Origin of the sequence: Empedobacter stercoris, assembly GCF_025244765.1 — a bacterium.
Taxonomy (GTDB): Bacteria; Bacteroidota; Bacteroidia; order Flavobacteriales; family Weeksellaceae; genus Empedobacter; species Empedobacter stercoris.
The window spans coordinates 1,614,801-1,672,471 of sequence record NZ_CP104209.1 but is presented as its reverse complement, the minus strand read 5'-3'; the positions used below and the strand labels follow the sequence as shown (position 1 = coordinate 1,672,471).

At 32.6% G+C, this 57,671-nt stretch carries 49 protein-coding genes, 4 tRNA genes and 1 pseudogene (2 of these 54 cut by a window edge); 35 read left to right on the top strand and 19 right to left on the bottom strand.

Going from position 1 to position 57,671, the window contains the following annotated elements; genetic code table 11:
* Positions 1 to 131, bottom strand: the 5' end (the start) of a protein-coding gene (locus tag NZD85_RS07930) for a TonB-dependent receptor (protein WP_260541289.1). Its footprint begins 2,269 nt before the window's first position; 131 of the gene's 2,400 nt are visible here — the first part of the coding sequence; the start codon lies at positions 129 to 131; the stop codon falls past the left edge of the window.
* Positions 132 to 416: 285 nt separating this feature from the next.
* Between NZD85_RS07930 and NZD85_RS07925 the strand changes: the two genes are divergently transcribed.
* From NZD85_RS07925 to NZD85_RS07905, 5 genes are all read left to right on the top strand, one after another.
* A complete protein-coding gene (locus NZD85_RS07925; protein ID WP_260541288.1) occupies positions 417 to 1,181 on the top strand; it encodes a Rossmann-like and DUF2520 domain-containing protein in 765 nt (254 codons plus the stop codon).
* Positions 1,178 to 1,702: a KdsC family phosphatase gene (locus tag NZD85_RS07920; RefSeq protein ID WP_171622554.1), complete on the top strand. Its 525-nt coding sequence runs from the start codon at positions 1,178 to 1,180 to the stop codon at positions 1,700 to 1,702. The genes NZD85_RS07925 and NZD85_RS07920 overlap by 4 nt, the downstream gene beginning before the upstream one ends.
* Positions 1,703 to 1,713: 11 nt before the next feature.
* Positions 1,714 to 2,298 (top strand): Maf family nucleotide pyrophosphatase, encoded by a 585-nt coding sequence (locus tag NZD85_RS07915; protein WP_260541285.1) that lies wholly within the window; start codon positions 1,714 to 1,716, stop codon positions 2,296 to 2,298.
* A 76-nt stretch (positions 2,299 to 2,374) separates the two neighbouring features.
* Positions 2,375 to 2,941 carry a nicotinate (nicotinamide) nucleotide adenylyltransferase gene (nadD, locus tag NZD85_RS07910; protein WP_171622552.1) on the top strand — a complete coding sequence of 189 codons (567 nt, stop codon included), beginning with the start codon at positions 2,375 to 2,377 and terminating at the stop codon, positions 2,939 to 2,941.
* Between the two features lie 188 nt (positions 2,942 to 3,129).
* Positions 3,130 to 3,579, top strand: coding sequence for a GNAT family N-acetyltransferase (locus NZD85_RS07905; protein WP_260541280.1), 450 nt, complete (start codon positions 3,130 to 3,132; stop codon positions 3,577 to 3,579).
* Here NZD85_RS07905 and NZD85_RS07900 read toward each other — a convergent pair.
* From NZD85_RS07900 to pth, 3 genes are read right to left on the bottom strand one after another with little or no spacing between them, the layout of a single operon-like run.
* Entirely contained in the window at positions 3,552 to 3,797 is a 246-nt protein-coding gene (locus NZD85_RS07900; protein ID WP_260541278.1) for a DUF3820 family protein, read from the bottom strand. The genes NZD85_RS07905 and NZD85_RS07900 overlap by 28 nt on opposite strands.
* Positions 3,797 to 4,210, bottom strand: coding sequence for a rhodanese-like domain-containing protein (locus NZD85_RS07895; protein ID WP_260541277.1), 414 nt, complete (start codon positions 4,208 to 4,210; stop codon positions 3,797 to 3,799). The genes NZD85_RS07900 and NZD85_RS07895 overlap by 1 nt, the downstream gene beginning before the upstream one ends.
* Entirely contained in the window at positions 4,200 to 4,766 is a 567-nt protein-coding gene (gene pth / locus NZD85_RS07890) for an aminoacyl-tRNA hydrolase (protein WP_260541276.1), read from the bottom strand. Before pth ends, NZD85_RS07895 begins: the two co-directional genes overlap by 11 nt.
* Before the next feature lie 112 nt (positions 4,767 to 4,878).
* On the opposite strand from pth, the gene NZD85_RS07885 reads away from it, so the two are divergent.
* The 3 genes from NZD85_RS07885 to NZD85_RS07875 all read left to right on the top strand — a co-directional run bounded on the left by NZD85_RS07885 (position 4,879) and on the right by NZD85_RS07875 (position 8,562).
* Complete coding sequence (locus tag NZD85_RS07885; protein WP_260541273.1) at positions 4,879 to 5,394, top strand: TlpA family protein disulfide reductase; 516 nt, start codon at positions 4,879 to 4,881, stop codon at positions 5,392 to 5,394.
* A gap of 202 nt (positions 5,395 to 5,596) precedes the next feature.
* Positions 5,597 to 6,559, top strand: a complete 963-nt coding sequence (locus NZD85_RS07880; RefSeq protein ID WP_260541271.1) for an ATP-grasp domain-containing protein — start codon at positions 5,597 to 5,599, stop codon at positions 6,557 to 6,559.
* Complete coding sequence (locus NZD85_RS07875; protein ID WP_171622546.1) at positions 6,556 to 8,562, top strand: flavohemoglobin expression-modulating QEGLA motif protein; 2,007 nt, start codon at positions 6,556 to 6,558, stop codon at positions 8,560 to 8,562. The genes NZD85_RS07880 and NZD85_RS07875 overlap by 4 nt, the downstream gene beginning before the upstream one ends.
* Positions 8,563 to 8,656: 94 nt before the next feature.
* On the opposite strand, the gene alaS is transcribed toward NZD85_RS07875, so the two are convergent.
* Complete coding sequence (alaS, locus tag NZD85_RS07870) at positions 8,657 to 11,266, bottom strand: alanine--tRNA ligase (RefSeq protein WP_260541268.1); 2,610 nt, start codon at positions 11,264 to 11,266, stop codon at positions 8,657 to 8,659.
* Between the two features lie 99 nt (positions 11,267 to 11,365).
* On the opposite strand from alaS, the gene NZD85_RS07865 reads away from it, so the two are divergent.
* Both NZD85_RS07865 and NZD85_RS07860 read left to right on the top strand, forming a co-directional pair.
* On the top strand, positions 11,366 to 12,316 hold the full coding sequence (locus NZD85_RS07865; RefSeq protein ID WP_171622544.1) for a M23 family metallopeptidase: 951 nt from the start codon (positions 11,366 to 11,368) through the stop codon (positions 12,314 to 12,316).
* A gap of 9 nt (positions 12,317 to 12,325) precedes the next feature.
* Positions 12,326 to 12,694, top strand: a complete 369-nt coding sequence (locus NZD85_RS07860) for a MerR family transcriptional regulator (protein WP_171622543.1) — start codon at positions 12,326 to 12,328, stop codon at positions 12,692 to 12,694.
* Positions 12,695 to 12,711: 17 nt separating this feature from the next.
* Here NZD85_RS07860 and NZD85_RS07855 read toward each other — a convergent pair whose 3' ends face one another.
* On the bottom strand, positions 12,712 to 13,122 hold the full coding sequence (locus NZD85_RS07855; protein ID WP_260541266.1) for an RDD family protein: 411 nt from the start codon (positions 13,120 to 13,122) through the stop codon (positions 12,712 to 12,714).
* An 88-nt stretch (positions 13,123 to 13,210) separates the two neighbouring features.
* Here NZD85_RS07855 and dnaE point away from each other — a divergent pair, with 88 nt between their 5' ends.
* The 9 genes and pseudogenes from dnaE to NZD85_RS07810 all read left to right on the top strand — a co-directional run.
* Positions 13,211 to 17,611 carry a DNA polymerase III subunit alpha gene (gene dnaE / locus NZD85_RS07850; protein ID WP_260541264.1) on the top strand — a complete coding sequence of 1,467 codons (4,401 nt, stop codon included), beginning with the start codon at positions 13,211 to 13,213 and terminating at the stop codon, positions 17,609 to 17,611.
* Between the two features lie 109 nt (positions 17,612 to 17,720).
* A complete protein-coding gene (gene trxA / locus NZD85_RS07845) occupies positions 17,721 to 18,038 on the top strand; it encodes a thioredoxin (RefSeq protein ID WP_038331009.1) in 318 nt (105 codons plus the stop codon).
* Between the two features lie 127 nt (positions 18,039 to 18,165).
* Positions 18,166 to 18,239, top strand: a tRNA-Asp gene (locus NZD85_RS07840).
* Positions 18,240 to 18,283: 44 nt separating this feature from the next.
* Positions 18,284 to 18,357: transfer RNA gene (locus NZD85_RS07835), tRNA-Asp, on the top strand.
* A gap of 49 nt (positions 18,358 to 18,406) precedes the next feature.
* Positions 18,407 to 18,480: transfer RNA gene (locus tag NZD85_RS07830), tRNA-Asp, on the top strand.
* Positions 18,481 to 18,537: 57 nt separating this feature from the next.
* Positions 18,538 to 18,614: transfer RNA gene (locus NZD85_RS07825), tRNA-Asp, on the top strand.
* Between the two features lie 150 nt (positions 18,615 to 18,764).
* On the top strand, positions 18,765 to 19,172 hold the full coding sequence (locus NZD85_RS07820) for an NUDIX hydrolase (protein WP_188319570.1): 408 nt from the start codon (positions 18,765 to 18,767) through the stop codon (positions 19,170 to 19,172).
* 69 nt (positions 19,173 to 19,241) lie between these two features.
* Positions 19,242 to 19,502 carry a hypothetical protein gene (locus tag NZD85_RS07815; protein WP_171622860.1) on the top strand — a complete coding sequence of 87 codons (261 nt, stop codon included), beginning with the start codon at positions 19,242 to 19,244 and terminating at the stop codon, positions 19,500 to 19,502.
* Between the two features lie 77 nt (positions 19,503 to 19,579).
* Positions 19,580 to 20,008, top strand: a pseudogene (locus NZD85_RS07810) (RNA polymerase sigma factor); the annotation flags it as partial.
* A 601-nt stretch (positions 20,009 to 20,609) separates the two neighbouring features.
* On the opposite strand, the gene NZD85_RS07805 reads toward NZD85_RS07810, so the two are convergent.
* Together NZD85_RS07805 and NZD85_RS07800 are read right to left on the bottom strand one after the other, a co-directional pair.
* Complete coding sequence (locus tag NZD85_RS07805) at positions 20,610 to 20,789, bottom strand: PDZ domain-containing protein (RefSeq protein WP_260541261.1); 180 nt, start codon at positions 20,787 to 20,789, stop codon at positions 20,610 to 20,612.
* Between the two features lie 110 nt (positions 20,790 to 20,899).
* Positions 20,900 to 21,934 carry a retropepsin-like domain-containing protein gene (locus tag NZD85_RS07800; protein WP_260541259.1) on the bottom strand — a complete coding sequence of 345 codons (1,035 nt, stop codon included), beginning with the start codon at positions 21,932 to 21,934 and terminating at the stop codon, positions 20,900 to 20,902.
* A gap of 158 nt (positions 21,935 to 22,092) precedes the next feature.
* Between NZD85_RS07800 and NZD85_RS07795 the strand changes: the two genes are divergently transcribed.
* Positions 22,093 to 22,719 carry a hypothetical protein gene (locus NZD85_RS07795; RefSeq protein WP_260541256.1) on the top strand — a complete coding sequence of 209 codons (627 nt, stop codon included), beginning with the start codon at positions 22,093 to 22,095 and terminating at the stop codon, positions 22,717 to 22,719.
* A gap of 22 nt (positions 22,720 to 22,741) precedes the next feature.
* On the opposite strand, the gene NZD85_RS07790 is transcribed toward NZD85_RS07795, so the two are convergent.
* Both NZD85_RS07790 and ahcY read right to left on the bottom strand, forming a co-directional pair.
* Positions 22,742 to 23,317, bottom strand: a complete 576-nt coding sequence (locus tag NZD85_RS07790) for a hypothetical protein (protein ID WP_188319571.1) — start codon at positions 23,315 to 23,317, stop codon at positions 22,742 to 22,744.
* 161 nt (positions 23,318 to 23,478) lie between these two features.
* Positions 23,479 to 24,792: an adenosylhomocysteinase gene (gene ahcY, locus NZD85_RS07785; protein WP_260541254.1), complete on the bottom strand. Its 1,314-nt coding sequence runs from the start codon at positions 24,790 to 24,792 to the stop codon at positions 23,479 to 23,481.
* A gap of 74 nt (positions 24,793 to 24,866) precedes the next feature.
* Here ahcY and NZD85_RS07780 point away from each other — a divergent pair, with 74 nt between their 5' ends.
* The 4 genes from NZD85_RS07780 (at position 24,867) to NZD85_RS07765 (ending at position 27,818) form a co-directional block, all read left to right on the top strand.
* On the top strand, positions 24,867 to 25,496 hold the full coding sequence (locus NZD85_RS07780) for a 4'-phosphopantetheinyl transferase family protein (RefSeq protein ID WP_225538917.1): 630 nt from the start codon (positions 24,867 to 24,869) through the stop codon (positions 25,494 to 25,496).
* An 84-nt stretch (positions 25,497 to 25,580) separates the two neighbouring features.
* Complete coding sequence (gene pnuC, locus NZD85_RS07775; protein WP_188319572.1) at positions 25,581 to 26,267, top strand: nicotinamide riboside transporter PnuC; 687 nt, start codon at positions 25,581 to 25,583, stop codon at positions 26,265 to 26,267.
* A 59-nt stretch (positions 26,268 to 26,326) separates the two neighbouring features.
* Positions 26,327 to 27,031: a Bax inhibitor-1/YccA family protein gene (locus NZD85_RS07770; protein ID WP_171622851.1), complete on the top strand. Its 705-nt coding sequence runs from the start codon at positions 26,327 to 26,329 to the stop codon at positions 27,029 to 27,031.
* A gap of 70 nt (positions 27,032 to 27,101) precedes the next feature.
* Entirely contained in the window at positions 27,102 to 27,818 is a 717-nt protein-coding gene (locus NZD85_RS07765; RefSeq protein WP_225541772.1) for an LOG family protein, read from the top strand.
* Between the two features lie 53 nt (positions 27,819 to 27,871).
* On the opposite strand, the gene NZD85_RS07760 is transcribed toward NZD85_RS07765, so the two are convergent.
* From NZD85_RS07760 to NZD85_RS07730, 7 genes are all read right to left on the bottom strand, one after another.
* Positions 27,872 to 28,039: a sialidase family protein gene (locus NZD85_RS07760; RefSeq protein ID WP_225532378.1), complete on the bottom strand. Its 168-nt coding sequence runs from the start codon at positions 28,037 to 28,039 to the stop codon at positions 27,872 to 27,874.
* Entirely contained in the window at positions 28,026 to 28,229 is a 204-nt protein-coding gene (locus NZD85_RS07755) for a sialidase family protein (RefSeq protein WP_225532379.1), read from the bottom strand. Before NZD85_RS07755 ends, NZD85_RS07760 begins: the two co-directional genes overlap by 14 nt.
* Positions 28,223 to 28,609, bottom strand: coding sequence for a sialidase family protein (locus tag NZD85_RS07750; protein WP_349678966.1), 387 nt, complete (start codon positions 28,607 to 28,609; stop codon positions 28,223 to 28,225). Before NZD85_RS07750 ends, NZD85_RS07755 begins: the two co-directional genes overlap by 7 nt.
* 366 nt (positions 28,610 to 28,975) lie before the next feature.
* A complete protein-coding gene (locus tag NZD85_RS07745; protein WP_260541243.1) occupies positions 28,976 to 31,780 on the bottom strand; it encodes an alpha-amylase family glycosyl hydrolase in 2,805 nt (934 codons plus the stop codon).
* A gap of 88 nt (positions 31,781 to 31,868) precedes the next feature.
* The gene (locus NZD85_RS07740; protein WP_260541240.1) at positions 31,869 to 32,894 is read right to left on the bottom strand and encodes a SusE domain-containing protein; all 1,026 of its coding nucleotides are present in this window, start codon (positions 32,892 to 32,894) and stop codon (positions 31,869 to 31,871) included.
* A gap of 1 nt (position 32,895) precedes the next feature.
* A complete protein-coding gene (locus tag NZD85_RS07735; protein ID WP_171622847.1) occupies positions 32,896 to 34,518 on the bottom strand; it encodes a RagB/SusD family nutrient uptake outer membrane protein in 1,623 nt (540 codons plus the stop codon).
* Between the two features lie 13 nt (positions 34,519 to 34,531).
* A complete protein-coding gene (locus NZD85_RS07730) occupies positions 34,532 to 37,462 on the bottom strand; it encodes a SusC/RagA family TonB-linked outer membrane protein (RefSeq protein WP_171622846.1) in 2,931 nt (976 codons plus the stop codon).
* Positions 37,463 to 37,686: 224 nt separating this feature from the next.
* On the opposite strand from NZD85_RS07730, the gene NZD85_RS07725 reads away from it, so the two are divergent.
* The 10 genes from NZD85_RS07725 to NZD85_RS07680 all read left to right on the top strand — a co-directional run bounded on the left by NZD85_RS07725 (position 37,687) and on the right by NZD85_RS07680 (position 53,401).
* Positions 37,687 to 38,706: a LacI family DNA-binding transcriptional regulator gene (locus NZD85_RS07725; RefSeq protein ID WP_171622845.1), complete on the top strand. Its 1,020-nt coding sequence runs from the start codon at positions 37,687 to 37,689 to the stop codon at positions 38,704 to 38,706.
* A gap of 159 nt (positions 38,707 to 38,865) precedes the next feature.
* Entirely contained in the window at positions 38,866 to 40,212 is a 1,347-nt protein-coding gene (locus NZD85_RS07720) for an MFS transporter (RefSeq protein WP_188319576.1), read from the top strand.
* A gap of 5 nt (positions 40,213 to 40,217) precedes the next feature.
* Positions 40,218 to 40,874, top strand: coding sequence for a beta-phosphoglucomutase (pgmB, locus tag NZD85_RS07715; protein WP_225541777.1), 657 nt, complete (start codon positions 40,218 to 40,220; stop codon positions 40,872 to 40,874).
* Positions 40,875 to 40,902: 28 nt separating this feature from the next.
* Positions 40,903 to 43,200, top strand: coding sequence for a glycoside hydrolase family 65 protein (locus NZD85_RS07710; protein WP_260541238.1), 2,298 nt, complete (start codon positions 40,903 to 40,905; stop codon positions 43,198 to 43,200).
* A 223-nt stretch (positions 43,201 to 43,423) separates the two neighbouring features.
* Positions 43,424 to 45,277: a glycoside hydrolase family 13 protein gene (locus NZD85_RS07705; protein WP_225538926.1), complete on the top strand. Its 1,854-nt coding sequence runs from the start codon at positions 43,424 to 43,426 to the stop codon at positions 45,275 to 45,277.
* Between the two features lie 157 nt (positions 45,278 to 45,434).
* Positions 45,435 to 47,612 carry a glycoside hydrolase family 97 protein gene (locus NZD85_RS07700; RefSeq protein ID WP_260541220.1) on the top strand — a complete coding sequence of 726 codons (2,178 nt, stop codon included), beginning with the start codon at positions 45,435 to 45,437 and terminating at the stop codon, positions 47,610 to 47,612.
* Positions 47,613 to 47,900: 288 nt separating this feature from the next.
* On the top strand, positions 47,901 to 49,580 hold the full coding sequence (locus NZD85_RS07695) for an alpha-amylase family glycosyl hydrolase (RefSeq protein ID WP_260541218.1): 1,680 nt from the start codon (positions 47,901 to 47,903) through the stop codon (positions 49,578 to 49,580).
* Positions 49,581 to 49,605: 25 nt separating this feature from the next.
* Positions 49,606 to 50,988, top strand: coding sequence for an alpha-amylase family glycosyl hydrolase (locus NZD85_RS07690; RefSeq protein WP_260541216.1), 1,383 nt, complete (start codon positions 49,606 to 49,608; stop codon positions 50,986 to 50,988).
* A 79-nt stretch (positions 50,989 to 51,067) separates the two neighbouring features.
* The gene (locus NZD85_RS07685; RefSeq protein WP_260541214.1) at positions 51,068 to 51,679 is read left to right on the top strand and encodes a PepSY-like domain-containing protein; all 612 of its coding nucleotides are present in this window, start codon (positions 51,068 to 51,070) and stop codon (positions 51,677 to 51,679) included.
* 120 nt (positions 51,680 to 51,799) lie between these two features.
* Positions 51,800 to 53,401: a class I SAM-dependent methyltransferase gene (locus tag NZD85_RS07680; protein WP_188319582.1), complete on the top strand. Its 1,602-nt coding sequence runs from the start codon at positions 51,800 to 51,802 to the stop codon at positions 53,399 to 53,401.
* 68 nt (positions 53,402 to 53,469) lie between these two features.
* Here the strand turns inward: NZD85_RS07680 and NZD85_RS07675 are convergent, their stop codons facing one another.
* Both NZD85_RS07675 and NZD85_RS07670 read right to left on the bottom strand, forming a co-directional pair.
* Positions 53,470 to 54,486 carry a hypothetical protein gene (locus NZD85_RS07675; protein ID WP_171622835.1) on the bottom strand — a complete coding sequence of 339 codons (1,017 nt, stop codon included), beginning with the start codon at positions 54,484 to 54,486 and terminating at the stop codon, positions 53,470 to 53,472.
* A gap of 218 nt (positions 54,487 to 54,704) precedes the next feature.
* Positions 54,705 to 57,446 (bottom strand): M16 family metallopeptidase, encoded by a 2,742-nt coding sequence (locus tag NZD85_RS07670; RefSeq protein WP_260541211.1) that lies wholly within the window; start codon positions 57,444 to 57,446, stop codon positions 54,705 to 54,707.
* 120 nt (positions 57,447 to 57,566) lie between these two features.
* Between NZD85_RS07670 and NZD85_RS07665 the strand changes: the two genes are divergently transcribed.
* Positions 57,567 to 57,671, top strand: partial view of an alpha-ketoacid dehydrogenase subunit alpha/beta gene (locus NZD85_RS07665; RefSeq protein WP_260541209.1) — the start only. It continues 2,310 nt past the right edge of the window; the window shows 105 of its 2,415 coding nt (coding positions 1-105); its start codon is at positions 57,567 to 57,569; its stop codon lies off the right edge, out of view.

Genomic DNA, 57,671 nt, shown 5'->3' with positions numbered 1-57,671 from the left:
ATTGCAGCCATAGCTACAGCTTCATTTTTTGCATTTTCAATCTTTCCCTTCACAGGATGATACTCCTGCGCAAATCCGTAAATAGAACAAACGGAGAAAAGAATAGCTAAAGTAATTTTATTTAATTTCATAGTTGATATTTTGCATAGTACTATGTTTTACATAATACAAAGTTATAATGATCCGAACTTTTACCTAATTAGACGTTTTTAAATTTATTCTGTTACAGAAAATGGAAAATAATTATAACGTGAGCGATAAATACGTAAACACATTGAACGATAACATTTTCCTAATAAGACGCAAGAATTAAAAAATTGTTACAACAATTATAATTTTTTTTAAAATTTTATTTCCTCAACTGAAAAACTTACTTTTATCATTCAATTAATATTAATTCAAAAATTGCTAAAACATTGAGTTCAATTGTCATATTAGGCGCAGGTAATGTTGCATTTCATTTAACTCGTGCATTAATCGAAAACACTTGCAATGTTCGACAAATATTCAATAGAACATTAGAGCATGCCAGAGAAATAGGCGAAGCAAATAGAATTTCGTACACTGATAAAATATCTGAAATTGAAAAAGCAGATGTTTACATTATCGCAAGTGCGGATTCTGGTATCGAAGAATTTTCGCATTATATCCCATACGATGATGTATTAGTCGTGCATACATCAGGTTCGTCGCCAATGTCTGTGTTGAAAGGAGATTATCGTAAAGGAGTTTTTTATCCGTTGCAAACTTTCTCGAAAGAAAGAACGATGCGTTATGATAATATTCCATTTTTTATCGAAGCCGAAAATCCTGAAGATTTAAAAACATTAAATGATTTAGGAAATCGTATTTCCAATGAAGTTCATGAATTAAATTTTGCGAGCAGAATGCAAGTGCATATGACAGGTGTTTGGGCAAATAATTTTGTCAATCATTTATATTATATCGCTGGAAATATATGCGAACAGAATAATGTGCCGTTCGATGTTTTGTTGCCGCTAATTCAAGAGACTGCCAACAAAGTAATTGAAATGAATCCGAAAGATGCTCAAACTGGACCAGCAAAACGCGGAGATCAAGTGATTATTGATCGTCATTTAGAAGCCCTTCAAGACGATTCGAGATTATTACAGATTTACCAAATAATGACAGATTCAATTAAACGAGTTTACGAAAAATGATAAGTTATAAAGAGAAACTAAATAACATCAAAACGGTTATTTTAGATGTAGATGGAGTTTTGACAGACGGTAATTTAATTTTATTACCAACTGGCGAAATGGTGAGAACAATGAATACACGAGATGGTTATGCCATGCAATTGGCTATTAAACAAGGAATTCGTATTGCAGTAATTACAGGAGGAAGAGATGAAGCTGTAGTTAATCGTTTAAAATATTTAGGCTTAACAGATATTTACGTGAATAAACGTGATAAAGTAGATGCTTTCGAAGATTTACTTTTTTCTTACGGATTAGACCCTGATGAAATTGCTTATATGGGCGATGATTACCCTGATTTAGCTGTAATGAATTTGGTAGGATTGGCTTGTTGTCCAAACGATGCATGTATGGATGTACGTAAAGCATCTGAATATATTTCACCTGAAAACGGTGGAAAAGGTTGTGTTCGCGATTTATTGGAACAAATCTTAAAAGTTCAAAATAAATGGTATAATGCTGAAGAAATTGCTTCGGTATAAAGGTATTTAGAATGTTATTAACCGAAAAATTTAAAGATGCCACTATCATTCTGGCATCACAATCGCCAAGAAGAAAAGAACTTTTAGCAGGATTAGGATTACAGTTTTCAACAATTTCATTGGATATTGACGAAACTTTTGATCGCAACGAATTGAAGAAAGCTCAAATCACCGATTATCTTTCTGCAAAAAAAGCAAAAGCTTATACAGCAATTCAACCAAATGATTTAATTATTACATCGGATACAACGGTTTGGGTAGATGATGAATCGTTAGAAAAAGCTTCGAATAGAGAAGAAGCTTACGAGATGATTAAAAAATTAAGCGGAAAAACACATTCTGTTTACACATCGGTTACCATTCGCTCTATAAAAAAAGAAGTCACGTTTTCTGACGAAACCCAAGTTACTTTTGCAGATTTAACAGATGAAGAAATTTATTTTTATATCGACAATTACAAACCTTTCGATAAAGCCGGTGCATACGGTGTGCAAGAATGGATTGGCTACATTGGAGTTGATAATATGAATGGTAGTTATTTTAATGTAATGGGATTGCCAACGCACAAGCTATATAAAGAGTTAATGAAATTCTAAATCATATCATCCAGCTTCGGCTGGATTTTTTTATTCTACAATTATCGTATTTTTGTTTTTCTAAAAAATCAATTTTATGAAGGTCGGTTTATATTTTGGATCATTCAATCCTATTCATGTCGGACATTTAATTATTGCCAATCATTTTCAACAATTCACCGATTTGGATCAGGTTTGGTTTGTGGTTTCGCCTCAAAATCCGTTAAAGAAAAAAAGTTCGTTGGCAAATGAATACGACCGATTAGAAATGGTTGAATTAGCGATTAAAGATTATCCTAATCTACGTGCATCCAATATTGAATTTACGTTACCAAAACCATCTTATACGATTGATACGTTAATTCATCTGAAAGAAAAATTCCCTGAACACGAATTTGCATTAATTATGGGTTCTGATAATTTGGATGGAATTTCGAAATGGAAAAATGCTGAGATTTTAATGCGCGATTACCAATTTTATGTTTATCCGCGTCCTGGTTATTCCCAAGAAGAAAATTTTGACAATGTAGAAATGGTCGAAGCACCTTTGATGGAAATTTCGTCTACATTTATACGAAATGCAATCAAAGATGAAAAAAATATCAAACCAATGTTACCTAATAAAGTTTGGGAATATTTGGATGGAAGTAATTTGTATGGATAGTTTTTAATGAGCAAATTAGTTAATTTGGAGATGTGATAATTTTAAACTTTATGTGATTCTGAAACAAGTTTAGAATGATTCATAAACTTTGTCAAGCTGAATTGATTTCTGCTTCTCATCTAAAACATAAACTTAATATTACTTAGTGAAAATTCATATGAAATCACGATTTTTATAAAAAATATTGCATGACAAAACAAGCTACAATAAATGATTTACAAACATTAGCACCATTATTTGATGCCTATCGCCAATTTTATGATAAAGAAAGTGATGTTGAAGGTGCAAAAGAATTTTTGTTAGAGAGAATTGCCAATAACGAATCGGTGATTTATTTGGCTTTTGACGAAAAAGAGAATGCAGTTGGCTTTGTACAATTGTATCCTTTATTTTCATCTACTCGAATGAAACGTTTTTGGATGTTGAATGATTTATTTGTTTCGCCTGAATTTAGAGGTCAAGGTTTTTCAAGAGAATTGATTGATCAAGCAAAAAAATTATGCAGAAAAACTGATGCTTGTGCGATGTTGTTAGAAACCAGTGTTACAAATGAGATTGGTAATTCGTTGTATCCAAGTGCTGGATTTATACTGCGCGATGATGCGAATTTTTATGAATGGGAAGTTGAACCAAATTGACGTTTCAATTCGTAGATAATGTCTTCTAATCCGTTTAATTTTATTTCGTAAACAGTCGATAATAAAACGCCTAATTTTCCTTTCGGAAATCCACCTTTTCCTACAAACCATTCAAGATAAGATACAGGTAAATCGCACAACATACGCCCTTCGTATTTACCGAAAGGCATTTTAGTTGTGACAATTTCTTTTAATATTTCGGGACGAAATCCTTCCATTATTTTGCTACAGTTCCTTTGTAAGTTGACATTCCATCCTTGAAATTGTTTGCATTACTGAACCCTTTTTCTTGCATTTTTTCTGTTGCTAATTTTGCACGAACGCCAGATTTACAATAGATGTAATAATTTTTCTTTGGATCTAATTTTTGAATTTCTTCTTCGAAATTAGGATTTTTTACATCGATGTTAATTGCACCAGGAACATGACCTTCAGCAAACTCTTCTGGTGTACGAACGTCTAACAAAACATTCTTTTTGTTCTTCAAAATAACCTCCGAAGCATTGTCCAATGTAGAAGTTATTTCTTCTATTTTAGCTTGTTTTTCATGAGTTATAGTTGAACTATTTGCACAAGACCCTAAAAGTAGAGTTCCTGTAATCATTGCGATTCCTAAAATTTTATTTACCATTATATTGATTCATTGTGTTACTTAATCCTTGAAAAATAAACGATAAAACAGCATCTGCAGCAAAATTTAATCGTTCATTTATTTTTTCGTTTTCTTCTGCTGACCATTCTCCTAAAACATAATCAACTTGTCTGCCTTCCGAAAATTCGTTTCCTACACCAAAGCGTAATCTCGCATAATTTTGACCACCAACTTTGTTCTGTATATCTTTTAAACCATTGTGCCCACCGTCGCTTCCTTTTCCACGCATACGAATTGTTCCAAATGGTAAATTCAAATCATCGGTGATGACAAATATATTTTCTAACGATATATTTTCTTTTTTCATCCAAAAACGAACTGCATCCCCACTCAAATTCATATAAGTATTTGGTTTTAATAACGTCACAGGTCTCGCTTTATATTTAAATTGTGCTACATCGCCAAAATTAGAAGGAGAAAATTTTGCTCCAGTTTTTTTAGCAACTTCTTCAACCACCTTGAAACCAATATTATGACGCGTATTTTCGTATTGAGCTCCAATATTTCCTAGCCCAATAATCAGATATTTTTGCATGCAACAAAATTACATCTTTTTACAATCATTCGGAATAAATATTTAACTTCGCTTTAAAATCTACTAAATTGATATAGGTTTTGAAAAGACATGAAATCGATAAAAAATTATCATGAAAAAAATAATTAGCGTTTTAATATTATTTGTTGGGATGAATGCCTTTTCTCAGAAAATTCCAACACTAATGAAAACTGAATTTCCTGCAGCAGCTTTACAAGATAGCGTAGTTGATTTGGAAGGAAATTCAGTAACCATCGAAAAAATTGTTTCGAACAATAAAGGTAAAATTGTTTTGATAGATTTATGGGCAACTTGGTGTGGAGATTGTATCAAAAATATGTCCTCGTTGAAAAAATTACACGAAAAAAATCCTGATGTAACATTTGTTTATCTCTCAATGGATAAGTCTGAAGATGCTTGGAAAAATGGAATTGAAAAATATCAAATTGAGGGTCAACACTTTTACTTAGGAAACAATTGGAAGGGTAATTTTGGCACAGGGATTGATTTAAATTGGATACCGAGATATTTGGTTCTTGATCAAAATGGAAAAATAGCAAATTACTACAGTGTAAAAGCTGATGACCCAAAAGTTCAGGAAACAATTGATCGTTTACGAAATAAATAGTTTATAGTTTACCAACCTAAGGGTGATTGAAATTGAAAAATCAATCACCCTTTTCTTTTATTAATTGCTAAAAATCAATACCTTCCATAGAATAAAAATAAATATTCTATAATTTTTTGTAGAGCATTTTTTATATCAAACTTTTAGTTATTATTGCATTGATTTTAATACCCTTTATATTTATATGAAAATATGCTTCGTAATGTATCCTTGGGACAAGGTTGAACCAGGAAAAGACACCACTATGCGAATTATTAAAGAATGCGTAGATCGTGGTTTTGAAGTATCCTATTTAACAAAAAAAGATATCTCTATTGCCAAAGGCAAAGTTGTAGGTAACTGCAGAAAGATGATTACTACAGATACAACGGATTGTGTAGAATTTTATCACACCATGAAATTTGAAAGTAGTATCAAAGATTTAACCGAGTTTGATATGATTTTTATGAGAGCCGATCCACCAATTGATCCGCTTTTATTGAACATGTTAGAATTGATCGAAGATAAAGTTTTTTTCGTCAATAAAATTTCTGGTTTACGTAAAGCAAATAACAAAATATACGCTGCTTCTTTTGATGATGGTCAGGAAACAATTGTTCCTCAAACGCTTATTACGAAAGATATCGATTTAATTAAATCGTTTGTTGAAGAAAATAAATTCGAAAAATTTATCATCAAACCATTAGATGGAATGGGAGGTAAAGGTGTAATTCTTTTCGAACGAAAAAATATTGGTAACTTAAGCTCGATTTGCGATTTTTATGTCAATCATTCTGGAATTTCTCAACCTATTATTTGTCAAAATTATATTGAAGGTGCAGAAAAAGGAGACGTTCGTGCAATTGTGATTAATGGAGAACCTATTGGCGCTATTATGCGTGTGCCTGCAGATGGTGATCACCGTTCTAATATTTCGGCTGGTGGTTCTGCAATTAAACATGATATGAGTGAGCATGAATTAGAATTGTGCCGTAAAATAGGGAAACAATTAAATGAAGATGGAATTTATTTTTGCGGAATCGATTTGATTAACGGAAAAATGGTTGAATTAAATGTCGTAAGTCCTGGGGGAATTGTCCCTCATAACAATGTAAACAATAACAACGAGATACAGAAACAAATTGTATCAATGTTATTGGAGAAATATAAAGAATTTAAAGCATGAAATCCTTAAGTATACAGCAAATATTAGATAATATTGAGAACGAAATTGTATTTGAAGCTTATGCAGAAGACGACTCATTCAAAATAAAAATTGACGAATACATTCCTTACGTTTGTGCTGCCATTCACGATGGTGGACAAATGCGCGAAGATATTCGAGAAAAATGTTTATTGAGTAATTACGAGCGTTGGTACGAAGAAGATCCTCATACAGCCGAGTTTGTAGAAACTTTCCCAATCTTAATTCAAGGTTGTGATTCTCGATTTGAATACGATTTAAACCGTGGTCCAGAAAATGCTGTGTACGAAGAAGCTTGGGGAAAACAAGTTTGGAAAGAGCCTTTATCTATTTCTCAAAAACAAAAAAGTAGTGCAAAACACCATGCTTTTTACGAAGTTTTACAAGCTTTAATCAGTAAGCTCGAATCTAAGTTTAAATCGTGTTTGGTATACGATATTCATTCTTACAACTGGAAGCGTTGGGATCGTCCAGTTCCTGTTTTTAATATTGGAGCTGAACGTATCGATAACGAACGTTATGGAAAATATGTTGAAAGTTGGCGCGATGAATTGGCAAATATTGAAATAGAAAATATTCATAATTATTCGGCTATAAACGATGTTTTTTACGGACGTGGTTATTTGTTAGAATTTGTGACAACTAATTTCAAAAATACATTGGTATTAGCGACAGAGGTTTCTAAAATTTATTGTGATGAATTGACGGGAGAATCTTTCCCCGAAATTATCAATCAAATAAAAGAAGGGTTTAAATCGGCAATTTTAAATCATGCTTATGAATTCGTAAAAACAGAAACAACCTATAAAGTAGGATCAAAACAAGTGAATATTCTGCACAACGAATTGGAATCTGATTTGGTGAAAATTGACAAACAATTGTATCAATTGGTTCAGAATTTTGAATTGTTAAGTGTTATCAATCCAATAAACTTAGAGTTTGAAAAAAAGAAATTCTTGGCTTCTAAATATACATACGAACCTCAATTTAAGTACAATCCTCTAAATATTGATCCATTCGAATTTAAACGAAAATTGTCGAATATTAAAGTCGAAAAAATCAATGATATCAGTATTCAAAACATGTACATGAATACTATCAATGCCTATTTTGATAAGGTAGATTTGTTGGCAAATCTTGGGACAGATAAATTCTTGTACAATTCGTTGCGTTATTTTGGTGAACCAACTAAAAAAGACATCGAAAATGCGAATTTCATTCTGTATTGTCCTGAATTTAGGATGGATAAACAAGGTGATTATACCGAAGAAGAAGTTGTAAATTTATTTAGAAATGCAACAAATGATTACGGTTTCAAGTTTGATATTGAAGTTTCGGATGATATTGCATCAAAAGCGCTTGTGATTAACAGCAAGAAAAAAGTGGTAATTAAGCGTGGTGTAAAATTCGATAAACGTTTTACAAATGGTTTAATTGAACACGAAATTGGTGTACACATGGTGACGACGATGAATGCATTGGATCAACCATTAAAAATATTTAGCATTGGTTTACCTGTTAATACGTTAACGCAAGAAGGTTTAGCGATTTTAAGTGAATATTATTCTGATTCTATTAATCATAGCCGATTGAGGGAACTTGGTTTACGCGTAATGGCAGTTCATATGTTGACAAACGGAAAATCTTTCAACGAAACATTTATGACATTGATGGAAGAATATAAAATGCAAGCAGAAGATGCTTTTTATTTGTCAACTCGTGTGTATCGAGGTGGTGGTTTCACGAAAGATGCGCTTTATTTAAAAGGTTTAAAAACAATTTTGAACTATGTTGATCAAGGACGTTCTTTGGATAATTTATTAATTGGTAAAACATCAGTAGAATATATTGATACGATTGATGAGTTAGTAGAACGAAGAATGATTAATAAACCAAAGTATTACACAAAAATTTTCAAGAAACATCTTGAAAACCCAGAAATTAATCCAATTTTACAATATATTTTTAATGGAATTAAAGACTAATAAAAAAGCGAGATAAAATACACTGCCCCCCAAAAGTGTCTAACTTTTTTGGGGCAGTCTAATACAAGTCGTTTTTTTTATTTTTCGGAAAAGATTATTTTACAAAATCTTCTGCTTGTTTAAGAGCAGCATCCAATCCAGAAACCTCTTTACCACCTGCAGTAGCTAAGAAAGGTTGTCCACCTCCACCACCGTTGATGTGTTTTGCGATTTCTTTTACAATTTGCCCTGCATTATACCCTTTTTCATCCACAAGATTTTTTGCAATCGAAATGGTGATAGATGGTTTTACAGTATCATTAGTTCCCACAACTATAAATGCATTTTCGATTTCTTTTGTTAAATCAATTGCATTTTGTTTTGCAGCATTTGTATCTAAATTTGTTTTTACAGCTAAGAAATTAACGCCGTTGATAGTTTGAACAGCTGTTTTCCAAGTTGCTTTTTCAGCCGCAGCTTGTTGCGCAACAAAAGATTCTAATTGTTTTTTCAATTCAGCATTTTCATCCAATAAATGTTGAACAGCTTTTACCGCATCATTTTTCGTTTTAAGAGCAGCTAGAACATCATTGTAGTTTTTCTCCGCCTCTTTGTACGCTTCGATTGCTTTGTTAGATGTAATTGCTTCGATACGACGAATACCTGCTGCAGTAGAAGATTCAGATAAAATTCTGAATAATCGAATATCAGCTGTGTTTTTTACATGCGTACCACCACATAACTCGATAGAAGAACCAAAACGAATTACACGAACTTTATCACCGTATTTTTCACCGAATAATGCCATTGCTCCGTCAGCGATAGCTTCGTTGATATCACAATCTCTTTTTTCGATTAATGGTAAAGCATCTGCAATTTTATCATTTACTTTTTGCTCAACAATTGCCAATTCTTCATCTGTCATTTTAGAGAAATGAGAAAAGTCAAAACGTAAATAATCATCACCAACATAAGAACCTTTTTGTTCAACATGAGTTCCTAAAACTTCGCGTAACGCTTCGTGCATTAAGTGAGTTGCGGAGTGATTTTTAGTTGTTTCGTTACGTTTTTCAACATTTAATTTAGCATTAAAAGTAGCATTTACATTTTCTGGTAAAGTTTCAACGAAATGAATAACTAAATTGTTTTCCTTTTTTGTATCGATAATTTCTATCGTTTCGTTTAACGTAGAAATTGATCCAGTATCACCAATTTGTCCTCCTGATTCTGCATAGAAAGGCGTTTGGTTGAATACCAATTGAAAAAATTCTCCTTTTTTATTTTTTACTTTTCTGTAACGTGTAATTTTTACTTCAGCTTCTGTGTTATCATAAGCGATAGAAGTTTCATTGCCTGCATTATCCAAAATAACCCAGTCATCCGTTACCAAAGCTGTTGCTTTTTTCGAACGTTCTTTTTGCTTTGCCATTTCAACATCAAATCCAGCTTCGTCAATTGTGAAGCCATGATCTTCTGCAACAATACGAGATAAATCTGCAGGGAAACCGAAAGTATCATACAGTTCGAATACCACATCACCAGGTACAACTTTAGAATCTCCTAATTGCTCGATGATTTGATTTAATCTGTTCAATCCTTGTTCAATTGTACGTAAGAAAGATGCCTCTTCTTCGCGAATAACTCCTGTTACAATTGTTTCTTGTTTTACTAATTCTGGGAAAAATTCACCCATTTCAGCTTTCAAGATTGGATATAATTTATAGATAAAAGGTTCGTTAAGACCTAAAAAACGGTATCCGTAAGAAATAGCACGACGTAAGATACGGCGTATAACATATCCTGCACCTGTGTTAGAAGGTAATTGTCCGTCTGCAATTGCAAAAGAAACAGCGCGTAAATGGTCTACAACAACACGAATTGCAATATCCGTTTTTTCAGCTGTATCATATTTTACTCCAGAGATTTCTTCTAATTTTTGGATTAATGGTTGGAAAACATCAGTGTCGTAGTTAGATGATTTACCTTGTAAAACCATTGCCAAACGCTCAAATCCCATTCCTGTATCGATATGTCGAGCAGGTAAAGACTCTAAAGAGCCATCAGCTTTGCGTTGATATTGCATAAATACCAAGTTCCAAATTTCGATTACTTGTGGATGATCCATATTAACTAAAGATTTTCCATCAACAGCTAAACGATCTGCTTCTGGTCGAATGTCAATATGAATTTCAGAACAAGGTCCACATGGTCCAATATCACCCATTTCCCAGAAATTATCTTTTTTATTTCCGTAAAGAATTCGGTCTTCCGCAATATGTTGTTTCCAAAGCTCTAATGCTTCTTCATCTAAAGAAGTTCCATCACCTTTGTCACCCTCAAAAACAGTTACATAGATTTGATCTTTAGAAATTCCGTATTTTTCTGTTAGTAATTCCCATGCCCAAGCAATTGCTTCTTTTTTGAAGTAATCACCAAAAGACCAGTTTCCTAACATTTCGAACATCGTGTGGTGGTAAGTATCTTTTCCTACATCGTCCAAATCATTATGTTTACCAGAAACACGAAGACATTTTTGTGTATCCGCGATACGATTACTTTTTGGAGTTCCGTTTCCTAAAAAGAATTCTTTGAATTGTGCCATACCCGAATTATTAAACATTAATGTCGGATCGTCTTTCAAAACAATAGGTGCAGAGTCGACAATTGAGTGTCCTTTTGTTTCAAAAAAATGCAAAAATTCTTTTCTTATATCTTTGGATTTCATTTATTTAAATTATTTTTATCATTTGATTAACATGTTTGCTCATACAATATTCGTTACTTTGCAAACGTTTTACAAAGATAATAAAAGCTTGGTTAAGTAATGGAAAATAAAAACTATAAGTATAATTCTGTGAGATTTTTGATGAGTTGGGTGAAGAAAAGAGCGAAGAAAACTCCTAAAACAGCATTATACGTTTTACTATTTTTATGTTTATCGACAATATCTGCTGGTATGGTTGGGTATCATTTTAATGATTCTGAGTTCGCTTCAAAAGCAGGGAAATTTAAAAACAGCGAAAGCAAATTATTAGCTGAACTGGAAAGAATGGAAAATGAAAACCAAGAGTTACATAAAAAATTTAAAGAAGTAGAAGAAGCCTTGACAGAAATCGAAGAAAAAGATCGCAATATTTATCGTACGATTTATGATATGCGTGTCAATGAGAATATCGATTCTGTAAATAATGAAATTGATAATTATACAGCTGAAGACATTGAAAAATTAGTTGCAAAAATTGCAGCTGAATCAAAATCATTGGACGAAGTTTTTCGTTTGGCGGGTGTAAAAGATGCGAATTTATCATCAATGCCAGTTCTAAAACCTGTTGCAGATAAATATGTAAATCGTTTGGCTTCCGGTTTTGGGTCACGTTTTCATCCAATTTTAAAAGTGAATAAAATGCACAAAGGTTTAGACTTTGCTGCCGCTACAGGAACGCCAATTTACGCAACTGGAGATGGTTCTGTAAAAGTATCTGAATTTAATTCGGGTTATGGAAATATGGTTGTGTTAAAACACGGAAATGGATACGAAAGCTTGTATGCTCACATGACACGTGCGAAAGTTCGTAGAGGACAAAAAGTGAAAAGAGGTGATGTGATTGGTTATGTAGGATCGACAGGTTTATCGACAGGAGCGCATTTACATTACGAAATTCACAAAAATGGAGAACCTGTAGATCCAATTATGTATTTCTATAATGACGTTGATCCAGACGATTTTATTAAAATTTATCAAAACTCTAAAAAAATGTCATTATCTTTGGATTAAACGCTGATAATGAATGTAGACCTTCCTGACAAACTTTATTATTCGATAGGCGAAGTAGCCAAAGCTTTTGATGTAAATGCATCATTGATTCGTTTTTGGGAAAAAGAATTTGAAATAATTCAGCCTAAAAAGAATGCAAAAGGTAATCGATTATTTACTAAAGATGATATCCAATGTTTCAAGAATATTTATTATTTGGTCAAAATAAAAGGGTATACGCTCGATGGTGCAAAACAAGCAATTGGTAAAAAAGGAGTGGTCAAAACAAAAGATGAAATAGATGTTGTAAAACGTCTCGAAAATATTAAAGACGAACTCATCAAACTTAAAATGAGTTTTGAGTCGGAAGAAATTTTAGAAAAAGATGAACTGAATTAAGTTCATCTTTTTTTATTTTATGATTTAACAACTTTAGTTTTTGCTAAAATATCGCCCAATCTTTGATTCGTTTCAGAGTTTTTAATCAGAATAATTCCAATTAATCCAAAAAACATCATATCAATCGGATCGACAAGATGTCTAAGAAAAGACTGTTTAATTGTAACATTTTTTTTAGTATTTATATCAATAGGTTTCAATCCAACAATTAAATTTCCAAAAGTCGAATTTAGAACTGTTTCAAAAACACAAAAATAGACGAACCAAAAAATGATTATAGGTAAAGTTTTTAATCCACTAACAGAATAAGCTCCTTCACTATTCAATTCTCCAAAGTTTCTTAAATAAAAGAAAGTAATAAAAATGATAATTGTGTAATCTATTAATGCAGCTAATACTCTACGTAAAATGTATTTTTCTTGATTCATAAACTAAATATAGAGTTTTATTCTTAACTTTTCTTAAGAAAATCTTCTCTTAAGATTTCGTAAATTTACAGATTCAAACGAAAACTCAATGTACTTAATATACGATACAGAGACAACTGGTCTTCCGAAAGATTGGAATGCACCGATTTCTGATTCCGACAACTGGCCGCGATGTATACAAATCGCTTGGCAATTGCACGATGAAATGGGGCAAATTATTGAACATCAAGATTATTTGGTTCGTCCAGATGGTTTTGATATTCCGTACGATTCTGAGCGTATTCACGGAATTTCAACTGATTTAGCTACCGAAAAAGGAGTTCCATTAAAAGAAGTTTTAGATAAATTCAATGAAGTTTTAGGTAAAGCTAAATTTATTGTTGGACAAAATTTAGGTTTCGATATCAACATTATGGGAGCCGAATTTTATCGTCTGAATTATGAAAATAATTTAGCAGATAAACCTGTTTTGGATACATGTACAGAAGTTACCGCAGAGTTGTTAAAACTTCCTGGTGGTCGTGGTGGTCGTTACAAATTACCAACGTTAACAGAATTGCATGAATATCTTTTTGGTGTTCCATTTGGTGAAGCACACAACGCAACTGCGGATGTGGAAGCAACGACACGTTGTTTTTTTGAGTTGATTCGTAAAGGTATTTTTACAAAAAATGAATTAGAAGTTGAAGATGAATATTTTGTTCGATTTAATGAAATCAATCAAACAAATATTCAACCAATTGGATTAAATCATGTCAATTTAAAGAAAGCTTCACAAGAAATTGCAAAAGCAAAAGCGAAAGAAGAAGGAGGTGATGAGGCAGTTGAAATTTCAGAAGAAGTTTTAGCGCAGTTTGAGAAAGCAAAATTTGCACATTTACATAATCATACACAATTCTCAATTTTACAATCAACGATTTCTGTTAAAGATTTAGTAGCTGCAGCTTCAAAAAATAAAATGCCTGCGGTTGCAATGACCGATCATGGAAATATGATGGGAGCATTTCATTTTAATGCAGAAGTACAAAATCATAACAAAGCAGCAAAAGAAAAGAATGAAGAATTAATTGCAGAAGGAAAAGAACCAACTGAAGTGTTAATAACACCTATTATTGGTTCGGAATTTTTTGTTTGTGAGAATCATTTAGATAAATCAAAAAAAGATAATGGTTATCAAATCGTTGTTTTTGCAAAGAATAAAAATGGTTATCATCATTTAGCAAAAATGGCGTCGAAAGCATATACAGATGGTTTTTACTATGTGCCTCGTATTGATAAAGCGATTATTGAAGAATATAAAGAAGATTTGATTGTTTTATCTGGAAATTTGCAAGGTGAAGTTCCAAATAAAATTTTGAATCTTGGTGAAAAACAAGCCGAAGAGGCCTTGCTTTGGTGGAAAGAGCAATTTGGTGATGATTTTTACATCGAATTGATGCGTCATGGTCAAGAAGATGAAGATCGTGTCAACCAAACATTGCTTGCTTTTGCGCGCAAACACAATGTAAAAGTTGTCGCAACAAATAATACCTATTACATTAACCAAGACGATTCGAATGCCCACGATATTTTGTTGTGTGTACGAGATGCCGAGAAACAATCGACTCCTATTGGTCGTGGTCGTGGATTCCGTTTTGGTTTGCCAAATCAAGAATATTATTTTAAGTCGGAAGTAGAAATGAAACAATTGTTTCAAGACATTCCCGAAGCAATTATTAATATTCAAGAAATTGTTGATAAGATAGAAGAATACACGCTTTATCGAGATGTATTACTTCCAAAATTTGATATTCCCGAAGAATTTCATCACGCAGAAGATGATGAAGATGGAGGGAAAAGAGGTGAGAATGCTTATTTAAAACATTTAACCTACGAAGGTGCAAAAATTCGTTACCCAGAATTGACCGACGAAATTAAAGAACGTTTGGATTTCGAATTAGCCACAATTGAAAAAACAGGTTATCCTGGTTATTTCTTGATTGTACAAGATTTCATCGCAGCAGCTCGTAAAATGGGCGTATCGGTTGGTCCAGGTCGTGGTTCGGCGGCAGGATCAGCAGTTGCTTATTGTTTATGGATTACCAATTTAGATCCGATAAAATACGATTTACTTTTTGAGCGTTTCTTAAATCCAGACCGTGTATCTATGCCCGATATCGATATCGACTTTGATGATGAAGGACGATCATTGGTAATGGATTATGTGATTGATAAATATGGAGCAAATCAAGTAGCGCAAATTATCACATACGGAACAATGGCGGCTAAATCTTCGATAAAAGATACAGCACGTGTATTGGATTTACCATTATTTGATGCCAATCGTGTAGCAGGTTTAATTCCAAATATGAAATTGGCAAAGATTTTCAATTTAGATGATAATGCCTTAAAAGAATCCTTAAAACCAGAAGAATTTGATGCGGTAAGTGAATTAAAGCGTTTATCAAACGGAACTGATTTAGCTGCTGAAACTATTCAACAAGCTAAAATCTTAGAAGGTTCTGTACGTAATACGGGTATTCACGCGTGTGGAGTGATTATTACGCCAGATGATATCACCAATTTCGTTCCTGTAACAACTGCCAAAGATTCAGATTTATATGTGACTCAATTTGATAACTCGGTTGCAGAAAGTGCCGGATTATTGAAGATGGACTTCTTGGGGTTGAAGACCTTAACGTTGATTAAAGATACGATTAAGTTAGTGAAGGCAAGAACAGGAATCGAGATTGATCCTGATGAAATTCCGATTGATGACGAAAAAACATATGAGCTTTTCCAACGAGGTGAAACAGTTGGAGTTTTTCAATACGAGTCGCCTGGAATGCAAAAATATATGAAGGATCTTCGTCCAACTGTTTTTGCAGATTTAATCGCCATGAACGCCCTGTATCGTCCAGGTCCAATTGAATATATTCCGTCTTTCGTTCGTCGTAAAAATGGGGAGGAACCGATTACCTATGATTTGGATGCGATGGAAGAGTATTTATCAGAAACCTACGGGATTACTGTTTATCAGGAGCAAGTAATGTTGCTTTCGCAGAAATTAGCAGGATTCTCCAAAGGTGATGCCGATGTTTTACGTAAAGCGATGGGTAAAAAGCAAAAAGCAGTTCTGGATAAAATGAAACCAAAATTTGTGGAACAAGCGTCTGAAAAAGGACATGATCCGAAAATTTTAGAAAAAGTTTGGACAGACTGGGAAGCCTTCGCATCGTATGCATTCAACAAATCGCATTCAACATGTTATGCATGGGTAGCGTATCAAACAGCTTATCTGAAAGCACATTATCCAGCAGAATATATGGCGGCTGTTCTTTCAAATAATATGAATGATATCAAGCAAGTGACCTTCTTTATGGAAGAGTGTAAGCGAATGGGATTAGCTGTACTTGGACCAGATATCAACGAATCCATTACAAAATTTAATGTAAACGAAAATTACGAGATTCGTTTTGGAATGGGAGCTGTAAAAGGTGTTGGGCAAGCCGCAGTAAACTCGATAATTTCTGAACGTGAAGCAAATGGTCCGTTCAAAGATATATACGATTTTGTTAAACGTGTCGAATTGCGAACAGTGAACAAAAAAACAATCGAAAACTTAGTTTTAGCTGGAGGTTTTGATTCGTTTGAATTTCATCGTGGACGTTATTTTTATATCGAAAATACGACAACTAATTTGGAAAAATTAATCAAATACGGAGCAAACTTCCAAGAGCAAAAAAACTCTGCTCAAACCTCTTTATTTGGCGATTTTGGTGGCGATTCTGTGATAGAAGATGTAGTGCCGATGCTACCAGATTGCGAAAAATGGAACATGTTGCAACGTTTATCTAAAGAAAAAGAAGTGGTTGGGATTTATATTTCTTCTCATCCATTAGATGATTTCAAACATGAGCTGAAAATGGCTTCCAATTGTAGTATTTCGGATATTAATGCAAACGAGGATAATTTTGTCAATAAAGAAGTATCGATTTGTGGAATGATGTCAAATATTCAACATCGAATTGCGAAAAATGGAAATGAATTTGGTATTTTTACGTTCAGTGATTATACCGATTCCATGGATATTATGGTTTTTGGAGGAGATTATTTGAAATATAGACACTTTATGCAAGAGAATATGTTCTTGAATTTGAAATTGAATATCTCGAAAAAAGAATTCAAAGATAAAGAAGGAAACGTGACGCAAGGGCGAGTGTATAAAAATATCACGAATATTCTGTTGTTAAATGAAATTGTAGAAAAACAAGCCGAAAAAATGACGGTAAAGATTGAAGTTCCAGCATTTTCGGAAGAAACTTTTACCAAACTATCGGATATTATGTACAAATATCAAGGAGATAAATTATTGAAAATCCAACTAATTGATCCAAAAGATTATTTGAATAATTTAGATTTGCCAGCAGGTAAAATTAAAATAAATATTTGCCGAGATTTGTTAAAAGAATTAGATGAATTACAGGAGATTACATTTAAACTGAATTAATTATACATTTCATTTATCTTGTAATTGACAGATAATATAAAAGGAATTTTTCTGCAATAAAATTTTATGTAGATTTGTAAACTTAAGATTAGATAAAAAATATAAGATTATGGCATTAGAAGTAACAGACGCATCATTTGCATCGGATATTATAGAGTCAGGAAAACCTGCAATGGTTGATTTTTGGGCTGTTTGGTGTGGTCCTTGTAGAATGGTTGGTCCAGTTGTGGAAGAGCTAGCTACAGAATATCAAGGAAAAGCAGTGATTGGTAAAGTTGATGTAGACACAAACCAAGAAGTTGCTGCAAAATACGGAATCCGTAACATTCCTACAATTTTATTCTTCAAAGACGGAGAAGTTGTAGATAAAGTTGTTGGAGTTGTTCCAAAAGAACAATTAGTAGAAAAATTAAATGCGATTTTATAATAGATTAAATCGTTGATTATGAAATAAAAAAATCTCGGATGAAAAGTTTCCGAGATTTTTTTAGAAAAAAGTTTAGGTTTTATCAGAAAACCGCCTATATTTGCAATCCGAAATCAATACAGATTTTGATCCGGTAGTTCAGTTGGTTAGAATACTTGCCTGTCACGCAAGTGGTCGCGGGTTCGAGTCCCGTCCGGATCGCAAAAAGTTTCGTTCTTTTACACAATATATTTTTTATAATTTCTGATCCGGTAGTTCAGCTGGTTAGAATACTTGCCTGTCACGCAAGTGGTCGCGGGTTCGAGTCCCGTCCGGATCGCAATTTTTTATAAAAATTCATAAAAAATATATTTAATTTATAATTTTCTGATCCGGTAGTTCAGTTGGTTAGAATACTTGCCTGTCACGCAAGTGGTCGCGGGTTCGAGTCCCGTCCGGATCGCATCTATTTCTTTTTCTATTTTAGATCGACGAAAATTATAAATAAAAAAAACAGACTGATCCGGTAGTTCAGTTGGTTAGAATACTTGCCTGTCACGCAAGTGGTCGCGGGTTCGAGTCCCGTCCGGATCGCCAACTTTTATAGCTTCACAATTTATTGTGGAGCTTTTTTTTGCTCTAAACTTTTCTACGTTTACTTTTGCATAACGCATAACGCATAACGCATAATGCATAACGCATAACGCATAACGCATAACGCATAACGCATAACGCATAACGCATAACATGAATCATATATATTTGGTCAATGCATTGGTAACAGATGCAGAAGGTAGAATGCTTGCTGTTCGAAAAAAGAATTCGAAATTTTTTCAGATGGTTGGAGGTAAACGCGAAAAAGGTGAAGAATTATTAGCAACACTTCGGCGCGAATTTTTAGAGGAAATTAATATCGATATTTTACTGCACGATGTTTCGTTTTTAGGACAACACACTTCTGTTGCCGTTAACGAGAAAAACACAGAAGTACATGCAAATGTTTTTCATGTGAAATTGAAGTCGTTAAAAACGCTTAAAATTGCTTCTGAGATAGAAGAAATGGCTTGGATAACGAAAGAAAACTACACAGATTATCAATTGGCTCATTTGTTAGAAGAATTTAGTTTGCCTATATGGTTGGAAATGGAATGCTAAAAACTCAAAAATTTCTGTAACGTTTTTATTTTATGTCTACTAACTTGTAAACACTAAAATAATTTGGCGATGAAATCTATTTGGGAAGCAACTTTTGAGCATAATGTAATTAGAATTGAGAATAATTGGTTTTCTGGAGAAAAATTAGTTGTAAACGGACAATTACAAGATTTAAAGCAGAATCTATTTGCATCTAATTTAGAAGGTCATCTTTTTACAATGACGAAAGAGAAGTTGAAAATTAAAGTTAGATTGTTTTCAGATTTTTTCAGAATAAATTGTATTCTTTTTGTCGATAACGAACAAGTTGTTTTGAAACAAATAAAATAACAATTTTGAGGGCAAAACAGACTTATTTCTTAGAATTAATCGAACAACACAAAGGGATTTTGCACAAAGTCGCTAAGATGTATATGGATGATGCTGATGATCAGAATGATTTGATGCAAGAAATTGTTTTGCAGTTGTGGAAATCGTTTGAACGGTTTGAGGGAAATTCACAATTTTCGACTTGGATGTATCGTGTTTCACTGAATACGGCTTTAACTTATTTCAAAAAAGAAAAGAAAAAGACGGATACTCACACATTTATAGAAAATATAGATCGTGTAGATGAGGTAGATTATCGTGAAAAGGAGACGCAACTTGAGTTGTTTTACAAAGCTGTTCACGAATTAAATAAAGTAGAAAAAGCCTTAATTTTTCTTTTTTTAGAAGGACAAAGTCACAAAGAAATTGGTGCAAACTTAGGAATTACTGAAGGAAATGCTCGCGTAAAACTGAATCGTACAAAAGATAAACTACAAATTATTATAAAAAATACGGCTATGAATTTTGATGAATTACAAAAACAATGGGATAATCAGTCTTCAGAAGATGTGAAGATTAATCCAGATCTTGAGCTGAATCAAAAAGCAAATACAATTATTGATAAAATAAGAAAGGTTATGAAAAAGGATTTCTTTTTTCAGTTAACATCTTTTCCTGTTTTATTAATTTACCCATATTTGTTTGGATTAAATACCCTTATCGTATGGTGGGTATTAGTGTGTATAGCAGCAATAATGATCGTACCATTATATTATTTAATTAAATTTTATAATTCATCTTATAAATTAGAATATAACTCGTTAAGAAATATCAATTGGTTTTATTATAACTTCAAATCATCAATAACTATTTTCAGCTTATATACTTATACTTTAAGTATACTTTGTATATTATTTATAGGTACAGTTTTGATTGAAAAACAAACTTATACACATTTTGATAATTTAATAAATTTTGGATTTTTTTATTTTATAGCATTAATTATTTATATAGGATTTTGTATCTGGATGCTAAAATGGTGGATAAATAAACTGTATAAAAAACCGTTGTTAGAATTAGAAAATATTTTAAACCAATTAGAAGAGTAGCGATATGTTACTCTTTTTTTTAATACGGAATTTCCAAGACAAATTTGTAAACAAGTGATTGATTATTTCTGAGGATTTCGACCGAAATTTCTTGGAATTCATTTTGTTTCATAAAATTTTCAATATCATTCAAACTCATGTTATTCACATGTTTTCCGTTCAGTTTGATTAATCGATCATTTGCTTTTAAACCAATCAAATCTGCATTCGAATTTTTCGAACAGATTCTATTTTGTAAACAGGTTTCATAACGATTTGATAATTTACTTTTTGAGGAGAAAAAGTGTTGGTTTCGGAAGCTGAACGTTGTTAAAAATCAACATTAACTTTTTCATTTTTCCATTCAAACTCATCATGAATAATCGTCAAACCACTTCTGTTATAATGAAAAGCATCTCTAAAATTTCGGTTCGATTTATAATAAAATGTTTTATTTCGGTAATCTAAAATAATTGAAAAACGTCTTAAAACCTCATTCCCTAAAGATCCTTTTCGGTTATTTTTGAGATTAATGTATTGAATAGATTCATAATCAGGAACAGCAATCAAAGGATAATGCAGTTTATATTTTCCGAGATTTACAGACGTAATTGTGCCACGTTCACCGTTAATTATTCCATTGAATCCTTTTCCTAATTCATCATCAAACGCATGGTTTAAAGGAGCTAAATTTTTAATTTCATTCTTGAATAACCACAACCCATCACTGTTACCAATATCTATGAGCATTTTTTGATCAGTAAATTCACGTTCATAAAAAAAATCAATTGAGGTAAACGGTTTGTTTTCTGTGCTAATTTCTAACGCTTTTGATTGATATTTCTTTAATTTTTTAACCTCTTTTATCGTCGCATAAATTGTGATTTTTTGTTTTGCATAATCAATTTCGATTGGATGATTCTTAAAAAATTCTGAACCAATAATCCCATGAACATCAATTCCTAAACGAGAAAATAAATTAAAATTTTCGTCTTGAATTATTATAATACTGGCATTAGTAGCTAAATAATGATTGCCAACGGCTAATTTATTATTCTTTGAATAAAACCCCTTGGTGTCTTTCGCATCTTTTCCTAAACCTTTTAGTGTAATAGTTTGAATATCTTTTTTATCAATTGTTTGATCAAATTGGCTAAATAAAATGGTTTCTTTTAGACCAGAATCAATGATAAAATTCATCGGTTGATTATTGAATGTTACTGGAACAATGACTAAGTTTTTGATAAATTGAAAATGAATTTTTTCTTTTTTAATCTTTTCGGATAAAATAAGTCCACTTTCTTGTGCATGAATATGCAAGAAATTTAAGAATAAAAATACGATGATGTAAAATCTAAATAGCATTCAACTGATTGTATCTATTAAATTTATGCAAAAAAAGAATGCAAATATGGATTAAATCTTAAGAATTGAAACAAAACTTTAACATGTTGTTGTGTAACCTTTGGGAGTTTTGAACATCTATATTTTATAAAATTGATAATAATTTAAAAACCAAATAGATGACAAAAATTTACTTCCTTATTTTATGTTTTATAACGTTTGCAAATGCACAAGATTATAAAAAAGATACGATAGAATTGCACGAAACGATTTTGTATGATAAATCTAAGTTTAAATTAAAAAGAGTTGGATCAGATACTAAGACTAAGACTGTACAAGTTGGTTTGAATTCAGATATTAATTTTAAAAAAGATTCTTTACCAAAATATATAAAACAAATTGCTATCCCTATAAGTGCACCTAATAAAGAATTTACTTTTCAACGAATTAATTTTAATTTCAGTTACCCATTAAAAGTTGATTCTGTTATTGTAAAAGTAGATTTATTTAGTGATTTAGATAATCGTCCAGATAAAACGATATTAGAAAATCCTTTTAATATTGTAGTTAAAAAAGGAAGTCAGCAGGATGATATTTTTACTTATGATTTGAGAGATTATAATATTAAACATAAAGGAAATTTCTACATAAAAGTAGAATTGTTAACAAAACTTGAGTCACCAATATATCTTAGCGCAGCGTTGTTAGCAAAATGTTTGTACAAAACTAAAGATTCGGATAAATGGCAGAAAACGCCTTTGGGAATAACGCCAGCGATAAATGCAGATATATTAATTAAACGATAAAAAAGAGCTAATCAGCTCTTTTTTATCGTGGTGTTCCCCAACCCCAAGGAGCGGGTGGTGTTTCAATTTCATTTGTTAAATCGAAGTAAACGTTAAATGGTACTTTAGAACCAGGTTTTTGCAAATTGTAACTAAATGTTTTGTCATCAAGTGTAATCCACCAAATATTTGTTGAAGCATAATCTATAAGACTTGCTGTTTCTTGGTCGGCAGGAAACATCTGGAAATCTTTAAAACCATAATTGGTATTTGTTCCACCATAAAAAGTTACCGACTCTGAAGTTCCATTTTCGTGACGATGATCGTGTTTTAGTGTAATGACTCCATCTTTTTTAGTCAAAATCCATGTACGTGAATAATTATCACCCACATTGAACGGAATTTTTATTTCGTTTTCTGAACAGCTTTTAACATGCATCGTTAATTTTTTACCAGCAAAATCATCACGTTTTATGTGTTCAGCTAATTTTCCTTCATAGGCTTTACCGCAATGTTTTTCGAGGTTTTTCCAAAATATTTCCGAAGGTTTGTCTGTTTGTGCAAAAAGTGAAGTGCCTCCAATTAATACAAATCCAAGCTGTATGTATTTTTTAATCATAATCAGTAATAAAAACTATTCAATAATATTTTAAAGATAATCTTTTTAGAATTAATTGTTGAGCTTAATTTTCTATGCATAAAAAAGCCCTCGCTTGTTCAGGGCGAGGGCATATAGTTAAGTGTGTTATTTCTTCAAATAAAAATCTAAATTAAAATTAATTAATATCTATAATATTCTGGTTTATATGGTCCTTCAACCGTTACACCAATGTATTCTGCTTGTTCTTGAGATAAAACTTCTAATTCTACTCCTAATTTAGCTAAGTGTAATTCTGCAACTTTTTCATCTAAATGCTTCGGTAAAGTATATACTTTATTTTCGTAAGCTGATGAATTAGTCCACAACTCGATTTGAGCTAAAGTTTGGTTAGAGAAAGAGTTTGACATCACGAAAGAAGGGTGACCTGTTGCACATCCTAAGTTTACTAAACGACCTTCAGCTAAAACGATAATATCGTTTCCGTTGATGTTGTACTTGTCAACTTGAGGTTTGATTTCTTCTTTTGTAGATCCGTAAGTAGCGTTTAACCAAGCCATGTCGATTTCGTTATCGAAGTGACCAATGTTACAAACAACAACTTTGTCTTTCATTTTTTCGAAATGCTCTGCGCGTACAATTCCAAAGTTACCAGTCGTCGTAATTACGATATCAGCGTTTGCAACAACTGTATCTAAACGTTTTACTTCGTAACCTTCCATCGATGCTTGTAAAGCACAAATAGGGTCGATTTCAGTTACTGTAACAATTGCTCCAGCACCACGGAAAGAAGCCGCTGTACCTTTACCAACATCACCATATCCACAAACTACAACACGTTTACCAGCGATCATCAAGTCAGTAGCACGTTTGATAGCATCTACTGCAGATTCGCGACATCCATATTTGTTGTCGAATTTAGATTTTGTTACAGAATCATTTACGTTAATTGCAGGCATAGGCAATGTACCTTTCTCCATTCTTTCATAAAGACGGTGTACACCCGTAGTTGTTTCTTCTGATAATCCTTTGATCTCAGCAACCAATTCTGGGTAACGATCAATCACCATATTCGTTAAGTCTCCACCATCATCCAGAATCATGTTTAATGGTTTGCGATCTTCTCCGAAGAATAATGTTTGCTCGATACACCAATCGAATTCCTCTTCGTTCATCCCTTTCCAAGCATACACAGGAATCCCAGCAGCAGCAATTGCAGCAGCAGCGTGATCTTGTGTAGAGAAAATATTACATGACGACCATGTAACATCAGCTCCTAAAGCAGCTAACGTTTCGATTAATACTGCAGTTTGGATTGTCATGTGTAGACAACCTGCAATGCGAGCACCTTTCAAAGGTTGAGCAGCTTTATACTCTTCACGGATAGCCATTAACCCAGGCATTTCTGCCTCAGCCAACGTAATTTCCTTTCTTCCCCACTCAGCTAAAGAAATATCTTTAACTTTGTATGGAATGTATTGCGTTTTTGTATCCATCAATTGATATATTTAACTAACTTTTTTTTAAAGTTTATAAGGAACAAATTTACAAACAAATTTCGATTAATAAAATGCCCGTTATCGATTATATTAACGATTTTAAACATACCCGCATTATTACGTGGAATGTAACAGAATCGAATGAAGAATTGTTAGAATATCTTCATTTAGAGGATTATAGGATGGAAAAATATAATAATCTTCGACCTAAACAGGCCAGAGAATATCTTGGTTTGCGCGCTTGTCTAAAGAAATTGGACTTGGATTATGATGTAAATTATGACGAAAGAGGAAAACCTTTTTTACCTACAAATAAAGAAATTTCTATCACGCATTCCTATGGATTGGTTTCTGTTGGCGTGAGCGAATATAATATTGGGATAGATATTGAATTGGCTCGACCAAGAAAAATTTTAAACATTAAACACAAATTTGCGCGTCCAGATGAAATCGCTTGGATTCCGCAAGAGCATGAAATTGAATATTTGCATGTAATTTGGGGAATGAAAGAAGGTTTGTACAAATTGAATGGTGGAAATCTTTGGAATTTTCTGAATCATTATCGCGTAGAAGAATTTGAATTAGTAGAAAATAATCAAATTATTTGTTGGATTTCTGATGAGATAAAATCTCGAAAATACCATGCGTTTTATAAAATGATTGGAGAATATTATTTGGTTTGGGTGCTGGATTATGAATAAATCGAAATGCGAAATTAGAATTACGACTTATGAAACTCAAAAATTATTCTCACATTCTCAAATTAGCGAATTAACACATTAACCATGAACGATTTTATTGATTATATTTTTGCGCCTTATAAAACGTATTCTTCGTTGAATATTTTGCTCGAAACTATTGCAACTCTATTTGGGATTATTTCCGTTTATTATACCTACAAACGTAATATATTGGTTTATCCGACCACTATTATTTCGACATTTATTTTTATCTATTTATTTTTTAATTGGGGATTGTATGGCGAAACAATAATCAATTTTTATTATACATCGATGGCAATATATGGTTGGATTTTGTGGCAAAAAAATCTTGAAGAAGATCATAAACATGTCGATGTTTCGTGGGCTTCGAAAAAAGAATATTTGTATGCAACGATTTTGTTTGCATTGAGTTTTCTGTTTATTCTGACGATTTATTATTTCCGTCCAGTTATTCAGAATGGATTTGACACAAGTTTTATCAATCAATGTCAATTTCATTATACTCAAATAGATTTTATAGATGCATCGACAACAGCCATCTTTTTGATTGGGATGTGGATGATGGCAAGACGAAAAATTGATAATTGGTTTTTTTGGATAATTGGTGATTTGGTGATGATTCCACTGATGATTCATAAAGGAGCTGTGATTACATCATTTCAGTATATTGTTTTGTTAGTTTTATCGATTATTGGACTAATTGATTGGATTAAATCTATTAAAAATTACCAAAAAATAGTGAGCGAGTAAATAAGTTTATTTTATTATTTTAGCATTAATTATTTATCAAAAATTTTACCTAAAAAAATATGGAAGATCAACACGTATATCAACAAAACCAATTGGTTGCAGAAGCAACGAGTGCAGAAAGAGCAAATTTTTATAAACATACCTATGGACATGTTGCAGGAGGAGTTTTAGTATTTGTATTAATCGAATCTTTGATGTTGAAATCAGAAGCTTTAGTCAGCTTTATGTTAAGTTTAACTTCAGGATATCTTTGGTTAATTCTATTGGCTGGATTTATGGGAATTACTTGGGTCGCACAAAAAATGGCTTATGGTTCGATTTCTAAATCAAAACAATACTTAGGTTACTTATTGTATATAATTGCAGAAGCTTTAATTTTTGTTCCAATGCTTTACATCGCATTACATTATGGCGGAACATACGTTATAAAACAAGCGGCAGTTGTGACAGGAGGATTATTTGTAGGATTATCAGCTATCGTATTTTTTACAAAAGCAGATTTTTCTGTTTTAAAAGGAGCGTTAACAATTGGATTCTTCTTAGCAATTGGTTTGATAATTGCTGGGATGTTATTTGGGTTCGATTTAGGCTTATGGTTCTCAGTAGGAATGTGTGCATTAGCAGGTGGTGCAATATTATACAATACGCATCAACTAAAATATGAATTTGGAACACAACAATATGTTGCAGCAGCATTGTCGTTATTTGCATCATTAATGTTACTATTCTGGTATATTTTAAGAATTTTTATGAGCAGAGATTAAACAGAAACAAACAATAAATTTGTATATTGAACCGTAGCATTTTTGTTACGGTTCTTTTTATTAAAATACTATGACAAATAAAGAAAAAGAAGTAGATAGAATACAATCTCCGTTTCGACCAAAAGATTGGAACGAGATTAGAATAAATGACTCTTGGGCATTGTTCAAGATTATGGCAGAGTTTGTAAATGGTTATGAAGCCATGTCAAAAATTGGACCTTGTGTTTCTATTTTTGGTTCGGCACGTACATCAAAAGAAAATCATTATTATCAATTAGCAGAGGAAATTGCCTATCAATTAACTAAAATAGGTTTTGGTGTTATTACAGGAGGAGGACCTGCAATTATGGAAGCTGCAAATAAAGGTGCTCAAAAAGGAGGAGGCTCATCTGTTGGTTTAGGAATTACATTGCCTTTCGAGACAGAATTGAACAAATATATTGACCGTGAATATGAAATAAATTTTGATTATTTCTTTGCTCGAAAAGTGATGTTTGTAAAATATTCTCAAGGATTCATCGTAATGCCAGGAGGTTTCGGAACATTAGATGAACTGTTTGAAGCATTAACTTTAGTTCAGACAAAGAAAACAGGTCGTTTCCCAATCGTTTTGGTTGGTACTGAATATTGGTCTGGATTATTTGATTGGATTAGAGATCGAGTGATTGCAGATGGTTATATTTCTGAAACAGATTTAGATCTTTTCCGTTTAGTTGATACAGCAGAAGAGGCGGTTGGTCACATTCAGAATTTCTATGCAAAATATAATATCAAGCTTAATTTTTAAGCAACAAAAAACCTCATCATTTGATGAGGTTTTTTATATTTTTATGATTGAATTTATTTTAAATCAACTACTTCAAAAACCATATCTTGGTAATCATTAGCTTCATAAAAAATACCAATTTTATTTTTTGATATATTCGTTAAAACGGAATAAGCCGAAGAATTTGGTTCTATAGTTTTGAAAAAATTCCATGTTTTCGCTTGATCTCTACTTACTTTCAATCCCAGGTTTTTGACTATCTTTTGAATCATGCAAATTACTAAACACAATATCTTTTCCTAAAACCAATGTCGAAGCATTACAAGTTGGATCAATTAATTGTTCATCCATTTTAGAAGTCCATGTTTTTCCTTGATCTTTTGAGATAAATATTTTACGGAAACCAGCATTTTGAATGCGCGCATTTAACATCCAATTTTTGTTTCGTCAGCTTTTTCTGCAACACTCGAAATTCGTTCCCACGTTTTTCCATGATCTTTACTTCCGAATACGTAAACACCGTCTTTCAATCGAACCAATGTATTCAAAATCCAACCTTCTTTTGTGTATGCGCCACGACCAGAAGTAATGAATTTAAAATCTTTTTTCCATTCCGTTGGCGTAATTTGGTCCGTAATATCAACAGGTTTTGACCACGTTTCTCCATTGTCAGCACTTTTTACAAAATGTAATCGAAATTCATTTTTCGCAATTTTATGATTCATGTAATTGTAAAAAAGATAAATTTCTTTTGTCTTTTCATCCAAAACCATTGATACATCAGAAGCAGATTCTTGATCTGGAAAATCGATAACTCGCTTGATTGCTGACTATGTTTTTCCCTTGTCATCACTTTTCCTAATCACAATATTGATATTAGGATTGTAAAGTAAATCGCCACAATTTGGAACACGCTCGTCGATTGCCGCAATCAATATTCCTTTTGCTGATGTAATGATACTCTGAATGCGATAACATTTGACATCCGATTGATTTTTGATTGTAAATAAAACTTGTTTGTTGGTTTGGGCAAATCCCAGCGTATAAGCGAAGGAAAAAATGGCAAGTAGAATTTTTCTTTTTTGTCATGGTGTAAATTAACCGACAAGTTATTGATTTTTCAACGATTTGTGAAAATGAAAAGCCATCAAAACGAATTTTAATGGCTTTTTTTGAAATTAATTTTTAATCAGTTTCGCCGACGATTTTCGATTTTTAGCTTCAATGTCAAGAATGTAAATACCTTTTGGTAATTCTTTGATGTTAAATTGATGTATTGCTGAAAATTTTCCTGAAAATTCTTTGACCAACTTTCCTGATAAATCATAAATTTTTACTTTTTCTGAATTAATATTTAATGAAAAAGAGGAAGAAACTGGATTTGGAGTTACAGAGATTTTTTCTGAATTAACCTCAATATTATCTGTTGATAAATTTGCTTTTGCATTCCCGAAAATTCTAAATTCACCTGGATTTAGATTAACTGTAAATGATGAATTTGTATTGGTGACATTCAGCGTTGTTTCGTCCATCAAATTGTACCAATTTCCTGTAAATGGAAAAAGTGGCGCAATTGCTTGAGTGCTTGTTGTGAAGTTTGCAATAACAATTACCTCATATAAATCAGACGACGATAATAAATTATTTGTAATCTGAATACGCGGTTTTAAATCTCCAGATGTAATTGTATAATTATCAGTTTCGAAAACTTTGTTGTTTAATTTAAGACCAATAATTTTTGACCAAACTTCATAAACAGATTTTCTTTCGGCATTTGTTAAGTAACCAATTTCGCTTGGAATAGGTTTTGGATTGGTGCGACATCCGTCATTATTTGTTCCATCTTCGCAATGATTGATCGAATAATCATATCCTAATTCTCCAAATTGCCACAACATTTTAGGACCAGGAATCGTAAATAGAACGGCACCTAAAGCTTTTTGTCTTTCTAAAGAAGTTTTTAAATCTTTTACATTATAAGTTCCTGATGATGCACCATATTGTAAATTCTTGTACATCATTCTTTCTTCATCATGACTTTCTGCGTAGGCAACCAAATGTTTTTTCGTAAAACCTTTTACAGTATGCTTCAACCAATCAAAGTTACTATCCGAAGCATATCCCATTGTATTTTGATTAAAATTATTAGTCGCTTTACCCCAAAGCATAATTCCTTTACCTTCGTTAATGCGATAATTCGCCCATTCTGTTTCCTCTTGTGCTGAACCATTATTTCCTAAATGTTCAAAAATGATGTAGGAATTCGGATCAATTGTCCATTGCATATCTGCATATTTTTTTAAAATTGCTACACGATCAGCTTGATATCCGTTTGTACAAGTTTCATCAGAAGGTGTACAATTTTGTGTAAATCCTTTTGTTAAATCCCATCTAAATCCATCAATTTTGAACTCTTCAATCCAATGTTTTAATGTACGTTGTACATAATTTTGAGTTGGTGTTAATTGATGATTTAAATCGTATCCAACATTGTAACTATGTTTTGAGGTTTGATTAACATAAGGATTTGTAGTAGTTGGTTCTCCAAAACCATCATTGTCGGGATCATTCATCCACATTCTAACCAACGGAGATCGACCATAAACATGATTTAAAGCAACATCTAAAATGATTGAAATTCCATTTTGATGACACAAATCGATGAACTCTTTCATTTTATCTGCTGGTCCATAAGCTTTATCCAAAGCAAGATGATAAGCTGTATTATAACCCCAAGAAATATTTCCTTCAAACTCCATTACTGGCATAACTTCGATTGCGTTAATGTTTAATTTTTTGAAATAATCAAAATCATCAATTAAAGATTGCCATGTTTTTGTTGAATTGAAATCACGAATTAATAATTCGTAAATCATCAAATTCTCTTTATTTGGGCGATTGAAATTTGAAACTTTCCAATTGTATTTTGCTTGATTTGTTTGTAAAACCGAAACTTCAAATTGTTGTCCAGTAGGATATACAGGCATATTTGGGTAAGTTGCTGCGGTAATATACGGATCATCATAAGGCGATAAAACTAAAGTCGAATAAGGATCTGCAGTTTTGATTCCATCACTTGTTCGATATTGAAACGTATAGATTTCACTTGCTTTAAGATTAGATAATTCAATCCAATATAAATCCTTGTTAGTTGTATCTCGATTCATCACATATTGATCAGAAAGTTGCCAATTATTGAAACTTCCGATTACATGAATGAACTCTTTTTGTGGAGCGTATAAAACCAAATATGCTTTTGTAAAATCATTATTCAAATAATTAATTCCTTCATGTAAATTAGATGGAATAGCTACATCTTTCACTGTTGGTTTGATATTAACTGTAAAAGATTTGCTTATTGTTTGACCATTAAAAGTAGCACTCAACGTGTAATTCTGATTTTGTGAAATGGTATAATTTTTATCAAAAGATGTTGAATTATTTAATGCATCAATTTGAGTTCCGTTAGCAGATAATGTCCAATTAGCAGATTTTGTAGCTATCGCTTTGATGTTAAAACTTGATCCTGAAGAAACATTTGTAATTGAATTTTCGAGCGGATTAGTTAAAGTAACTTTGAAAGAACCTACCGAAATAGAAAGATTCGTAGTTTGTTGTTTTCCATCTGCACTTCTAAAAACAACATCTATTGCTGTAATATTTTTAGAAGTATCAACTCCATAGAATTGATAAATAGATGTAGGGATTTCTAATTTGTAGGTTGATCCAGAAACGAAAGTTAATTTGGGTTGAGTGGTATTATTTCCCCAACTTTCAATTATATTTTCCCATTGTTTTCCATCAATAGTTACGCCTGTATGCGCATAAATATCTCCTGAATAATTGGCAAGACCTGTTCCTGTTTTATCGAAGTTTATTACAACTGCTTGGTTTGCTTCGGGTGGTGAAGGAGTTGTTGTAATTTGTGCTTTGGTAAAAGATATTACCATTAAAAGCATTAAAATAGATAGAATGTTTTTCATGTTTTGTGTAGTTTTAGAAAAAAGCCATTAAAAAACGTAATTGAATTTTAATGGCTTTTAAAAAATTATTTGTTGATGAGAAAAAATTTTATTGAGCTTCTACTGTATAAGTTTTCTTGTTGAAATTAGCTGTTATTTTATAAGTCCCAGCTTTAATATCAATATCTTGCCCGTCTTTGTCCGTTAATTCTCCAGGAGTTCCATTTCCTCCAAAATTTACTGCCCAATCATTATTTAAACGAAATTTGAATTTTCCATCTTTTAAAGTTGTTGTAATGACCCAAGAATCGATAGAACCATCGTAAGATAATTTTTCATCTGGACCTTCCCATCCGTTTGCAGTAGCATCACCGACTAACCCCCATGAGTAATCTTCTAATTTATATGTAAGGTTAGTCAAATCAATTGTTACTTTATATGTACCAGCTTTTACGGCGATATTTTCACCGCCTTTTTCTAATTTACCATTTGTGCCACCGTAGTCCAATTCCCATTTATTATCTTGGCGGAATTTGATATCACCATCTTTTAAAGTTGTGTAAGCGACAAATACATTAGGAGTTTCTGTTTTCCAGAAAGGAACATCTGGTCCATCCCAACCATTAGGTGTTGCAGAACCAACGATACCCCAATTTGTAGATAAATCTGTAGGATAAGGTGTTACGTTTAACGAATAAACATTAGAAATTAATGGTTGAGAACCAGGAGTACCAACTGTTGATACAACTCGATATTCTAATTCACCTTCTTTAAAAGGTTCTAAACCTAAATCTGTAGAAATTAAATTTAATTCTTTAACCGTTACATCAGCCGTTGTAGCGGATGTAGAAGTTACTGTTTTAGCATTTTCGAAATTGTTTCCTGCTAAATCAATTTCTAATTCATATTTAGGTGGAGTGTTTACACCATAATTAGCAGCAGACCATTTGAACGTCATCGCAGTTGAAGCCGCATTTTCTTCTAATAATACAATCGAATTAGATGTTGGTGCTTCTACTACAGGCGCTACAAATGTTGAGGGATCTAATTGTATGATGTCTTCATCGTCATTACATGCGCTTAACGCAAAAACACTTGCACAAGCGAACGAAATATATTTTATAAAATTTTTCATCTTAGTAACCAGGATTTTGAGTTAAGTTTGGATTTACTGCTAATGCATTGAATGGAATTGGATATATTGTTCTGTGATTATCGACATTCATACCATTTGCAATTCCTCCTTTGAAAGGCCAATTGTAATTGTTCGTAAACTTGTTAAAACGAATTAAATCCGTACGACGAGTTCCTTCCCAATACATTTCACGAGAACGTTCTGCTAAAATAAAATCTAAATTAATAGAAGTTACATTTCCAGATGTATTTCCATAAGCACGCTCACGTAATTGGTTGATATAGTTAAGGGCGATACCTGTATCTCCACCTCCTCTTAAAGCAGCTTCTGCATAATTAAGATACATTTCAGCAACACGGAAAATTGGAATGTCTACATCAGCATGCTCTCCAGTGTCGTTGTTCCCATTTGTTCCATCAGATTTTTTGTTCGAGAATTTTGTGATTGCATATCCGTTTTTAAACTCAGAAACATTTTCGATTTCGAATGTTTGTCCATCCGAATGGAACATTGCACGTTTGTCTTTCCAAGCAGTTGGATTTCCAGCTGAATTACTTTGTGTAACAGCACTCGAGAATTGATTAACCAATGCTTTTGTTGTGCGAGGACCTCCCCATCCGCCATTTACACCAAAATCTGCTGGAGCCATAGAACCTCCGATTTTCGCTTTTACAATGAAAGTAGCTCCACCGTAAGTCGTAGAATAACGTCCATCAAAATTGATTGCAAAAATGTTTTCATTTTGCGCACCATTTGTATCATTATCAGCTAAGAATAATTCGTCGTAAGCAGAACCATTTCCGTTAATATCTTTTGTATTGATTATATAACCAGATTCGATTGCTTTTTTAGCATATTCTGCTGCTTCTTTGTATTTATTTTGATTAACGTATACCTCAGAATTTAAATATAAACGAGATAATAAGGCGTAAGCTGCAACTTTATCAACACGTCCATATTCGTTAGATCTTGCATCTGCTAATAGAGATTCTAAATCTTTCAACTCCGTTTCAACAAATGTATATATTTCTTGACGATTGTTTTGTTTTGGTAACTCTAACGAAACTTTTGTAACCAAAGGAACATTCGCATATAAATCCATTAAGTTATAGTAAGCATAGGCGCGTATAAAACGAGCTTCAGCAACAAATTTTTTAACTTCTGGATCATTTTCAGCTAATTTTTCAGCTTTTTCGATGAATGAGTTAGAGAAAGAAACGGTTTGAGCTAAACGAAAATACATTGCTTCAACAAACGGATTACTTGCTCCCCAATCCATTGCATGCAAATTTGGTAAACCAGCATCTCCCCAACCAACAATTGCTTCATCAGTTGTTAACTCGTTAAGATAAAACATTAAACGAGTGTACTGAGATGTACCTTCGTCAACACCAACTATATCAGGCTGTCCAGCAGGACCTTCTTGCCCTGTTAACGATAATGAAGCGTAAATTTTTCCTAAAGCAGCTTTTGCTTCTTGAGCGTTAGAGAAAACTTCGTTCTCTGTTACCATATCGGGATCAATTGGATTTAAATTCAAATCATCATGACAAGATGTTAATGTGAATAATGAAAAGATTCCAATTAATGCTATTTTATGAATATTGAATATGTTTAATTTCATTTTTAATACGTTTTTAGAAGTTAACATTTAAACCAACGACAAATGTTCTTGGTCTTGGATAAAAGTTTCTGTCAATTCCGTCAAATACCTCAGGATCGATTCCGTCATAATTCGTGAATAAAGCAACGTTCTGAACAGCTCCGTAAAGACGAACATCCATTCCTTTTATTGCTTGTTGTAAATTATATCCTAATGTAATGTTATCGATTCTGAAGAAAGATCCATCTTCTACATAATGATCACTTGTTAGGTTAGTTGCGGTAATTGCAGAAAAACCTGTGTTGTAGTAATCTCTGTGTACATTAGATAAATATCCTTGTCCATTACCTGTTGCTTTAGCTAAGTAACCTTTTGCAGAAGCGACGTTGTTGTAAACGTAGTTTCCAATACTTGCACGAGCTGTCGCAGATAAATCCCAGTTTTTGTATCTAAATCTTGTATTGAATCCCATTGTGATATCAGCGAAAGGACTTTTGTGTAAATAACGGTCGTCTTCATTGATCACACCATCATCATTCAAATCTGCATAAGCACCCTCGATAGGCTTTCCATTTGCATCATAAATTTGTTTGTAAACTAAATATGAAAATGGAGTGTGACCTTCTTTGTGAACTTGAACATTAATCCCTGTTCCTCCATCAATTCCTCCAACGTAATTATCATTTTTTAAATTAACAATTTTGTTGTCGTTGTAAGCGATATTGTATCCAAAAGACCAATCAATATCTTTCGATTTGATGATATCAGCATTGATGCTAAATTCAATCCCTTTGTTCTCCATATCTCCAATATTTTGTTTGATTTTATTAGAGAAGTTGGTAAACTGATCAACATACACTTCAGCAATTAAGTCTTTTGTTTTTTTCTGATAAATATCTAAACTACCGTAAATACGATTTCTGAATAAAGCATAGTCAATACCTATATTTAATGTATTAGAAATTTCCCATTTTAGGTTTGGATTAACTTTTTCTGGACGATAAACTTGGTAATATTTATCTCCAAATTGGTATTGAGCTGATGACAAACTTTGTGTATAACGTGTTAAGAATAAATAATCTTCAAGACCATTTACGTTACCAACTTGTCCATAACCCACACGTAATTTCAAGTCACTAAGTGTTGAGTTGCCTTTTAAGAAATCTTCGTTCGAAATATTCCATGCAACAGCTGCAGAAGGAAAATACCCCCAACGATCATCTGGATTTAATTTAGAAGAAGCATCTGCACGTAATGTTGCTGTTAAGATATAACGGTTATCGTAGTTGTAATTAACACGACCATAGTAAGATAATAAAACACTTTCGTATTTGTCAACAACAGCTGCAATTTGTCCGATTTCTGCTTTTTCTGAATCGAATGAGAATTTATCGTAACCAAATTTTTGATAGCCATAACCTACAACAGCATTCAGAGTAGATAGACCAAATGATTTATTATAGGTTAAATAAGCATCTAATAATTTGTTAGAAAATTCGTTGCTGAAATTAGAGTAAGCTCCGTCCCATTTTGTGTTTTTACTTGGTAAAGCATAGTTTGTCACTTTTCTACCATTTGCATTTGTAATGTCGTAACCAACATTTACGGTAGCTGTTAAATCTGGTAAGAAATGTAGTTTATAATCTGCTTTTGCATTTCCAGCAAAACGTCTTGTTTCAGATGTATCGTTAACTTCGTTTATTAAAGCAATAGGATTATTTGGAGTTAAATCTCTTAAGAAATATTGTCCATCAATCAATTGTGTGTAAACGTTGTATCCTTGCCATGAATTAATTCCGTTCGAATAAACAGATTGTGTAGGGTCAAATTCTAACGCTGCACCAATTGCATCACGATTAGCAAAAATATTCTCGATGTAAGAACCCCTTGCGTTAATTTCGAATTTTAGATGATCATCTAATAAACTTGGATTCAAGTTAACACTTAATGTTGTACGGTTAATGTTATCACCTCTTAAAATACCATCTTGATTTGTATTCGAAATAGAGAAACGAGAAGGCATAAAATTTCCGATTTTCCCTACAGCGCTAAAGTTGTGATCAAAACCTACAGCTGTTTTATAGATCAATTTTTGCCAATCAGTAGATGTATTTCCTAATTTAGCAATATCATCAGCCGTTCCATGTTCATTCACAAGTTTTCTAAATTCGTCGCCATTCATTAAATCAACCATTTTGATTGGATCATAAATAGAAGTTGTCGAATTATAGTTGTATTTGAATTGTTTGCCTTTCCCTTTTTTGGTTGTAATCATTACTACACCATTTGCTGCACGAGAACCATAAATAGCTGTTGCAGAAGCATCTTTCAGAATGGTCATCGTTTCGATATCATTCGGATTTAAGAAATCCAATGGATTACGAGAACCTCCAATTTTTTCATCTGCCAAAGGCAAGCCATCCACAACATATAAAGGTTCGCGATTTAATGAGATTGAGCTATTTCCACGAATTAATATTTTTTGGTCATCACCAGGCGCACCTCCTGAAGAAGTTACAGAAACTCCCGCAATTTTTCCTGTCATTAATTCCTGTGCAGATGTAATCGATCCTTTGTTAAAATCCTCTGAATTCAATTGATTAACAGAACCTGTAACATCTTCTTTTTTCGCTGTACCATAGCCGATAACAACAACTTCTTTTAAGTTTTCGGTCGTTTTTCCTAAACGTAATTGCAATTGTGTTTGTCCTGCATATGTTATTTCTTGATCTTCGTAGCCAAAGTTGCTAATCACGATAATATCACCGTCATTCGCTTCTAAAGTAAAATTTCCTTGTTCATCAGAAATTGTAGATACTCCTGTTGTGATGTTCGAAACATCAGCACCAGCAAGAACTGCATTGTTTGTGCTATCATAAACTGTTCCTTTAACTGCAGTTTGTGCAGATAAAATCGCAGGGCTTGATAAAACTAATGCAAGAAGAGATTGTTTTAAAATCCTCATATATTTTCCGTTTTGTTTCGTTAATTTTTAATTTATATTTTTACTTCTCAATTTCAAATGTAAGTCCTTTAATTCATTGATTGTGTATGTTGTACACTTATAATAGTTACGAAAACGTTTTCGTGTTAATAAATAATTAAATTAATTGCTGAAGGATGTTAATATTTAATAAAAAAAACAGAAATTAGTCGAATACGATTGATGGTTTAGGTAGAAAGAAGATTATGAAAAAGAATTTGACTTTAAAACAGATTGCAAAAGAATTAGATGTTTCGATATCAACGGTTTCGAAGGCTTTAAAAAATAGTGATGAAATCAGTGAAGCTACACGAAATAAAATTCAAGCTTTCGCAAAATTATACAACTACAAACCAAATAATATTGCATTAAGTTTAAAGAATCGAAAGACGAAAACTATTGCCGTGATTATTCCCGAAATTGTGCACGATTTTTTCGCTATGGTAATTAGCGGTATCGAAAATTTAGCGAATCAATCAGGATACAATGTTTTAATATGTTTATCAAATGAGTCCTACGAACGAGAAGTAATTAATATGGAAATGCTTGCTTCTGGTAGTATAGATGGATTCGTCATTTCTCTTTCCAAAGAAACCCAAGCCAAAAAAGACTATCATCACATCAAAGAAATTATCAATCAAGGTATGCCAGTTGTAATGTTCGATCGTGTAACACGTGAGGTGTATACCGATAAAGTGATTATTGATGATGTCTTAGCGACACAAGAAGCGATACAATACTTTATCAGTAAAGGACGTAAGAAAATAGGGTTTATTACAACACCAGATTACATAAGTGTCGGAAGATTAAGAACAGAAGGCTATAAAAAGACATTGGAAGCGAATGGGATTGACGTTAACGAAAATTTGATTTTAAGAATAGAAGATGAAAGTCAATTGGACACTATGATTGATGATTTTTTCGAAAAAAATGAATTTGATGCAGTTATGGCAGTTAACGAATTGTATGCTGTAAAAGTGTTAAGAACAGCTCTTAAAAGAGGGATTAAAGTGCCAGAAGATTTACATTTAATCGCTTTTACTGATGGTGTAATATCCAAAAACTCAATACCAAGCATTTCTACAGTCAAACAAAATGCATTTAAAATGGGGGAGATAGCAGCCCGACTTTTAATTCAAAAATTAGAATCAGAAAACGAACACGAACATTATATAACCGAAGTTGTCGGAACAGAATTATTGCACCGAGAAACTACAACGTTTTAGTAAGTATTTTTAGGTTAAATAATTGTAACAGTTGCAATAATCCCAAAAAATTTTTTTAACATTGTAATCTAATCAAAACATATTTTTACTTCTCAAACCAAAAATATAGTTTTGATAAGCTGAAACGCTTATCGTAAATAATTAATAATAATTACGATAATGAAAAAGCGTAGATTAGGATTTCTTGAAATCTGGAATTTAAGTTTCGGATATTTAGGAGTTCAAATGGGATTTGCTTTGCAAAATGCAAATGCAAGCCGAATTTTAAGTTCTTTTGGAGCTGATGTACACGAATTGTCTTGGTTTTGGATTGTCGCTCCATTAATGGGATTGATTGTTCAACCGATCATCGGACATTATTCGGATAATACATGGTCTAAATTTGGACGTAGAAAACCTTACTTTTTAATAGGAGCCTTATTGGCTTCTTTCGGATTAATCTTAATGCCACAAGCGGGTGCATTTACAGCATTATTGCCTGCTTTATGGATGGGTGCAGGATTTTTAATGATCATGGATGCTTCATTCAACATCGCAATGGAGCCTATGCGTGCGTTTGTAGCAGATATGTTACCTTCAGATCAGCGAACTTTAGGTTATTCTATTCAAACAGTTATTATTGGTTTAGGTGCTGTAATTGGTTCTTGGTTACCTTATGTTTTGAGCAATTGGTTTGGTGTTTCGAGCACGGCTGCAGAAGGAGAAATTCCTTTTCACTTGATTTTATCATTTATCATTGGAGCAATAGCAATTATCGTAACAGTTTTAATCACCATTTTTACTACAAAAGAATACACGCCAGAACAATTAGAAGCATTTGAAAAGGCCGAAGGAAAAGAACCGATTGTAGAAGAAAAATCAAGTCTTTCTCAAATTTTTATAGATTTTGGGAATATGCCTACAACCATGAAACAATTAGGCTTGGTTCAATTTTTTACATGGTTTGCTTTATTCGGTATGTGGGTATATGCAACTCCTGCAATAGCACACCATGTATATGGTTTATCATTGAATGACACTCATTCAGAAACCTATCAAAAAGCAGGAGATTGGGTTGGAATTATTTTCGGAGTTTACAACGGGATTTCAGCAATTTTTGCATTTTTCTTACCTTCAATTGCCTTAAAATTTGGTCGCAAAACAACCCATGCCATTTCTTTAATTTGTGGAGGTTTAGGATTAATTTCCATTTATTTTATTCATGATCCAAAATTATTAATCCTTTCCATGGTTGGAGTAGGAATCGCTTGGGCAAGTATTCTATCCATGCCATATGCGATTTTAGCAGGAGCAATTCCAGCCAAAAAAATGGGCGTTTACATGGGGATTTTTAATTTCTTTATCTGCATGCCTCAAATTGTCAACGCTCTATTGGGCGGACCTATAGTGAAATATATTTATAATGATAATCCAATCTACGCCATCGTAACAAGTGGAGTTGCTTTAATCATAGCTGCACTTTTTGTAACGCGTGTAAAAGATGTGGATGAACCAATCAAAGCATAATCATTTTGAAAACTAAAGCATTTATTTTCGATTTAGATGGTGTCATCGTAGACACTGCAAAGTACCATTATTTAGCATGGAAAAATTTAGCAAATAATTTGAATATCGATTTTACACACGATCATAACGAGTTGCTAAAAGGTGTTTCTCGTGTACGTTCCTTAGAAATTATCCTTGGATTAGGAAGTGTTCATGCATCAGATGAACAAAAAAACGAATGGTTAATTCAGAAGAACGAAGAATATTTAGGTTATATCAACAAAATGGATGATTCTGAAATTTTACCTGGAGTCATGAAAGTTTTAAACTTTCTGAAAGCAAATCATCAACCCATCATTTTAGGCTCTGCTTCTAAGAATGCACGACCAATTTTAGAAAAAGTAAATATTCTAAATTATTTTGATGATATCGTTGATGGAAATGACGTTACGAATGCCAAACCAGATCCAGAAGTTTTTATCGTTGGAGCTAAAAAAGCCAATCAACCAAATGAGAATTCAATCGTGTTCGAAGATTCTGTTGCAGGAATTCAAGCAGCAAATGTTGCAGGTATGACAAGCATAGGAATTGGAGATTCTTCGGTTTTGAATGAAGCCAACCATAACTTCAACAATTTTACAGAAATCACAGAAGAATTCTTAATGGAATTGATCAATCAATAAAACACAAACAACTTACAATACAATAAAAATGAATCAAGATTATATCATCCCGAATGCATGGTCAATTATCGAAGAAGGGTTTGAAAAAGATCGCGTAAAATCGTCTGAAAGTTTATTTTCTATCGGTAATGGAGCAACGGGACAACGTGCAAATTTCGAAGAATTTTATTCAGGTGATACGTTTCAAGGAAGTTACATCGCTGGAGTTTATTATCCTGATAAAACAAAAGTGGGATGGTGGAAAAACGGTTATCCAGAATATTTTGCAAAAGTGTTAAATGCACCAGTTTGGATCGGAATTAACATCGAAATTAATGGTGAACAATTTGATTTGAATACGTGTAAAGAAATCAAAAACTTTCGTCGTGAATTGAATATGAAAGAAGGTATTTTGGATCGTTCTTTTGTAGCTACTTTACCTTCTGGATTAGAAATTGAAGTGTTTGTTCGTCGTTTTCTTTCTGCTGATTTGGATGAATTAGGTGTGATAAAATATGATATCAAACCGTTGAACGGTGATGCGAAAATTGTTTTTAAACCTTATGTAGATGCTGGTGTAAAAAATGAAGATGCCAATTGGGAAGAAACATTTTGGGAGCCAATTTCGTCAGAAATAAAAGCTGAACAAGGTTTTGTACAAGCACAAACGTTTAAAACACACTTTAATGTGGTGACTTTTATGGAAAGTAAAATTTCTATTAATGGAAGTTATCAACAAGTCAAATCAATTTCCAATGTTAAAACGAATACAAAAGTTGAATTTACATATGAAGTTGAGGTTAAAACCAATGATACAGTAACCATTGAAAAATTTGGAGGTTATGTTGTTTCAACAAATCATCTCGAAAATGAATTGATTTCTGCTGCTGAAAAGGTTTTAGAACAAGCGAATAATTTAGGTTATGAACAATTGTTAATAAACCAAAAAGAGGCTTGGGCGAAGACTTGGGAAATGGCAGATATTACGATAGATGGTGATACGAAAGCACAACAAGGAATTCGTTTCAATATTTTTCAATTAAACCAGACATACTCAGGAAAAGACGCACGTTTAAATATCGGTCCAAAAGGATTTACAGGTGAAAAATACGGTGGATCTACCTATTGGGATACAGAAGCGTATTGCTTACCGTTTTATATGGTAACTAAAGATCAAAAAGTAGCACGAAATCTGTTAATGTATCGCTACAATCAATTGGATAAAGCGATAGAAAACGGAGCGAAATTAGGTTTCAATAAAGGAGCTGCATTGTATCCAATGGTTACGATGAACGGAGAAGAATGCCATAACGAATGGGAAATTACCTTCGAAGAAATTCATCGTAATGGAGCAATTGCTTTTGCGATTTACAATTATACTCGTTTTACGGGTGATGAGTCTTATATTCCTGAAGCTGGTTTAGAGGTTTTATTAGGAATTGCACGTTTCTGGAAACAGCGTGTTAATTGGTCAAATGACAAGAAACAATATGTCATGTTAGGTGTAACAGGACCTAACGAATATGAGAATAATGTGAATAATAACTTTCACTCAAATTATTGTGCGCAATGGTGTATGAATTATTTGATTGATCAAGTTGAAAATGTTAAAACAAATTATCCACAAGATTTTGAACGAATTGTCGCTAAAACAAATCTTACAGATACTGAGTTAGCAGAAATGAAAAATATGGCAGCAAATATCTATTTTCCATTTAGCGAAGAATTAGGAGTTTACTTGCAACAAGATGGTTTCTTGGACAAAGATTTAACACCTGTTTCTGAATTATCTAACGAAGAACGACCAATCAATCAAAAATGGTCGTGGGATCGTATTTTACGTTCAGCTTATATCAAACAAGCAGACGTTTTACAATCATTCTATTATTTCGAAGATCATTTTACAAAAGAGCAATTAGAAAAACATTTTGATTTCTACGAACCATTAACGGTTCACGAATCATCATTATCGCCTTGTGTTCACTCTATTCAAGCGGCAACGTTAGGAAGAATGAATCAAGCATATACCTTCTACTTGAGAACTTCTCGTTTAGATTTAGATGATTATAACAAAGAAGTTCACGAAGGATTACACATCACATCAATGGCAGGTACTTGGATGTCGATTGTAGAAGGATTTGGTGGAATGCGTGTTAAAAACGATCAATTATATTTTGAACCACGTTTACCAGAACAATGGAAAGGTTTTTCGTTTAAAATCAATTTCCGTAATCAAATCCTAAAAGTCAATGTAAATAAAGGAGAAACTACTTTCGAATTGGAAGGAACAAAGCCATTAGAGGTTTATGTTTTCGACCAAAAAGTTATTGTTCAGCCTTCAATTTAATAAAGGGAATTCAAATACCTTGAAGGCTTTGGCTTTCGAGGTATTTTTATTTAAGGTTATAAGTTTTAAGTGATGTGTTCTACGTTTTTTTTTGGAAAACGTATTTAAAGCCTTGACTTTTTTGATTCGTTTTTGTGTCAAGACTTCCCCAAAGGGCATATGAATTCATATAAAAGAATTTATAATAGTCATGAATAAAAATGAATAATAAAAAATAAACAAAATGAAAAAACTATTCGTATTAACCTCTTTACTATCAAACTTTGCTTTTGCTCAAATACAAAAAGTAGAGCCCATGTTTTGGTGGAAAGGGATGAAAAATCCAGAAGTTCAAATTCTGGTTTACGGAAAAGATATCAGTAAATACAGTATTGAGTTATCGGATCAAATAAAGATCAAAGATATTCAGAAAACAGAAAATCCAAACTATGTTTTTGTAACGGTTAATACAAATGATGTAAACAAATCATCCTTTAAAATTAACATCAAAAACAAAAATAAAGTTGTTGATTCGTACACGTACGAGTTAAAAGATCGTCAGCCAAATTCTGCCAATCGTTCTTCTTTTACGTCAAAAGATGTGGTGTATTTAATCATGCCAGATCGTTTTGCAAACGGTGACGAAAGCAATGATTCGAAAAAAGTATTGACTGATAAAGCCAATCGTTCTATTCCAGATAGTCGACATGGTGGAGATTTGCGAGGAATTATTAATAATGTAGATTATATTCAAAATCTTGGGGCAACTGCAGTTTGGTTAACGCCTGTTAATGAGGATAACGAAAAACAACATTCGTATCATGGTTATGCACAGACAGATTTATATAAGATTGATGGACGTTACGGAACAAATGAAGATTATCGAGAACTTTCTCGTGAATTGAATAAACGTGGGATGTACTTAATTCAAGATTATGTAACCAATCATTGGGGAATTTCGCATTGGATGATTCAGGATTTACCATCGCAAGATTGGATTCACAAATTTCCAGGAGGAAAAGATGGTTTCCGTCGCTCAAATTATCGGACAACAACTCAGTTTGATAAAAATGCTTCGGAAATAGACAAAAAAGAAGCGTTAGACGGTTGGTTTGATTATACAATGCCAGACATGAATCAATCAAATCCTTTGGTATTAAATTATCTGACGCAAAATGCCATTTGGTGGATAGAATATGCAGAATTAGGCGGAATGCGTGTGGATACATATCCGTACAATAACAAAGAAGGAATGGCAAAATGGGTAAAAGCTATTACGACAGAATATCCTAATTTTAATATCGTAGGTGAAGCGTGGATGTATTCGCCAGCTCATATTTCGTATTGGCAAAAAGATTCGAAGATTGCTGAAATTGACAATTATAATTCACATTTGCCTTCTGTAATGGATTTTAATTTATTCTCAGAATTACCAAAAGCAATCAAAGAAGAAGAGTCTTGGGACAAAGGAATGATCAAATTGTACAATTCGTTTACAAATGACTTTTTATACCCAAATGTTAACAACATGTTTGTATTTATGGAAAATCACGATACAGAGCGTTGGAACGAAATGATGAATGGTAATATTAATGATTATAAACTGGGGTTATCATTAATTTCTACCGTTCGTGGAATCCCGCAAGTGTATTATGGTTCTGAAATTGGTATGCGTGGCGATAAAAGTAAAGGGGATGCAGATATTCGTCGCGATTTTCCTGGTGGATGGAAAGCTGATCAGAAAAATGCTTTTACAAACGAAGGAAGAACTTTGGAGCAAAAACAATTTCACGATTTTACAGCAAAAGTTTTCAATTGGAGAAAAAATAAAGAAGTGATCCATTCAGGGAAAACAAAACATTATATGCCACAGCAAAATGTTTATGTATATTTTAGATACAACGAGAAAGAATCTGTAATGGTTGTTTTGAATGCAAATCCAGAAAAACAAACCTTCAAATTAGATCGATTCACAGAATCATTAGATGGAATTACTTCAGGTAAAGAGATTATTTCAGATAAAACATTTCCAATTAAATCAAGTGAAGAAATCTCAATTGATGGTAAAACTGCAATGATTATTGAACTTAAAAAGTAATAAGTCATCCTGAACTGCCGCACTGAGCATGTCGAAGTGCAGGATCACATAAAGGAGAGAATGAAAAACTGAAAACAGTTCAGCTCAACATGTAATTTATAGCTTTAAGCATTAGACGTAAAGCATAAAACAAACAAAAAATATAAAAACAAACACTATGAAAAACTTTAAGTTTATACTTGGTTTAGGGATCGCAATGATGAACATGGTTTATGGACAAGAATTGAAATCGCCAAATGGAAATTTTGTGATGGATTTCTCATTGTCAAAAGATGGAAAACCGACTTATCAATTAAAATATAAAGGAAAAGATGTAATCAATCCAAGTCATTTAGGATTTGAATTTAAAACGAAGCACAAAGAAATGGATTTCGCTGTCCAAGACCGAGTGGAAGACGATAAAGCAAAAGATATTGCGAACTTTTTATCAGGTTTTAAAATCATTGCTACCAAAACATTAACTTTCGACGAAACATGGCAACCAGTTTGGGGAGAAGTCGATAAAATCAGAAATAATTTTAACGAATTAGCGGTGACGGTTTCTCAGTCAAATACAGATCGTCAAATGATTATTCGTTTTCGCTTATTCAACGAAGGTTTAGGTTTCCGATACGAGTTTCCAGAACAAAAGAATTTGAAATATTTTGTCATCAAAGAAGAGCGTTCTCAATTCGCAATGGCAGGAGATCATACCGCTTTCTGGATTCCTGGAGATTACGATACACAAGAATACGATTATACAGAATCTAAATTAACAGAAATTAGAGGTTTATTTGATAAAGCATACATCGGAAATGCATCTCAACAAGCGTTCTCAAAAACAGGTGTACAAACAGCTCTGATGATGAAAGCAACAAATGGGCTTTACATCAACTTACACGAAGCGGCGTTGATTAATTATCCTGCAATGAGTTTAAATTTAGATGATAAAACATTAACATTTGAATCGTGGTTAACACCAGATGCTTTAGGTGATAAAGGGTATTTACAAGCACCTTTCAATACGCCTTGGCGTACAATTATTGCAAGTGACGATGCAAGAGAAGTAGCATTTAAAGGGCCACAATTAATTTATAATTTAAATGAACCTTCTAAGATCAAAGATACTTCTTGGATCAAACCAGTAAAATATATCGGTGTTTGGTGGGAAATGATTACAGGAAAAAGTTCTTGGGCTTATACAGATGAATTTCCAACTATACAATTAGGTGTAACAGATTATAAAAATGCGAAACCAAATGGAAAACATGCTGCGAATAACAAACATGTAAAAGAATATATTGATTTTGCTGCAGAGCACGGTTTTGATGCTGTTTTAGTAGAAGGTTGGAACGAAGGTTGGGAAGATTGGTTTGGAAATCATAAAGATTACGTATTCGATTTTTTAACACCTTATCCAGATTTTGATGTAAAAATGTTAAATGCTTATGCAAAATCAAAAGGTGTAAAAATTATGATGCACCACGAAACATCAGGGGCAATTCGAAACTACGAAAGACATTTGGACAAAGCCTATCAATTTATGAATAAGAATGGTTATACATCTGTAAAAAGTGGATATGTAGGAGATATCGTTCCTCGTGGAGATTATCATTACAGTCAAAATACCATCAATCATTATCAATATGCGATAGAAAAAGCGGCTGATTATAAAATTATGGTGAATGCACACGAGGCGGTTCGTCCTACTGGACTTGCACGTACATGGCCAAACTTAATCGGTAATGAATCTGCGCGTGGAACAGAATATCAAGCATTCGGAGGATCTAAACCAAATCACGTCACAATTTTACCATTTACACGTCTTTTAGGTGGACCAATGGATTATACACCGGGTATTTTCGAAATGGATGTGAAGAAATTAAATCCAAACAACCATTCGCATGTTAATTCTACAATAGCAAATCAGTTGGCTTTGTACGTGACAATGTATTCGCCTTTGCAAATGGCAGCTGATATTATCGAGCATTACAAACAATTTTCTGATGCATTTCAATTCATTAAAGATGTGCCTGTAGATTGGCAAGATTCTAACTATTTGGAAGCTGAACCAGGAAAATATTTAACAATTGCACGTAAAGATAAAAACTCAAACAACTGGTTTATTGGAAATGTGAATGGCGAAACGCCTCGATCAACGAAACTCAAATTAGATTTCTTAGAGAAAGGGAAAAAATACGAAGCAACAATTTATGCTGATGCAAAAGATGCGCATTACAAAACAAATCCTCAAGCCTATAAAATCGAAACAAAAAAGGTTGACGTAAAATCAGTTTTAGATTTAACATCTCAAGCTGGTGGAGGTTTTGCAATTAGTATTAAGGAGATTAAATAAATTTTAGACTTAAAAAGTTTTAAATTCTAATTTCACGTCATTTCGAGTGAATTTTCGAAATGATAATGGAGAAAATTTATATCGAGAAGTAAGATGTGAAAATTCGCCTAATTTCTCGATACGATTCTTATCAGAATCACTTGAAATGACGAATAGAAAGTAATCTTAAACTTGTTTCAAGATTATATAAAGAATGATGAGATGTTGAAATATGTTTAACATGACAAAACGGAAATTGTCATTCTGAGCTTGTTTAAGACTCATCTATAATGTTTAAAATCAGAATCAATGATTAAAAAAATAGTAAAACTTAGTTTATTTGCAGGTTTGTTTTTTACATCTTGTACAACCTCAAAAGTTGCAACTAATAAAGAAGTTAAATCATCACAAGAAAATGAATCAAGCCAAAAACAACCATTTGTTTGGAATGCAGCAAATGTTTATTTTTTATTGACAGATCGTTTCGAAAATGGAGATAAAACAAATGATGTAAACTACGGAAGGACAACCGAAACAGCAAAATTAAGAGGTTTCGAAGGCGGAGATTTTCGTGGAGTAATTAATAAAATTGAAGCTAATTATTTTACTGATTTAGGTGTAAACGCCATCTGGATGACGCCAATCGTGGAGCAAATTCATGGTTTTGTAGACGAAGGTCAAGGGAAAACGTATGGATTTCATGGTTATTGGACAAAAGATTGGACTTCAATTGATAAAAATTGGGGAACTGAAAAAGAGTTACAAGAATTAGTTGATAAAGCACATTCGAAAGGAATTCGTATTATGTTGGATGCGGTGATTAATCACACTGGTCCAGCGACAACTTCGGATGGTATTTTTCCTTCGGATTGGGTTCGTGTTTCTCCTCAATGCACGTACGATTCCTATAAATCGACGATAGAATGTACGTTGGTGAAAAACTTACCAGATATTTTAACGGAATCCGAAAATGATGTTTTACTACCACCACAATTGTTAGCAAAATGGTCGAAAGAAGGTCGATTGGAGAAAGAAGTGGCAGAATTGAATGCTTTTTTTACAACATATAACTTACCAAAAGCACCGAAATATTATATCATGAAATGGCTTTCTGATTACATTAGAAAGTACGGAATTGATGGCTATCGTGTCGATACAGTAAAACATACAGAAGAAGATGTATGGAAGAAATTCAATGAGATTTGTCAAGATGCTTTTGAAGAATATAAAGCTGCAAATCCAACCAAAATATTAGATCAAAACAAGTTTTTCTTGTTAGGAGAAGTTTATAATTATTCGATTAATGATGCACAACAATTTCATTTTCCTGATCAAACAGTTAACTATTTCGAGAATGGATTTGATGCATTAATCAATTTCGATTTGCGCTCAACTCAAAAAGAATCCAATAAAACTGTTTTTGATCGATACAATGATATTCTTCAAAACAAAATGGACGGGAAATCTGTAATGAGTTACATTACTTCCCATGACGATGGTTCGCCTTTCGATAAAAATCGTCAAAATCCTTGGGATGCAGGTACTCGATTGTTGTTGACACCTGGTATTTCGCAGATTTATTATGGTGACGAAACAGCTCGTCCATTAGAAGTTGTGGGCGTTGAAGGAGATGCTAATCTTCGTTCGAATATGAATTGGGAAAGTATCAAACCAAATTCAGAAACGGAATCATTATTGAAACATTACCAGAAATTAGGACAATTTAGACGAAATCATCCCGCAGTTGGGGCAGGAAATCAAACTGATTTACAAAATTCGCCGTATATTTTTACACGAAAATACAAGACAGATGATGTCGTTATTGGACTGGAAATGCCTATTGGTAAAAAGTCAATTAATGTGAGTTCGGTTTGGAAAGATGGGACTAAAGTTCGTGATGCTTATTCAAGTGTTTCAGGAAAAGTTGTAAACGGAAATTTTGAATTGAATACAACTTCTGATATAGTATTATTAGAGAAAGTGAATTAATTTTTAGAAGAATTAGAAGATAAAAATGATAAAAAAAATAGCTGGTTTAACGTTGATAACGACTTTGTTTATGACAAGTTGCGAAAGCAAAAAAGAAACAAAGTCAGAGGATGTAAAAACTGAAATGAAAGAACAAGCCTTTGTCCCTTTTACAGCTGAGATGGCAGAAACGTCCGTTATTTATGAAGTGAATGTTCGTCAGTTTTCGCCAGAAGGAACTTTTGAAGCGGTAACAAAAGAAATTTCTAACATCAAAAAATTGGGAGTCAAAATCCTTTGGATTATGCCGATTCATCCGATTGGAGAAGAGAATAGAAAAGAAGGTTTAGGTTCATATTATTCGATCAAAGATTATAGAGGAATTAATCCAGAATTTGGGAATGCCGAAGATTTCAAGAAATTGGTTGATGAAGCGCACAAAAATGGCATGTATGTTATTTTAGATTGGGTCGCGAATCACACAGCTTGGGATCATCCTTGGGTAAAACAACACCCCGATTGGTACGAACAAGATAAGAATGGAAAAATGCATTCTCCTTATGATTGGACAGATGTTGTAGCGTTGAATTTCGAAAACAAAGAAATGCGCAAACAGATGATTGCTGATATGAAATATTGGTTAGATGATTTCAAAATCGATGGTTTCCGTTGCGATATGGCACATGAAGTGCCAACTGATTTTTGGGAAGAAGCGAAACCGAAATTGGCAAGTGATCGCGAGATATTTATGTTAGGTGAAACAGAAAATCCAGATCTTTTAGTAAACGCTTTTGACGCGGCTTATGGATGGGAAATTCATCATATTATGAATGATATCGCCAAAGGTAAAAAGAATGTTTCTGCGATTGATGCATACATGGATTCGATTCCAAAAAAATGGCAAGCAGATGATTATAAATTATTATTCACATCAAACCACGACGAAAATTCTTGGGCAGGAACAGAGTATGAAAGAATGGGTGATGCAGTTGAAACTTTTGCCGTTTTAACGTACACCTTGCCTGGAATCCCGTTGATTTATAATGGACAAGAAGAAGATTTCAGTCGTCGACTAAAATTCTTTGTAAAAGATTCGATTGATCGTAATCCAACTGCAAAAATGAGAGGTGTTTACGAAAAATTAGGAGAATTAAAAGTAACAAATGAAGCCTTTAATGGAGCGAAAAAAGCAGCTTCTTACGAACGACTTAAAACTTCGGATGATAAATCTATTTTAGCTTTCAAACGAAAGAAAAATACAACAGAAGCTTATTTTGTGGCAAATTTAACAAAGTCGGAAAAAGAAGTTACAGTTCCAATTAGCGGAATTTATAAAAACTTTATGAACAATGAAGATGTACCATTTGATGCGACAACTAAACTGAAATTAAAACCGTGGGAATATCTTATTCTCGTTCAGAAAAAATAAACTCTTAAATGCTGGTTAAATTTTAATCAGCATTTTTTTATGGTATAATGCTTGTTGATAAACGTTTAAAATCAAAATTATGAAAAAAATAGTTTTATCATTACTCGCTATTTTTAGTTTAGTTTTAACTGCATGCGAATCAAAAAAATCTACTGAAAATGATATTATTTCGAGTAAATCGGAAGCGCCTGAGCAACCTATCGTTATGGAAAGCGATATAGTGAATGGATCAGATTCATCGAATTCATCGAACTCTTATGTCGTTTTACAAGATGATGGTCAACAAAAAACGGTAAATATTGATTCAAATGAAATGGTCGTTTCAGCGAATAATTTACCTGTAAATGTGCAGAATTTTATTGCACAAAATTTCGGAAATCTCAAATTGTTGAATGCTATAAAAGAAGTTGAACGCAACATCACAACATATAATATTCAATTAAAAGATGGAACAAAATTAGAATTTTCAGATAATGGACAATGGATAGAAGTGAAGAATGGGTTAGGAAAAGCAATTCCAACCAATTTTTTTCCTGAAAAAATAAAAAGTTATCTTGAAAAAAATAATCTAAAAAGTCCTATTAAAAAGATTGAACGAGATAAAAAAGATGGTTCTTACGAAGTAGAATTTTTACAATCAAAACAAACATTGAAATTCAATTCGCACGGAAATTTCATCAAAATTGATTAATCCTATAAAACCTTGTCTACGGATGAGTTTTTTTTATTTTAAGTAATTTAAAATCACGCTATTTTTCTTACCAATATTTCGTAATTATCAATATATTTATAAGAGAAAAAATCAACCAAAATGGATAAAAAATATTTGAGATCGTTAATCTTTAGACATCTTGATGGTTTGGTAACTGCACCGATATTGAATGTTTTAGCGAGCAAAGGTGTGTTGCATTATATTGTCGAACATAAAACGATGTTATTGGATCAGCTAACAAAAGAATTTCAAGCAAACGAAGGATATTTAAATGTTGCTTTGCGTGTGTTGGCTTCTCAAAATATGTTAGAGTATACGGTAAATAATGAACAAAAAATTGTCGAAATTCAAACCAATAAATATTCAGACAGAGCATTTACAAATTTTGATATTTACCATGATTTAGGTGTTTTTTTAGCTGAAGATGAAGTGATTCATCAACATGATTTTTCGGAAGAATTTTGTAAAAAATGGATCAAGTTATTTGATAAGTACAAAACATATTTACTGACAAGTGATAACGAAGAGTTTCTTGAAAAACCATTGCATTATCAAATTACAAAACATATCGAAGGAGCTTTGGTTGGACCTATCATTGTTCGAATGGGAATGAGCGGTTTGTTTCATAAATATTTTATGGAAGCTTCTTTCAATCCAGATGAATTTCATAAAAATCCACAAACATTTGAAAAAATATTGGAGCGACTTGCCGAATTAGGTTGGTTTTCAAAACACGAGAAGAATTATAAATTTACTGAAACAGGCTTGTTTTTTGCACGTAGAGCAACATCTTACGGTGTTACTGTATCGTATTTGCCAATGTTTGCAAAATTGAACGATTTACTATTTGGTTCGCCAACGAAATTGAGAGAGATTACAGAAGGCGAAGATGAGCAACATGTTAATCGCGAAATGAATGTTTGGGGTAGTGGAGGTGCACATTCTACTTATTTTAAAGTGATAGATGAGTTTATTGCCGAGATTTTTAATCGTCCTATCGAAGAACAACCAAAAGGTATTTTGGATATGGGATGTGGAAATGGTGCATTATTACAGCATTTGTATGATGTGATAGAGCGACAAACATTGCGAGGAAAACATTTGGATGAATACCCTTTATTTTTAGTTGGTGCAGATTATAATCAAGCAGCATTGAAAGTAACGCGTGCTAATTTAATTAAAAATGATATTTGGGCAAAAGTGATTTGGGGCGATATCGGTGATCCAGATCGATTGGCGACTGATTTAAAAGAGGATTATTCTATTGAGTTGAGTGATTTGTTGAACATTAGAACATTTTTAGATCATAATAGAATTTGGGAAGATGTAAAAGAAGTTAAAATAGATAGAATCAGTACGTCCACTGGTGCATTTGCTTTTAGAGGTAAACGTTTGTCGAATAACGATGTGGAACAGAATTTATTGAATCATCTCAAAAAATGGGCGCCTTATGTTGATAAGTTTGGATTATTGTTAATCGAGTTGCATACAATCGCTCCAGATTTAACAGCAAGAAATTTAGGAAATACACCTGCAACAGCTTATGATGCAACGCATGGTTTTTCGGATCAATATATTGTCGAGGTTGATGTTTTTCATCGCATTTGTCAAGAAACTGGATTAATGCCTGATAAAACATTGTTTAAAAAATACCCAAATAACGAATTGGCAACTGTTAGTATCAATTTACTTAAACGATAGTTTTGAATGAATAGCATAAAAAAGCTCAGCATTTGCTGAGCTTTTCTGGTTAGCTTTGTGTCAATGAATTAGTTCAGGGTTATTTTTGCTTGACTAATTTTAAATCCATTTTCGTAAACATTGAAAGTATAAACTCCTTTTTGGAATTCTTCATTTTCCCAATCAAATGTAATATTTTTTACTTGCCCATTTGTGTAATTGAAACTAATTGCATCAGAGAAATCAACTGTATCCCCAGATCTTAACTCAATTTGTCCACCTTGTGCATTTCCGTATCTACCTAACGTTCCATCAGGATTATAGATGGCAACATATAATTTTTTGTCTCCAGATTCTGTTCTCGAATTGCGATCTACATCAAAAGAAACACGAATTTTATCAATACGTTTTGCACGTGTTTTTTCAACTTCTTTTCCACTACTTCTTACTCGGATACCTTTAATTTGTTGATTTGAAACAGATAAAGTCGAACTTAATTCATTAATTTTTCCTTTCGAAATAGCGTTATCTTTTTGGCGAACGTTTTTCTCTGTTTGGTAGTTATACGTTAATTCTTTGTTGTTTTCTCTTAAATTATTATTATCTGTTGTTAATGCAGAATTTTTATTGTTTAAATCTTCAACATTACGTACAAGAATTGCATTTTCTTTTTGTAAACGAGCAACTTCTGACTTATAATTTTTTACACTACCTTCTAAATCGTTAATCATCTTACGTGCACGATTCATTTCTTCTGCTGTAGGATTGTCTTTTTCTAAGATTTCTTGAATATCTTGATTCTTTAATTGAATCATATTTTCTTTATCGCCTAACAAATTGTTACGATCCTCTATACGCGCTTTGTATTGCGTGTAATCGTTTAAGATAGAATCATATTGTCTACGAATTTGATCTTTTTGATTGGTTTCATTTTTAAGGATTTGAGAGTTTAAAGAGTCATTTTTTTCAAGGTTTCCTATTTGATTTGCTTGATAAATATTATATCCAACACTACCAGCTAATAAGATTCCCGCTAAAGCTAAAGGAATTACTAAACCATTTTTTCCTTTGTTTGTGGGTTGATTGTTATCTTCTAATCCTTGCATACGAATTATTATTAAAGGTTAATTGTTTTTTTATTGTTTGTAGTGATAAGAAATTATGATGCCAAAAATTGTAAATGTTATGAAATGAAGCATTTTTTAACAGTTTTTTTCTCTTTTTAGACCGAAAATGAATAATTGTACAGATTTTTATTCTAAACAAATCATAAAAAAAGCTTCAGATTCATCTGAAGCTTTTTTTGAAATGAGTATGATTAAAGTTATTTTTTATCAAAAGTTCCCGTGTAAACAGAAGTCAATTTGTCTAATGAAATGTATTTTTTGAAAACTTCATTTACTTGACTTACATTCAGAGCATCAACTTTTTTCTCTAAATTATCGAAATCATCAAAACTAATTCCGTTTAACAAATAACCATTCGATAAACTTAATAAAGTACCATCCATTCCCAAAGATGTGTTACGTCCATTTTTCCAACTTACGATATTTGTTTTTAATTCTTCAGCTGTGAAACCATCTTTCAATGCTTTTGCAACTTCCTCTTTCAATGCTATTTCAACAGCTTCACGTTTAGTAGGATTCAAAAATGCGTAATATCCCCAAGAAGCAACATCGTTTTTAGGATCGTTTGGAATAGAAACATACGAACCTGCACCGTAGCTGATACCTTCTTTTTCTCTCAATCGCATAGGAATACGAGCAGATAAAAATCCACCGCTACCAATCATTTCGTTTGCCATAACCATTGCTGCATAATCTGCACTTTCACGATTCATTTTGAAGTTAATTGATCCAACTGCAGCTGCATTTTCTTTGTCAGCAATGTTGTATAATTTGTCTTCTTTTTTAGTTGCTGTAAACATTGGATATGCTTTTTCGTATTTCGATTTACTATTCCATTTGCCAAATGTATCACTCAGTATTTTTTCAACTTTAGTTTTATCATTAGTTCCAACGACAGAAACAACTCCGTTTTGCGCACCTAAAATGTTTTTATAAAAATTAACTAAATCAGTTTGTTTTATAGTTTTAATTTCATCTTTTAATTCACTAAAAGAAGCAGTATAAAAAATAGATGATTTTGGATAATTAGAAGTTAAACGATTAATCTCATTGAAAGCTAAAGCTTGTGGATCGTTAGTGTTAGCGTCTAAATAAGTGGTGTATTCATTTACAGTTTTTGTTAATTCGGCTTGAGGGAAAGTTGGTTCTGTAATAATTTGACGAACGATATCCATTGTTTTGTCTAATGAATTTTTGTACGTATTAATTGTTACGGATAACGTTTGTCCACTAAATCTAAATCCGACAGAAGATTTCAACTCATCTAATTGATCTTTGATTTGTTCTTTTGTTAGATTCTTCGTTCCAGACATTAACAATTCAGCCGTTAATTGACCAATAATTCCTTTATTCGCTAAATCTTTTTCATTCGAAACAGGTAAATTGAATGATAAAATAACTTTTTCACCTTTGATTTCTTTATCGATGATTCCGTATTTTAATCCATTGTTCAATTTCCCTTCTGCATAATGCGCTTTAAGATTTTTGATCGAAGCTTCGAAAGGTTTTGCTTCCTTCTCTGCAGCACGACCTTTATAATTTGAAACTAATTCTGTAATTTGTTTATTCGTTAATTCATTCGGTTTTACACGAATTTCATCTTTTGTAGGAATAAATGTTCCAACCGTTCTATTGTTCGCTCTAAAATATTTTTCAGCAACACGTTTGATATCTTCTTTTGTTACGTTTTCGATATTATCGCGGTACAAGAATCCTAAGCGATAATCACCAGCACCAACAATTTCGGTTAAAGCAATTGCAAAATTAATGGTGTTATTTTTTCTATTTTCGATGTTCTTGATAATATTCGCTTTTGCACGTTGTACATCTTGATCAGTATAATTAATTGTGGCAACTTTATCTAATTCTGCACGAATATCATTTTTCGTTTGTTCAATATTTTTCTCTTTCGGAATTTCTGTTCCAATATAAAAGAAACTCGCATCACGAACTTCTGGACTAAATGCCCAAATAGAAGCAATTTTGTGTGTGTCTACTAAAGCTTTATATAAATACCCAGATGGATCTGAAGTCAGAATATTGTTCAACACATCAATCGCTGCATAATCTTTGTCGCTGTAAGCTGCAACGTGATACATCACGCCAACAGATTGAGAATCACCTGCGCGTTTTACTTCTACAAATTTTTCACCGTCTTGTGCTGGTTCAACGGTTAAGACTTCGTCTAAAACACGAGTTGGTTTTGGAATTGGAGCAAAATATTGATTGACATAATCCATTGTTTTTTTCTCGTCAAACTTTCCTGCAATAATTAATGTAGCATTATCAGGTTGATAGTATTTTTCGTAGAATTTACGTAATTGAGGTGTTTTAACACGTTCGATATCTTCTTTGGAACCAATCGTCGACTTTCCGTAATTGTGCCATAAATATCCAGCAGAAATCACACGTTCCATCAGTACACTTGAAGGATTATTTTCTCCAATTTCAAATTCATTGCGAACAACCGAAAACTCTTTATCTAAATCTTCTTGTTTGATGGTTGCATTAATCATTCGATCAGCTTCCATTTCGATACTCCAACGTAAATTTTCATCACTTGAAGGAAAGATTTCATAATAATTTGTACGATCATACCACGTTGTTCCATTTGCTATTCCACCTTTATCAGATAACATTTTTTTGATATCACCAAGGTTTTTTGTCGATTTAAACAGCATATGTTCTAACAAATGCGCCATTCCTTTTTCTCCGTAACCTTCATGTTTAGAACCTACATTGTAAACAATGTTTACGACAACATTACTTTGAGATTGATCAGGAAGTAATAAAACTTGCAAACCATTAGATAGTTTGTACTCTTTTATTCCTTCTACTTGAGTAACAAAAGTTGCTCCTCCAGCTTTAGTTTGAGCCATTACATACGATGAATTTGCAAAAGCAAAAACCAAACATAAACTCAATAAAGTTTTTTTCATGTATTTATTTTTAGTATTATTAATAGGATGATATAAAATTATAATCTATTCGTTAGACGCAAATTGTATGGTGTAAGTTACAAATCTTTTGTTAAATTTGTGATGCAACAAACAAAAGAAATGGAAACAAAAGAGGTAAATAAAATTACTTTCGAAGAGTTTAAAAGTCAAATCATTAGTGATTATAGAACGGCTTTTATGTCTCGTGAAGTAAGTCTTTTAGGA

Excerpts from the sequence above, each read along its gene's own strand:
- NZD85_RS07855 (WP_260541266.1), bottom strand. The coding sequence starts at position 13,122 with ATGAATCAAGAAAAATACATTTTACGTAGAGTATTAGCTGCATTAATA.
- NZD85_RS07770 (WP_171622851.1), top strand. The coding sequence starts at position 26,327 with ATGGAAGATCAACACGTATATCAACAAAACCAATTGGTTGCAGAAGCA.
- pth (WP_260541276.1), bottom strand. The coding sequence starts at position 4,766 with ATGCAAAAATATCTGATTATTGGGCTAGGAAATATTGGAGCTCAATAC.
- NZD85_RS07900 (WP_260541278.1), bottom strand. The coding sequence starts at position 3,797 with ATGGAAGGATTTCGTCCCGAAATATTAAAAGAAATTGTCACAACTAAA.
- nadD (WP_171622552.1), top strand. The coding sequence starts at position 2,375 with ATGAAGGTCGGTTTATATTTTGGATCATTCAATCCTATTCATGTCGGA.
- alaS (WP_260541268.1), bottom strand. The coding sequence starts at position 11,266 with ATGAAATCCAAAGATATAAGAAAAGAATTTTTGCATTTTTTTGAAACA.
- trxA (WP_038331009.1), top strand. The coding sequence starts at position 17,721 with ATGGCATTAGAAGTAACAGACGCATCATTTGCATCGGATATTATAGAG.
- NZD85_RS07685 (WP_260541214.1), top strand. The coding sequence starts at position 51,068 with ATGAAAAAAATAGTTTTATCATTACTCGCTATTTTTAGTTTAGTTTTA.
- NZD85_RS07865 (WP_171622544.1), top strand. The coding sequence starts at position 11,366 with ATGGAAAATAAAAACTATAAGTATAATTCTGTGAGATTTTTGATGAGT.
- NZD85_RS07860 (WP_171622543.1), top strand. The coding sequence starts at position 12,326 with ATGAATGTAGACCTTCCTGACAAACTTTATTATTCGATAGGCGAAGTA.
- NZD85_RS07670 (WP_260541211.1), bottom strand. The coding sequence starts at position 57,446 with ATGAAAAAAACTTTATTGAGTTTATGTTTGGTTTTTGCTTTTGCAAAT.
- NZD85_RS07740 (WP_260541240.1), bottom strand. The coding sequence starts at position 32,894 with ATGAAAAATTTTATAAAATATATTTCGTTCGCTTGTGCAAGTGTTTTT.
- NZD85_RS07880 (WP_260541271.1), top strand. The coding sequence starts at position 5,597 with ATGTATCCTTGGGACAAGGTTGAACCAGGAAAAGACACCACTATGCGA.
- NZD85_RS07915 (WP_260541285.1), top strand. The coding sequence starts at position 1,714 with ATGTTATTAACCGAAAAATTTAAAGATGCCACTATCATTCTGGCATCA.
- NZD85_RS07730 (WP_171622846.1), bottom strand. The coding sequence starts at position 37,462 with ATGAGGATTTTAAAACAATCTCTTCTTGCATTAGTTTTATCAAGCCCT.
- NZD85_RS07905 (WP_260541280.1), top strand. The coding sequence starts at position 3,130 with ATGACAAAACAAGCTACAATAAATGATTTACAAACATTAGCACCATTA.
- pnuC (WP_188319572.1), top strand. The coding sequence starts at position 25,581 with ATGAACGATTTTATTGATTATATTTTTGCGCCTTATAAAACGTATTCT.
- NZD85_RS07765 (WP_225541772.1), top strand. The coding sequence starts at position 27,102 with ATGACAAATAAAGAAAAAGAAGTAGATAGAATACAATCTCCGTTTCGA.
- NZD85_RS07695 (WP_260541218.1), top strand. The coding sequence starts at position 47,901 with ATGATTAAAAAAATAGTAAAACTTAGTTTATTTGCAGGTTTGTTTTTT.
- NZD85_RS07725 (WP_171622845.1), top strand. The coding sequence starts at position 37,687 with ATGAAAAAGAATTTGACTTTAAAACAGATTGCAAAAGAATTAGATGTT.
- NZD85_RS07795 (WP_260541256.1), top strand. The coding sequence starts at position 22,093 with ATGACAAAAATTTACTTCCTTATTTTATGTTTTATAACGTTTGCAAAT.
- NZD85_RS07705 (WP_225538926.1), top strand. The coding sequence starts at position 43,424 with ATGAAAAAACTATTCGTATTAACCTCTTTACTATCAAACTTTGCTTTT.
- NZD85_RS07710 (WP_260541238.1), top strand. The coding sequence starts at position 40,903 with ATGAATCAAGATTATATCATCCCGAATGCATGGTCAATTATCGAAGAA.
- NZD85_RS07875 (WP_171622546.1), top strand. The coding sequence starts at position 6,556 with ATGAAATCCTTAAGTATACAGCAAATATTAGATAATATTGAGAACGAA.
- NZD85_RS07820 (WP_188319570.1), top strand. The coding sequence starts at position 18,765 with ATGAATCATATATATTTGGTCAATGCATTGGTAACAGATGCAGAAGGT.
- NZD85_RS07675 (WP_171622835.1), bottom strand. The coding sequence starts at position 54,486 with ATGCAAGGATTAGAAGATAACAATCAACCCACAAACAAAGGAAAAAAT.
- NZD85_RS07790 (WP_188319571.1), bottom strand. The coding sequence starts at position 23,317 with ATGATTAAAAAATACATACAGCTTGGATTTGTATTAATTGGAGGCACT.
- NZD85_RS07815 (WP_171622860.1), top strand. The coding sequence starts at position 19,242 with ATGAAATCTATTTGGGAAGCAACTTTTGAGCATAATGTAATTAGAATT.
- NZD85_RS07895 (WP_260541277.1), bottom strand. The coding sequence starts at position 4,210 with ATGGTAAATAAAATTTTAGGAATCGCAATGATTACAGGAACTCTACTT.
- NZD85_RS07800 (WP_260541259.1), bottom strand. The coding sequence starts at position 21,934 with ATGCTATTTAGATTTTACATCATCGTATTTTTATTCTTAAATTTCTTG.
- dnaE (WP_260541264.1), top strand. The coding sequence starts at position 13,211 with ATGTACTTAATATACGATACAGAGACAACTGGTCTTCCGAAAGATTGG.
- NZD85_RS07735 (WP_171622847.1), bottom strand. The coding sequence starts at position 34,518 with ATGAAATTAAACATATTCAATATTCATAAAATAGCATTAATTGGAATC.
- NZD85_RS07745 (WP_260541243.1), bottom strand. The coding sequence starts at position 31,780 with ATGAAAAACATTCTATCTATTTTAATGCTTTTAATGGTAATATCTTTT.
- NZD85_RS07720 (WP_188319576.1), top strand. The coding sequence starts at position 38,866 with ATGAAAAAGCGTAGATTAGGATTTCTTGAAATCTGGAATTTAAGTTTC.
- NZD85_RS07680 (WP_188319582.1), top strand. The coding sequence starts at position 51,800 with ATGGATAAAAAATATTTGAGATCGTTAATCTTTAGACATCTTGATGGT.
- NZD85_RS07780 (WP_225538917.1), top strand. The coding sequence starts at position 24,867 with ATGCCCGTTATCGATTATATTAACGATTTTAAACATACCCGCATTATT.
- NZD85_RS07700 (WP_260541220.1), top strand. The coding sequence starts at position 45,435 with ATGAAAAACTTTAAGTTTATACTTGGTTTAGGGATCGCAATGATGAAC.
- NZD85_RS07920 (WP_171622554.1), top strand. The coding sequence starts at position 1,178 with ATGATAAGTTATAAAGAGAAACTAAATAACATCAAAACGGTTATTTTA.
- ahcY (WP_260541254.1), bottom strand. The coding sequence starts at position 24,792 with ATGGATACAAAAACGCAATACATTCCATACAAAGTTAAAGATATTTCT.
- NZD85_RS07885 (WP_260541273.1), top strand. The coding sequence starts at position 4,879 with ATGAAAAAAATAATTAGCGTTTTAATATTATTTGTTGGGATGAATGCC.
- NZD85_RS07755 (WP_225532379.1), bottom strand. The coding sequence starts at position 28,229 with ATGTTAAATGCGCGCATTCAAAATGCTGGTTTCCGTAAAATATTTATC.
- NZD85_RS07690 (WP_260541216.1), top strand. The coding sequence starts at position 49,606 with ATGATAAAAAAAATAGCTGGTTTAACGTTGATAACGACTTTGTTTATG.